General features: G+C 67.1%; 56 protein-coding genes (1 of these 56 cut by a window edge). 26 read left to right on the top strand and 30 right to left on the bottom strand.

Annotated elements, in window-relative coordinates; all coding sequences use genetic code 11:
• Positions 1-1,416 carry the 5' portion of an enoyl-CoA hydratase-related protein gene (locus tag ILP92_RS08795; RefSeq protein ID WP_198916003.1) on the bottom strand. The gene continues 489 nt to the left of window position 1, outside the view, so only the first 1,416 of its 1,905 coding nucleotides appear in the window; the start codon lies at positions 1,414-1,416; its stop codon lies beyond the left edge, outside the window.
• A complete protein-coding gene (locus tag ILP92_RS08790) occupies positions 1,413-2,450 on the bottom strand; it encodes a phosphotransferase (RefSeq protein WP_198916002.1) in 1,038 nt (345 codons plus the stop codon). Before ILP92_RS08790 ends, ILP92_RS08795 begins: the two co-directional genes overlap by 4 nt.
• A gap of 120 nt (positions 2,451-2,570) precedes the next feature.
• Between ILP92_RS08790 and ILP92_RS08785 the strand changes: the two genes are divergently transcribed.
• Both ILP92_RS08785 and ILP92_RS08780 read left to right on the top strand, forming a co-directional pair.
• Positions 2,571-3,800 carry an acyl-CoA dehydrogenase family protein gene (locus ILP92_RS08785; protein WP_198916028.1) on the top strand — a complete coding sequence of 410 codons (1,230 nt, stop codon included), beginning with the start codon at positions 2,571-2,573 and terminating at the stop codon, positions 3,798-3,800.
• Between the two features lie 128 nt (positions 3,801-3,928).
• Entirely contained in the window at positions 3,929-4,372 is a 444-nt protein-coding gene (locus ILP92_RS08780; RefSeq protein ID WP_198916001.1) for a protein tyrosine phosphatase family protein, read from the top strand.
• Between the two features lie 25 nt (positions 4,373-4,397).
• On the opposite strand, the gene ILP92_RS08775 is transcribed toward ILP92_RS08780, so the two are convergent.
• The 5 genes from ILP92_RS08775 to ILP92_RS08755 form a co-directional block, all read right to left on the bottom strand.
• Positions 4,398-5,312, bottom strand: coding sequence for a FliM/FliN family flagellar motor switch protein (locus ILP92_RS08775; RefSeq protein WP_198916000.1), 915 nt, complete (start codon positions 5,310-5,312; stop codon positions 4,398-4,400).
• 72 nt (positions 5,313-5,384) lie between these two features.
• On the bottom strand, positions 5,385-8,069 hold the full coding sequence (locus tag ILP92_RS08770) for a sensor histidine kinase (RefSeq protein WP_198915999.1): 2,685 nt from the start codon (positions 8,067-8,069) through the stop codon (positions 5,385-5,387).
• A 16-nt stretch (positions 8,070-8,085) separates the two neighbouring features.
• Complete coding sequence (locus ILP92_RS08765; protein ID WP_368667859.1) at positions 8,086-8,373, bottom strand: hypothetical protein; 288 nt, start codon at positions 8,371-8,373, stop codon at positions 8,086-8,088.
• Positions 8,366-8,770 carry a response regulator transcription factor gene (locus tag ILP92_RS08760; protein WP_198915998.1) on the bottom strand — a complete coding sequence of 135 codons (405 nt, stop codon included), beginning with the start codon at positions 8,768-8,770 and terminating at the stop codon, positions 8,366-8,368. The genes ILP92_RS08765 and ILP92_RS08760 overlap by 8 nt, the downstream gene beginning before the upstream one ends.
• A gap of 83 nt (positions 8,771-8,853) precedes the next feature.
• Positions 8,854-10,167 (bottom strand): helix-turn-helix transcriptional regulator, encoded by a 1,314-nt coding sequence (locus ILP92_RS08755; protein ID WP_198915997.1) that lies wholly within the window; start codon positions 10,165-10,167, stop codon positions 8,854-8,856.
• Positions 10,168-10,401: 234 nt separating this feature from the next.
• Here ILP92_RS08755 and ILP92_RS08750 point away from each other — a divergent pair, with 234 nt between their 5' ends.
• From ILP92_RS08750 to ILP92_RS08720, 7 genes are all read left to right on the top strand, one after another.
• Positions 10,402-11,784 (top strand): substrate-binding protein, encoded by a 1,383-nt coding sequence (locus ILP92_RS08750; protein WP_198915996.1) that lies wholly within the window; start codon positions 10,402-10,404, stop codon positions 11,782-11,784.
• A gap of 97 nt (positions 11,785-11,881) precedes the next feature.
• Positions 11,882-12,922, top strand: a complete 1,041-nt coding sequence (locus ILP92_RS08745; RefSeq protein ID WP_198915995.1) for a branched-chain amino acid ABC transporter permease — start codon at positions 11,882-11,884, stop codon at positions 12,920-12,922.
• Between the two features lie 78 nt (positions 12,923-13,000).
• Positions 13,001-14,209, top strand: coding sequence for a branched-chain amino acid ABC transporter permease (locus ILP92_RS08740; protein ID WP_198916026.1), 1,209 nt, complete (start codon positions 13,001-13,003; stop codon positions 14,207-14,209).
• A gap of 12 nt (positions 14,210-14,221) precedes the next feature.
• Positions 14,222-14,980, top strand: coding sequence for an ABC transporter ATP-binding protein (locus ILP92_RS08735; protein ID WP_198915994.1), 759 nt, complete (start codon positions 14,222-14,224; stop codon positions 14,978-14,980).
• Positions 14,981-15,079: 99 nt separating this feature from the next.
• The gene (locus ILP92_RS08730) at positions 15,080-15,829 is read left to right on the top strand and encodes an ABC transporter ATP-binding protein (protein WP_198915993.1); all 750 of its coding nucleotides are present in this window, start codon (positions 15,080-15,082) and stop codon (positions 15,827-15,829) included.
• A gap of 93 nt (positions 15,830-15,922) precedes the next feature.
• Entirely contained in the window at positions 15,923-17,878 is a 1,956-nt protein-coding gene (gene acs, locus ILP92_RS08725; protein WP_198915992.1) for an acetate--CoA ligase, read from the top strand.
• 218 nt (positions 17,879-18,096) lie between these two features.
• Positions 18,097-18,441, top strand: coding sequence for a hypothetical protein (locus ILP92_RS08720; protein WP_198915991.1), 345 nt, complete (start codon positions 18,097-18,099; stop codon positions 18,439-18,441).
• A 3-nt stretch (positions 18,442-18,444) separates the two neighbouring features.
• On the opposite strand, the gene ILP92_RS08715 is transcribed toward ILP92_RS08720, so the two are convergent.
• Positions 18,445-19,272, bottom strand: a complete 828-nt coding sequence (locus tag ILP92_RS08715; RefSeq protein ID WP_198915990.1) for an urea carboxylase-associated family protein — start codon at positions 19,270-19,272, stop codon at positions 18,445-18,447.
• A complete protein-coding gene (locus tag ILP92_RS08710) occupies positions 19,253-19,510 on the bottom strand; it encodes a hypothetical protein (RefSeq protein ID WP_198915989.1) in 258 nt (85 codons plus the stop codon). The genes ILP92_RS08715 and ILP92_RS08710 overlap by 20 nt, the downstream gene beginning before the upstream one ends.
• Positions 19,511-19,697: 187 nt before the next feature.
• On the opposite strand from ILP92_RS08710, the gene ILP92_RS08705 reads away from it, so the two are divergent.
• The 4 genes from ILP92_RS08705 (at position 19,698) to aat (ending at position 22,596) form a co-directional block, all read left to right on the top strand.
• A complete protein-coding gene (locus tag ILP92_RS08705) occupies positions 19,698-19,979 on the top strand; it encodes a hypothetical protein (RefSeq protein ID WP_198915988.1) in 282 nt (93 codons plus the stop codon).
• A gap of 120 nt (positions 19,980-20,099) precedes the next feature.
• Positions 20,100-20,594 carry an acetyl-CoA carboxylase biotin carboxyl carrier protein gene (gene accB / locus ILP92_RS08700; RefSeq protein WP_198915987.1) on the top strand — a complete coding sequence of 165 codons (495 nt, stop codon included), beginning with the start codon at positions 20,100-20,102 and terminating at the stop codon, positions 20,592-20,594.
• A gap of 8 nt (positions 20,595-20,602) precedes the next feature.
• On the top strand, positions 20,603-21,949 hold the full coding sequence (gene accC, locus ILP92_RS08695) for an acetyl-CoA carboxylase biotin carboxylase subunit (RefSeq protein WP_198915986.1): 1,347 nt from the start codon (positions 20,603-20,605) through the stop codon (positions 21,947-21,949).
• Complete coding sequence (gene aat / locus ILP92_RS08690) at positions 21,946-22,596, top strand: leucyl/phenylalanyl-tRNA--protein transferase (RefSeq protein ID WP_198916025.1); 651 nt, start codon at positions 21,946-21,948, stop codon at positions 22,594-22,596. The genes accC and aat overlap by 4 nt, the downstream gene beginning before the upstream one ends.
• Here aat and ILP92_RS08685 read toward each other — a convergent pair.
• Genes ILP92_RS08685 through ILP92_RS08675 form a run of 3 tightly spaced genes read right to left on the bottom strand, consistent with a single transcriptional unit; the run spans position 22,563 to position 23,756 of the window.
• Positions 22,563-22,946 (bottom strand): DUF2155 domain-containing protein, encoded by a 384-nt coding sequence (locus ILP92_RS08685; protein ID WP_198915985.1) that lies wholly within the window; start codon positions 22,944-22,946, stop codon positions 22,563-22,565. The two genes, aat and ILP92_RS08685, sit on opposite strands and share 34 nt — an antisense overlap.
• On the bottom strand, positions 22,943-23,326 hold the full coding sequence (locus ILP92_RS08680) for an NADH:ubiquinone oxidoreductase subunit NDUFA12 (protein WP_198915984.1): 384 nt from the start codon (positions 23,324-23,326) through the stop codon (positions 22,943-22,945). The genes ILP92_RS08685 and ILP92_RS08680 overlap by 4 nt, the downstream gene beginning before the upstream one ends.
• A gap of 43 nt (positions 23,327-23,369) precedes the next feature.
• Positions 23,370-23,756: a RidA family protein gene (locus tag ILP92_RS08675; RefSeq protein WP_198915983.1), complete on the bottom strand. Its 387-nt coding sequence runs from the start codon at positions 23,754-23,756 to the stop codon at positions 23,370-23,372.
• Between ILP92_RS08675 and ILP92_RS08670 the strand changes: the two genes are divergently transcribed.
• Positions 23,746-24,177, top strand: a complete 432-nt coding sequence (locus ILP92_RS08670; protein ID WP_198915982.1) for a hypothetical protein — start codon at positions 23,746-23,748, stop codon at positions 24,175-24,177. The two genes, ILP92_RS08675 and ILP92_RS08670, sit on opposite strands and share 11 nt — an antisense overlap.
• Before the next feature lie 79 nt (positions 24,178-24,256).
• On the opposite strand, the gene clpX is transcribed toward ILP92_RS08670, so the two are convergent.
• The 3 genes from clpX to ILP92_RS08655 form a co-directional block, all read right to left on the bottom strand.
• A complete protein-coding gene (gene clpX, locus ILP92_RS08665; RefSeq protein WP_198915981.1) occupies positions 24,257-25,510 on the bottom strand; it encodes an ATP-dependent Clp protease ATP-binding subunit ClpX in 1,254 nt (417 codons plus the stop codon).
• Between the two features lie 165 nt (positions 25,511-25,675).
• On the bottom strand, positions 25,676-26,305 hold the full coding sequence (locus tag ILP92_RS08660; RefSeq protein ID WP_198915980.1) for an ATP-dependent Clp protease proteolytic subunit: 630 nt from the start codon (positions 26,303-26,305) through the stop codon (positions 25,676-25,678).
• Between the two features lie 144 nt (positions 26,306-26,449).
• Entirely contained in the window at positions 26,450-27,571 is a 1,122-nt protein-coding gene (locus tag ILP92_RS08655; protein ID WP_198915979.1) for an iron-containing alcohol dehydrogenase, read from the bottom strand.
• A 139-nt stretch (positions 27,572-27,710) separates the two neighbouring features.
• On the opposite strand from ILP92_RS08655, the gene ILP92_RS08650 reads away from it, so the two are divergent.
• The 4 genes from ILP92_RS08650 (at position 27,711) to ILP92_RS08635 (ending at position 33,354) form a co-directional block, all read left to right on the top strand.
• Complete coding sequence (locus tag ILP92_RS08650; protein WP_198915978.1) at positions 27,711-28,862, top strand: FAD-binding domain-containing protein; 1,152 nt, start codon at positions 27,711-27,713, stop codon at positions 28,860-28,862.
• A gap of 98 nt (positions 28,863-28,960) precedes the next feature.
• Positions 28,961-30,580 carry a glycerol-3-phosphate dehydrogenase gene (gene glpD / locus ILP92_RS08645; RefSeq protein WP_198915977.1) on the top strand — a complete coding sequence of 540 codons (1,620 nt, stop codon included), beginning with the start codon at positions 28,961-28,963 and terminating at the stop codon, positions 30,578-30,580.
• Between the two features lie 89 nt (positions 30,581-30,669).
• Positions 30,670-32,154: a glycerol kinase GlpK gene (gene glpK, locus ILP92_RS08640; RefSeq protein WP_198915976.1), complete on the top strand. Its 1,485-nt coding sequence runs from the start codon at positions 30,670-30,672 to the stop codon at positions 32,152-32,154.
• A gap of 252 nt (positions 32,155-32,406) precedes the next feature.
• The gene (locus ILP92_RS08635) at positions 32,407-33,354 is read left to right on the top strand and encodes a calcium/sodium antiporter (protein WP_198915975.1); all 948 of its coding nucleotides are present in this window, start codon (positions 32,407-32,409) and stop codon (positions 33,352-33,354) included.
• Positions 33,355-33,418: 64 nt separating this feature from the next.
• Here ILP92_RS08635 and ILP92_RS08630 read toward each other — a convergent pair whose 3' ends face one another.
• The 3 genes from ILP92_RS08630 to ILP92_RS08620 form a co-directional block, all read right to left on the bottom strand.
• Positions 33,419-34,864, bottom strand: a complete 1,446-nt coding sequence (locus ILP92_RS08630) for an NAD(P)(+) transhydrogenase (Re/Si-specific) subunit beta (protein ID WP_198916024.1) — start codon at positions 34,862-34,864, stop codon at positions 33,419-33,421.
• A 13-nt stretch (positions 34,865-34,877) separates the two neighbouring features.
• Positions 34,878-36,449 (bottom strand): Re/Si-specific NAD(P)(+) transhydrogenase subunit alpha, encoded by a 1,572-nt coding sequence (locus ILP92_RS08625; RefSeq protein WP_198915974.1) that lies wholly within the window; start codon positions 36,447-36,449, stop codon positions 34,878-34,880.
• A 102-nt stretch (positions 36,450-36,551) separates the two neighbouring features.
• Complete coding sequence (locus ILP92_RS08620) at positions 36,552-37,037, bottom strand: methyltransferase family protein (protein ID WP_235971240.1); 486 nt, start codon at positions 37,035-37,037, stop codon at positions 36,552-36,554.
• 38 nt (positions 37,038-37,075) lie between these two features.
• Here ILP92_RS08620 and ILP92_RS08615 point away from each other — a divergent pair, with 38 nt between their 5' ends.
• Positions 37,076-37,837 carry an SDR family NAD(P)-dependent oxidoreductase gene (locus tag ILP92_RS08615; RefSeq protein WP_198915973.1) on the top strand — a complete coding sequence of 254 codons (762 nt, stop codon included), beginning with the start codon at positions 37,076-37,078 and terminating at the stop codon, positions 37,835-37,837.
• On the opposite strand, the gene ILP92_RS08610 is transcribed toward ILP92_RS08615, so the two are convergent.
• Positions 37,834-38,679: a M23 family metallopeptidase gene (locus ILP92_RS08610; protein WP_198915972.1), complete on the bottom strand. Its 846-nt coding sequence runs from the start codon at positions 38,677-38,679 to the stop codon at positions 37,834-37,836. The two genes, ILP92_RS08615 and ILP92_RS08610, sit on opposite strands and share 4 nt — an antisense overlap.
• A 51-nt stretch (positions 38,680-38,730) precedes the next feature.
• Between ILP92_RS08610 and ILP92_RS08605 the strand changes: the two genes are divergently transcribed.
• Positions 38,731-39,210: a hypothetical protein gene (locus tag ILP92_RS08605; RefSeq protein WP_198915971.1), complete on the top strand. Its 480-nt coding sequence runs from the start codon at positions 38,731-38,733 to the stop codon at positions 39,208-39,210.
• Here ILP92_RS08605 and ILP92_RS08600 read toward each other — a convergent pair.
• The 5 genes from ILP92_RS08600 to ILP92_RS08580 all read right to left on the bottom strand — a co-directional run bounded on the left by ILP92_RS08600 (position 39,190) and on the right by ILP92_RS08580 (position 43,191).
• The gene (locus ILP92_RS08600) at positions 39,190-39,969 is read right to left on the bottom strand and encodes a gamma-glutamyl-gamma-aminobutyrate hydrolase family protein (RefSeq protein WP_198915970.1); all 780 of its coding nucleotides are present in this window, start codon (positions 39,967-39,969) and stop codon (positions 39,190-39,192) included. The genes ILP92_RS08605 and ILP92_RS08600 overlap by 21 nt on opposite strands.
• Positions 39,970-40,163: 194 nt before the next feature.
• Entirely contained in the window at positions 40,164-40,586 is a 423-nt protein-coding gene (locus ILP92_RS08595) for a GlcG/HbpS family heme-binding protein (RefSeq protein ID WP_198915969.1), read from the bottom strand.
• Positions 40,583-42,814: a malate synthase G gene (locus tag ILP92_RS08590; protein WP_198915968.1), complete on the bottom strand. Its 2,232-nt coding sequence runs from the start codon at positions 42,812-42,814 to the stop codon at positions 40,583-40,585. Before ILP92_RS08590 ends, ILP92_RS08595 begins: the two co-directional genes overlap by 4 nt.
• Positions 42,811-42,993, bottom strand: a complete 183-nt coding sequence (locus ILP92_RS08585) for a DUF2256 domain-containing protein (protein WP_198915967.1) — start codon at positions 42,991-42,993, stop codon at positions 42,811-42,813. Before ILP92_RS08585 ends, ILP92_RS08590 begins: the two co-directional genes overlap by 4 nt.
• Positions 42,994-43,191, bottom strand: a complete 198-nt coding sequence (locus ILP92_RS08580) for a hypothetical protein (RefSeq protein WP_198915966.1) — start codon at positions 43,189-43,191, stop codon at positions 42,994-42,996.
• Positions 43,192-43,294: 103 nt separating this feature from the next.
• Between ILP92_RS08580 and pepN the strand changes: the two genes are divergently transcribed.
• The 3 genes from pepN (at position 43,295) to ILP92_RS08565 (ending at position 47,480) form a co-directional block, all read left to right on the top strand.
• A complete protein-coding gene (pepN, locus tag ILP92_RS08575; protein ID WP_198915965.1) occupies positions 43,295-45,847 on the top strand; it encodes an aminopeptidase N in 2,553 nt (850 codons plus the stop codon).
• A 65-nt stretch (positions 45,848-45,912) separates the two neighbouring features.
• A complete protein-coding gene (locus ILP92_RS08570; RefSeq protein ID WP_198915964.1) occupies positions 45,913-46,470 on the top strand; it encodes a type 1 glutamine amidotransferase domain-containing protein in 558 nt (185 codons plus the stop codon).
• A 122-nt stretch (positions 46,471-46,592) separates the two neighbouring features.
• Positions 46,593-47,480, top strand: a complete 888-nt coding sequence (locus tag ILP92_RS08565) for a lysophospholipid acyltransferase family protein (RefSeq protein ID WP_198915963.1) — start codon at positions 46,593-46,595, stop codon at positions 47,478-47,480.
• Between the two features lie 5 nt (positions 47,481-47,485).
• Here the strand turns inward: ILP92_RS08565 and ILP92_RS08560 are convergent, their stop codons facing one another.
• Together ILP92_RS08560 and ILP92_RS08555 are read right to left on the bottom strand one after the other, a co-directional pair.
• On the bottom strand, positions 47,486-48,217 hold the full coding sequence (locus ILP92_RS08560) for a transglycosylase SLT domain-containing protein (protein WP_198915962.1): 732 nt from the start codon (positions 48,215-48,217) through the stop codon (positions 47,486-47,488).
• 46 nt (positions 48,218-48,263) lie between these two features.
• Complete coding sequence (locus ILP92_RS08555) at positions 48,264-48,887, bottom strand: lytic transglycosylase domain-containing protein (protein ID WP_198915961.1); 624 nt, start codon at positions 48,885-48,887, stop codon at positions 48,264-48,266.
• A gap of 168 nt (positions 48,888-49,055) precedes the next feature.
• On the opposite strand from ILP92_RS08555, the gene gatB reads away from it, so the two are divergent.
• The gene (gatB, locus tag ILP92_RS08550; RefSeq protein WP_198915960.1) at positions 49,056-50,573 is read left to right on the top strand and encodes an Asp-tRNA(Asn)/Glu-tRNA(Gln) amidotransferase subunit GatB; all 1,518 of its coding nucleotides are present in this window, start codon (positions 49,056-49,058) and stop codon (positions 50,571-50,573) included.
• Positions 50,574-50,774: 201 nt separating this feature from the next.
• Positions 50,775-51,215 carry a hypothetical protein gene (locus ILP92_RS08545; protein WP_198915959.1) on the top strand — a complete coding sequence of 147 codons (441 nt, stop codon included), beginning with the start codon at positions 50,775-50,777 and terminating at the stop codon, positions 51,213-51,215.
• Here ILP92_RS08545 and ILP92_RS08540 read toward each other — a convergent pair.
• Entirely contained in the window at positions 51,212-51,469 is a 258-nt protein-coding gene (locus ILP92_RS08540) for a BolA family protein (RefSeq protein WP_198915958.1), read from the bottom strand. The genes ILP92_RS08545 and ILP92_RS08540 overlap by 4 nt on opposite strands.
• 73 nt (positions 51,470-51,542) lie before the next feature.
• Here ILP92_RS08540 and ILP92_RS08535 point away from each other — a divergent pair, with 73 nt between their 5' ends.
• Complete coding sequence (locus tag ILP92_RS08535) at positions 51,543-52,181, top strand: DnaJ domain-containing protein (protein ID WP_198915957.1); 639 nt, start codon at positions 51,543-51,545, stop codon at positions 52,179-52,181.
• Between the two features lie 212 nt (positions 52,182-52,393).
• On the opposite strand, the gene msrB is transcribed toward ILP92_RS08535, so the two are convergent.
• From msrB to ILP92_RS08520, 3 genes are all read right to left on the bottom strand, one after another.
• Positions 52,394-52,888 carry a peptide-methionine (R)-S-oxide reductase MsrB gene (msrB, locus tag ILP92_RS08530; protein WP_198915956.1) on the bottom strand — a complete coding sequence of 165 codons (495 nt, stop codon included), beginning with the start codon at positions 52,886-52,888 and terminating at the stop codon, positions 52,394-52,396.
• Positions 52,889-52,971: 83 nt separating this feature from the next.
• Positions 52,972-53,688: an anti-sigma factor gene (locus ILP92_RS08525; RefSeq protein WP_198915955.1), complete on the bottom strand. Its 717-nt coding sequence runs from the start codon at positions 53,686-53,688 to the stop codon at positions 52,972-52,974.
• Positions 53,685-54,200 carry a sigma-70 family RNA polymerase sigma factor gene (locus ILP92_RS08520; RefSeq protein WP_235971277.1) on the bottom strand — a complete coding sequence of 172 codons (516 nt, stop codon included), beginning with the start codon at positions 54,198-54,200 and terminating at the stop codon, positions 53,685-53,687. The genes ILP92_RS08525 and ILP92_RS08520 overlap by 4 nt, the downstream gene beginning before the upstream one ends.
• Positions 54,201-54,226: the final 26 nt, after the last annotated feature.

Raw genomic sequence — 54,226 nt, 5'->3', positions numbered from 1 at the left:
GATGCGGGCCGGATCCGCGCCCTCGACGATCATCGCCTCGGCCGTGGCCAGCGACACCTCGGCCAGCTTCGCCACGACGCGCCCCGCCGAGACGCCCGTCAGGATCGCGCGTCGCCCCAGGGCGCGGGCCAGCGCGACGCCAGCCTCGCGCGCTAGCGGCGTGGTCGCGTCGGTGATGGCGATCTCGGCAAGCCCGTCGGCCCCCGGTGGCAGGTGAAAGCCCAGGGCATCGCCCGACCGGTCCGACGACAGATGCGCGCCCGGATCGGTGTCGCTGCCCCCCAGGGCGATGGGCGTGCCCGGTTCGGTGAACAGCTCGATCGCCTGCGCAAGCTCGGCCCGCAATCCCGGATCGCCCGTCGCGGCTTCGACGACGAAACCGACCTTGCGCAAGGGCTCCATGTCGACCCCGGGCCGGAACAGGTTGAGCATCCCGTCGATCCGCTCGGCGCTGATGCCGCCCGCGGCGGCCAGCGTTTCCACCCGGTCGATCACCGTGCCCGCGGCATGGGCCAGCCCCGCATCGTCGAGCGCCACCAGGTCCACCTCGGCGCCCGCATGCAGGCAGGCTTCGGCCAGCCGACCCGCGATGGTCGTCCCGCCCAGGATCGCCACGCGCGGGGGCAGCGTGGCCGTGACATCGCGCTGGGCATTGGCGGCCTCGTCGCGGGCCAGGCGGCGCAGCGCGCGGCTGGCCGGGCTTGCCTGCGCATCGGCGTCGGCCTGCGCTTCCATCTGCTCGGCGGCGAAGCCGGGCAGGATCAACGCGGCCTCGACGCAATCGACGATGCGCGCGCGGACGTCCAGGATCGACCGCTCGGTCCGCGCCTTGGCGACGGCGGCCAGATACGCCTGCGGATCGGCCAGCCCCATGCGGTCGGGCGCGGATGCGGCGGCCCGCGCCAGGGCCGCTGCCGCGTCTTCCGGGGCGTCGTCGAGCAGGTCGATCAGCCCGTCGGGGGCGGCGTCGGCGGCCAGCGTCGCGCCGCCCAGCAGCATCCGAAGCGCGGCATCGGCCCCCACCAGCACGGGCAAGGTCTGCGAGCCCAGCGCCGAGGGCGGCTGGCCGGTGCGGATCTGCGGCAGCGACACGCGGGCCTGGGGATGGGCGACGCGCATCCGGGCGGCCAGCGCCAGTTCCAGACCGGCGCCCTGTGCCGCGCCGCGGATCGCGGCCACGACGGGCTTTCGCGCCACGCGGATCCGGCGGGCCAAATCGCGCGGAGTGTCGGTCCGCGGCGCGTCGACCGGCAGGCCCAGGCAAAAGGCGCGCGCGCCGCCGATCAGCGTGATCCCCTTGACGGCCGGATCGCCCAGCGCCTGCGCCAGCTCCAGCGACAGCGCGCCCAGGCCCGCCGCGTCCAGCCAGGCGGGCAAGGCGATTTGCGCCACGCCGTCGGTCATCTTCACGCTCATGCTGCCTTGCCTTCCGTCAGATCGCGCGCCATTCGCGCCAGCACCGGCACCGCTTCGCCGTATTGCCGCGCCTTTTCCGGGTTCGAGGCGTTGCCGGCCTGCGCGCGGGCAAAGACCCCCTGCAAGATCGATGCGAGCCGGAAGAACGAGAACACCAGGTAGAACGGCCAGTTGTCGATGTCCCCGATGCCGCGCCGCTCGCAATACCGCGCCACGTAGTCGCGCTCGGACGGCAGGCCCAGGTCGGCCCGATCGAGCCCGCCCAGCCCGCGCATCCCGCCGTCATGGGGCAGCCGCCACTGCATGCACTGATAGGCCAGGTCGGCCAGGGGATGGCCCAGCGTCGAAAGTTCCCAATCCAGAAGCCCAATGACCTCAGGGGCTTGCGGCGCGAAGATCATGTTATCGAGCCGGTAATCCCCGTGCACCAGCGCCACCGCGCCGTCATCGGCGGGCATGTGGTCGGGCAGCCAGTCCATCAGCCGCGCCATATCGTCCGACGGCGCGTCGACGCTGGCGCGGTACTGGCGCGACCAGCGATCGGTCTGGCGGGCGAAGTAATTGCCGGGTTTGCCGAAATCGCCCAGGCCCGCCGCGTCGACATCGACCATGTGCAGATGGGCGAGCGTCGCGTTCATGGCGTCGTAGATGGCGGCGCGGGTCTGCGGGGTTTCGTCGGGCAGCGCGGGGTCCCAGAAGATGCGGCCCTGGAGATGCTCCATGACGAAGAAGGCGCGCCCGATGGGCGAGGTCTCGTCGTCGGCCAGCGCGAACATGCGCGGCACGGGCACATGGGTGTCGGCCAACGCGGCCATGACGCGGTATTCGCGATCGACCTGGTGGGCGGATTTCAGCAGCTCGCCGGGGGGTTTCGCCCGCAGCACGAAATTCCCGCTGGCCGCGATGATCCGGTAGGTCGGGTTGGACTGCCCGCCGCTGAACTTCTCGACGCGCTCGAGGCTGCGAAAGCCGTCGACATGCGCCGTCAGCCAGTCGCCCAGCGCGTCCTGGGATATGCCAAGTCCTTCAATCATGGCCGCACCTTACCCCCAAGCATCGGTGGCGCAACGGCTTTGGGCGGCGTTGATTGACTTTCGCGCGCGGGCGCGACCATCCTCGCACACAAAAACCGGGGGACAGGCGACATGGCGGCGATGGATCTGGGCGTGACCGAGCGGTTGGCGCCCCTGCTCGAACAGGTGCGCGACATGGTCCGATCCGAGATCGCGCCGCTTGATTCCGAATACCTGGCCGAGGTCGCGGTGGGCGACCGCTGGCAGTTCACGCCGCGCCAGACGGAGATCCTGGAAGGCCTGAAGGGGCGCGCGCAAGAGCGGGGACTGTGGAATTTCTGGCTGACCGACAGCGACAAGGGGCGCGGCCTGACAACGGTCGAATACGCGTATCTGGCCGAGGAGATGGGCCGCTCGCACCTGGCGGCCGAGGTGTTCAATTGCAGCGCGCCCGATACCGGCAACATGGAAGTGTTCGAGCGCTACGGCACCGAGGACATGAAGGACCGGTGGCTGAAGCCGCTTCTGGCGGGCCGGATCCGGTCGGCTTACCTGATGACCGAGCCGGACGTGGCGTCGTCGGACGCGACCAATATCGCGATGTCCTGCGTCCGCGATGGCGACGCGTATGTGCTGAACGGCGAAAAGTGGTGGGCGACCGGCTCGGGCGACCCGCGCTGTGCCGTCTATATCGTCATGGTGAAGACCGGCGATGACGATGCCCCAAAGCACCAGCGCCATTCGATGATCGTCGTGCCCGCCGATGCGGCCGGGATCGAAAAGCTTCGGCCGATGACGGTCTACGGCCACGACGATGCGCCGCACGGGCACTATCACATCCGCTTCACGGACGTGCGCGTGCCCGCCGATCACCTGCTTCTGGGCGAAGGGCGCGGCTTCGAGATCGCGCAAGGCAGGCTGGGACCGGGGCGCATCCACCATTGCATGCGGGCGCTGGGCCAGGCGGAATACGCGCTGGAGCTGCTCGTCGACCGCGCCCAGGCGCGCGAGGCCTTTGGCAAGCCGCTGGCGCAGCTGGGCGATATGCATGACCAGATCGCCAATTCCCGGATGGAGATCGAGCAGGCCCGGCTTTTGTGCCTCAAGGCCGCGTGGATGATGGACCAGGGCGATCCGCGCGCGGCGGCGCCCTGGATCAGCCAGGTGAAGGTGGTGGCGCCGCTGGTCGCACTCGAGGTGACGGATCGCGCGGTGCAGGTCCATGGGGCTGCGGGCATCAGCCAGGACACGCCGCTGGCGCGTCAATGGACGCATCTGCGCACGTTGCGGCTGGCCGACGGCCCGGACGCGGTGCACCGGCGGCAGGTCGCGCGCGCCGAGTTGAAGAAGCGGGGCCGCAACGACACGTGACGCTGCGACGCGCGCGTGGAGGCCGCGGATTTCTGCGCGCCGCCTTCGCAGAAGCCCTGCCACCCAGCTTTCCCTTCCGCGCGGCTTCGGTATGGTGACGCCGAGCCCAACAGCCTGAAAGACCCGCCATGAATATCCGTCAGATCACCCCGTCTTACGCGGTCTCGCCGCAGATCGACGTCTCGGACGTGCCCGGGATCGCCGCATCAGGCTTCTCGGCGATCATCTGCAACCGGCCCGATGACGAGGTCGCGCCAGACCAGGCCAGCGCCGCGATCCGTGCCGCGGCCGAGGCGGCGGGACTGGCGTTCCACGACAACCCCGTCAGCAATGGCGGCCTGGGCGCACCGCAGATCGCGGCGCAAGCGCAGGTCCTGGCCGAGGCCGACGGTCCCGTTCTGGCCTATTGCCGGTCGGGCACGCGGTCGTGCTTTGTCTGGGCCTTCGGCGCCGCCGAGACGACCGAGGTGCAGAAGATCGTCGAAGCCGCCGCCCGCGCGGGCTACGATCTGTCCCCCGTCGCGGGTCAGCTGGCAGCCATCGGACAGGCCCATCGCGACGGGCCCGCCTGAGCACCCACCCCGCGCGATCCGGCGATCATTCGGCGGCGCTGTCGCTTCCCATCCCGGCCCGGGACAGGCGCGCCGCGCTGAAGGTTTCGGGCGTCACGCCGATCCTGACCGCCTTGCGTCCGCCGCTCTGGCCGAGACGGCCGACGCAAAGCGGTTGGCCCCCGGTCGAGACGATCTTGACGTCGTTGATCGCATGGCGCCCCAGGGGCAGCGTGTCGCCGGGCTTCAGGTTCTGCAGCGCCCGCACCGAAAGACTGAGCCGGGTCAGTTCGGCCGTCAGCGGCACCTGCGCGCCCAGCACGCGTGATTCGATCCGGGCGTTCCAGTCCTGCGGCCCTGCCTCGTCGGTCGGCGCGACGGGGGCGCGCGGCAACACCAAGGTCAGCTTGCCGCTGCGCGGCCCGCCCGGACCCGCTTCGAGCGCGATGGTGAAAAGGTCGTGGGTCTCATCCTCGAGCGACAGGGCGATTTCGCGCGTGTTCTCGATCCGGGTGGCGAAGCGATAGCCCGAGGCCAGCGTGGCCACGCCCATTTCGGCCACCAGCGCCTGCTGAGTGGCGAGGACGCGGTCCAGGGGATCGGCCAAGATAGCGGCGTCGGTGGCGGTCACCACGCGGTCCGACAGGGGGCGCTTCTGCACGCGGCCAAGCGTCAGCATCTCGAGCATCGCGCCCAGAAGGTCGCGCGACACCACGATCAGGCCATAGCCCAGCGGTCCGTCGAGAAGGGCCACCAGCGCGCCGTCTTCCACCAGATCGCCCGCGGCATCGGGAAGGATGGTGTCGCACGTCACCTCGCCGATCACGGCTTCCAGCCCGATGGCGCGCATCAGGCCGTGCTGGACCGCCCGTCGCCACACCCGTTCCGGTGTCAGCGGCGGCGGCACATCACTGGGCCGCTTCGTCCCGATCTTGCGTCGCAAGGGGGAAAGGTCGGACATGGGCAACGCCATCCTGGCTGCGAATCTGGTGCCAACCTGACGCAAGAGCCTTACCAAAGCCTGAAGGTCCGGCTATTCGGCTGCCGCCTTGCCGGAACTGGCGCCAAGGCGGGTCGGCACGTGGACGCGGAAAGCCGCCCCCGACTGGCCGGGCAGATACGCGATATCTCCGCCGAGCCGCGCCATGATCTCGCGGCAGATGGCCAGTCCCAGGCCTGCGCCCCCGGCCGCGTCGGTGTCACCGGCGCGCGCGAATTTCTCGAAGATCATGTCCTGCTGGGCGCGCGGCACCCCCGATCCGTTATCGCTGAAATCCACGTCCCAGCCCTGCCCCGAGGGCCGCACGCGGATCGTCAGGACCGGGCGGTCGGCATCGCAATACTTCACCGCGTTGCCGATCAGGTTGATGAAGACCTGGCTCAGGCGATCGGGGTCGGTTTCGATCCGGACCCGCTCGCGCGCGCGGTCGCGGCGGATCTCGAGCCGCGTGAGCTCGCCCGCCGACGCCACCGCGCGGTCGATCACGTCGCCAAGCGTCACGGCATCAAGCCTGAGCGACACCTGCCCCGCCTCGAGCACACCGAGGTCCAGCAAATCATCCAGCAGCCGGGTCAGGCGCCGCGCCTCGTCGTGAATCACGCCCGAGAACCGCGCGCGCTGGTCGGGGGCCATGTCCGCGCCGTCGCGCAGGATCTCGGAAAACGCGCGGATCGAGGTCATGGGCGTGCGCAGCTCGTGGCTGATCTGGCTGAGAAACGCGTCCTTCTGGATCGACAGGCGCGTCAGCTTGTCGTTGGCGTCGCGCAACTGGCGCGCGGTGCGGGTCAGCTCGTCGGATTGCGCTTCGAGCCGGGCGGAATATTCCATGATCTGCGCCGTCTCGTCGGCCACCCGCATCAGCTGCTCGACCGACAGGATCGCGCCGCCGGTGATTTGGCCGACCATGGCGTGGGCGGTGGCCGCGCCGACCGAGCCCGCAAGCTGGCGTTCGAGCATCTCGACGAAATCGGGCGTGACGTCGGGCAGGTATCCCAGCTTGCCCTGCGCGGAGGCCGCGGACTGGAACAGGCGCTGCGCCTCGCGCGCGCCAAGGATGCGTTGCGCCATCAGCAGCAGATCCTCGGCCTCGACCGGGGCCGAGGACGCGCCGCGCGGACCGGCGGCGTGACGAAAGACGTTGACCATTGCCGCGCCCTGCACCCGCTCGAGCGGGCTGGCGCGGCTTAAGAGCGAGCCCGCCAGGAACGCCGCGGTGTTGAAGGCCATGGACCAGACCAGCGTGTGCAGCAGCGGGTCGATCCCGTCGATCCCGAACAGCGCCTGCGGGCGCAGCCAGCCGACACCGAAGGGGCCATCGGCCATGATCTGCGCGCCCAGCACCGTGCCATCGCCGACGCTGGGCAGGAACAGGGTCCAGGCCCAGATCGCGAAGCCCAAGGTCAGCCCCGCGCCCGCGCCCACGCGCGTGGCACCCCGCCAGAAGATCCCGCCCAGAAGCGCAGGGACCACCTGGGCGATGCCGCAAAAGCTGATCAGGCCGATCGAGGCCAGGAACGCGCCGCCGCCGGAGGTGCGGAAATAGACGTAGCCCAGCGCCAGCAGACCGACGATGGCCGCGCGCCGCGCCCCGATGATCAGGTGGCGCACGTCGCCCGACATGGTGGCGCCCTGCCCGCGCCCCAGGCTCAGCCACAGCGGCACGACGATGTGGTTCGAGATCATCGTGGCCAGCGCGATCGCCGCGACGATCACCATCGAGGTGGCCGACGAAAAGCCACCCAGGAAGGCCAACATCGCCAGCTCGTCCTGGCCGCGCGAGAGCGGCACGGTGAGGACGAACAGGTCGGGGTTCGAGCCTGCGGGCAAGTAAGTGAGCCCGGCGACCGCGATGGGCACGACGAACAGGCTCATGGCGAAAAGGTACAGCGGGAAGGCCCAGGACGCGGTGGCCAGGTGCCGCTCGTCCGAATTCTCGACCACCAGCACCTGGAACATGCGCGGCAGGCACAGGAAGGCGGCAGCCGACAGGAAGGTGACGCCAAGCCAGCGCGCGGGCTGCATCTGCCAGTCGGCGATGGGGGACGCTTCGATCATCGCGTAGGTGGCCGCTGGCCCCCCCGCCACGCCCCAGACCACGAAGGCGCCCACGGCCAGAAGCGCCACCAGCTTGACCAAGGCCTCGAGCGCGATGGCGGTGACGATGCCGCTGTGGCGCTCGTTCACGTCCAGGTTGCGGGTGCCGAAGACGATGGTGAAGACCGCCAGCCCGATCGCCGACAGCAGCGCGATGTCGTTCACGTCCTCGGGACCGCGCCCCGAGAATGCGGCGAAGCTCAGCGTGATGGATTGCAGCTGAAGCGCGATGTAGGGCGTGATCCCCACGACCGCCAGAAGCGTGACCAGACCGCCCAGGAAGGGCGATTTGCCGTAGCGCGACGAGATCAGGTCGGCGATCGACGTGATCCGCTGGGCGCGTCCGATCCGCACCAGCTTGCGCAGCAGAACCCACCAGCCGACCAGCACCAGCGTGGGCCCGGAATAGATCGCGACAAATTCCAGCCCGTTGCGCGCCGCCGATCCGACGGCGCCGTAGAAGGTCCAGGCGGTGCAGTAGATCGACAGCGACAGGGTGTAGATCACCGGGCCGCGCAGCCACCCGGCCCGGCCCCGCATGGCGCGGCGCTCGGCCCAGAAGGCCACGGCGAAAAGCAGCGCCACGTAGGCGAGCGATCCCAGGATGAGCATGTTGAACGTCATGGGCGCGCCACGGCGATCACGGCGACGGACCGGGGCCGCGTGGCCCCCGCTCGGCCCGCGACAGCGCGTAGGCCAGCGCGCGGGCCGCGACGATCAGCAACGCCCAGACGGCGAAGATGTAAAGCCCGCTGCGCGCCGACGACGCGGGCGGCCCGGACGCCGCCCAAAGCACGGGCAGCGCGAACAGCACCACGCCCAGCAGCGGCAGGATCCGCGCGGCATCGTGGACGCGGCGGCGGCGGTCGTCGGCGCGCGACAGCTCTTCGGGGTCCGGGACGGGCGGCGGGGGCGGTCGCTCAGTCACCGGTCTGCAGGCCCGCCGCCATGTCGCGGACCGCGTTCAGCAGGTCTGCGTTGGCGAAGGGTTTCACCATGAAGCGCGTGGCCCCCAGGCTGAGCGCCGCCTCGCGGTCCTTCTGCTGGCCGCGCGCCGTCAGCACCATCACCGGCAGCGCCCGCGTGGCGTCGTCGGCGCGCAGATCGGCCAGGATGTCGTAGCCCGAGCGGTCGGGCAGCATCACGTCCAGGATCACCAGGTCCGGCGCCTTGGCGCGGACGGCATCCACCGCGTCCGAACCCTGCGAATGGGTCGCCACGTGCCACCCGTCGCGCGACAGGATGAAGCGGACCGCTTCAATGATATTGGGCTCGTCCTCGATCAGCAGAACGCGCTTGCCGTTGGTCAACGGCTCTCCTCCCATACGGTCGGCCCGGCGGGCGGTCCGACGTCTCCCATTCCGACTATGGCGGGGCGGTCGGCGCCTGTCAAAAGCGCGCGCCCGGCTCAGAGCGGCGCGTCGGGCAGGATCGACGGCTCGGTGCGCGCGGGACAGGACGTGCGGGCGCAGATCCGGCAGGTCTGGCCCACCGGCAGCGCCGGGGCGGCGGCGTCGGCGGAACTGCCGTGGGGCACCAGCAGCATGGTGGCGGTGACGATGCCGGGGGCGTTCGGGCCGCCGGGAAAGCGCGTCTCGGATACCGCGAAGGCGCGCACGGGCCGCGCGGCATCGGCCTGCTGCAGGCGCCGCATGAGCGGACGGCGCGACCAGAGCGCTTCGTAAAGCGGCCAGAGCGCGCAGCCCGACCCGAACCGCGGCAGACCGAAGCCGCGCAGCCCGCGGCGCAGGGTCAGCGCGCCCGCACCATCGCAGCGCACCAGTCCGATCTCGGCCCCCGCGACGTCGGCGGGCGCCGCGGCAAGGCGGCGCATGACGGGCGCGGGCTCGACCCCCATCGCCGCGGCCAGCGCGAAGGGATCGGCGCCGTGGCGCGCGACTTGCCGGGCCAGCGCATCCAGCGGCAGGCTGCGGGCATCGGCGGCGTATTGCTGCAGGTGGGCCGTCAGCAGCGTGCGGCCCGGACCGCTGGGCAGATCCGCGGCCAACCCGATCACGGTGTCGTCGCTGGCCGCGGCGTTCTCGAGCTCGGCCACGTGGAAGGCGCGGGCCTGCAGCCACGCCTCCATCTCGTCGAGCGGCGTGGTCGCGCCCCGGTCGGCATCGGCGCCCGCTTCGAGCTGGCGGGCCAGCGCGCGGGCGCTGTCGGCCAGGCGGCGGCTATCTTCGAACAGGTTGCGGTGGAAGCGCGCCTGCCACTCGGCGCCCAGCGCGGGATCTTCCACCAGGATGGCCGAGGTCGAGCGGATCGCGGTGACCGCCGACAGCACGTCGTGCACGGACGCCGACAGCAACGGGTCGTGGCTGAGCCGCTCGCCCAGGCTGGCCACCGCGCGTTCGAGCGTGGCGATCCGGTCGGCCTGGCGCTGGATCAGCGCCGACCAGCCAGGGAACCCGGCCCCGAGTGCTTCGATCCGGTCCAGTTCGGGCGCGGGACCGCTTCCGGTCCCGGACGCAGCGGCGGCGCGGCGCAGGGTTTCGATCTGCGCCGCCTCGGCCCCTTGCGACAGGACCGCCGGGTCGCTGTCCAGGGCGCGGGCCAGTTCGCCCAGCAGCTTGCCACCGATGGGACGGCGGCCATGCTCGATCAGGTTGAGATAGGACGGCGATATTCCCGCGTCGCGGGCCAGACCGGCCTGGGCCAGCCCCTTTTGCAGTCGCAGCGCGCGGATACGCGCCCCTTCGCCACCGATACCGCGCATGCTTGGAAAACCTCGGATTCTCAATGTCTTTCTGCGATCGCGCGTAAAGAAATTTACATTTTCCGCGCTTGCATTGTGTAAATATTTACAAATTAATTTCGCAAACTCAATGCTTTATTGCGGTTTTTTCAGGGCAAGCTACGATCGGCTCCAGCCCTGTAAAGGGTGCAGATTCGATACGGGCCCTGCCCCGGCGCGACATCTGATCAGAAGAAAATTCTTGGGAGGAAAGACATGACGTCATCCAAATTCACCCGCCGCGGTCTGCTGAAGACCGGTGCGGCCAGCGGTATCGCGCTGGCTACGCCGACGATCTTCACCGGCGCCGCCTGGGCCGCCGCGCATACCGGCTTCACCAACGCGCCCCAGGGCGACACGGTCACGCTGGGCTTCAACGTGCCCCAGTCGGGCCCCTATGCCGACGAAGGCGCCGACGAGCTGCGCGCCTACGAGCTGGCCGTCGAGCACCTGAACGGTGAAGGCGACGGCGGCATGCTGAACACCTTCTCGTCCAAGACTCTGGACGGCACCGGCATCAACGGCAAGCGCGTCGAATACGTCACCGGCGACACCCAGACCAAATCGGACGCCGCGCGCGCCTCGGCCCGCTCGATGATCGAAAAGGACGGCGCCATCATGATCACCGGCGGCTCGTCCTCGGGCGTGGCCGTGGCCGTGCAGGCGCTCTGCCAGGAGGCGGGCGTGATCTTCATGGCCGGCCTGACGCATTCGAACGACACGACCGGCGTCGATCGCAAGGCCAACGGCTTCCGCCACTTCTTCAACAGCTACATGTCGGGTGCCGCGCTCGCACCGATCCTGATCGACCAGTACGGTGCCGACCGCAAGGCGTACCACCTGACGGCCGACTACAACTGGGGCTACACGACCGAAGAGGCGATGCGCCAGTCGACCGAGGCCATGGGCTGGGAAACCGTGAACTCGGTCAAGACGCCGCTGACGCAGACCGACTTCTCGTCGTACATCGCGCCGGTCCTGAACTCGGGCGCCGACGTGCTGGTGCTGAACCATTACGGCGGCAACATGGTCAACTCGCTGACCAACGCCGTGCAGTTCGGCCTGCGGGAAGCCGAAGCCAACGGCAAGCAGTTCGAAATCGTCGTGCCGCTTTACTCCGAGCTGATGGCGCAGGGTGCGGGCGAGAACATCGCCGGGATCCTTGGCTCGCAGAACTGGGACTGGAAGCTCGAGAACCAGCTGGGCGAGCGCTATGTCGGCACCAACGCCTTCGTCGAGAGCTTCGGCAACAAATACGGCCGTCCGCCCAGCCAGGCGGCGCATACCTGCTACGTGCAGACGCTGCTTTACGCGGATGCCGTGAACCGCGCCGGGTCGTTCAACCCCTGCGCCGTGGTCGAGGCTTTGGAAGGCTTCGAGTTCGACGGCATGGGCAACGGACCCACGCTCTATCGCGCGGCCGATCACCAGTGCTTCAAGGACGTCATCGTCGTGCGCGGCAAGGAGAACCCGGAAAACGAGTTCGACCTGGTGGAAATCGTCGAAGCTACGCCGGTCGACCAGGTGACCTATGAGCCCAACCACCCGCAGTTCGGTGGCGACGCCGCGTCGCTGGGCGATTGCAACCCGGGCGCGTAAGCCAGACCTGATCCCGGAGCGGGCAATCCTTGCCCGCTCCTTCCCATTGCCTGCCTGTCGGCCGGGCAGCGGTCCATCCTAACCTGCGGTGAGATCCATGGACGCCTTCATTCTTCAAATCCTGAACGGCCTCGACAAGGGCAGCGCCTATGCGCTGATCGCGCTGGGCCTGACGCTGATCTTCGGCACACTGGGTGTCGTCAACTTCGCCCATGGCGCCCTGTTCATGATCGGTGCCTTCTGTGCCGTGACGTTGCAGAAGATCCTGACGCTGGGCTTCGTGCCCGCCGACAGCGCAAGCGCGGCCACGGTCGGCGGCTTCTCGTTCGGCAGTGCCAAGGAAACCACCTACGTCGAATACTGGTTCGGCGAAGCCGTTGGCAGTGCCATCGTCGACTGGTCCGTGCCGCTGGCCATCCTGTTCGCGATCCCGGTGATGATGCTGATCGGCATCATCATGGAGCGCGGCCTGATCAAGCATTTCTACAAGCGCCCCCACGCGGACCAGATCCTGGTCACGTTCGGCCTGGCCATCGTGCTGCAGGAAGTGGTGAAGTATTTCTTCGGCGCCAACCCGATCCCCACCCCGGCCCCCGAGGCCTTCACCGGATCGCTCGATTTCGGCGTCCTCATGGGCTTCGATCCCTACACCATCGTCTATCCCTATTGGCGCCTGGTCTATTTCGTGTTCGCCATGGGCATCATCGCGGCCGTCTTCGGCTTCCTGCAATTCACGACCTTCGGGATGGTGGTGCGCGCCGGAATGGCCGACCGCGAAACCGTGGGCCTGCTGGGCATCGACATCGACAAGCGCTTCACCATCATGTTCGCGATCGCCGCCTGCGTCGCGGGACTGGCGGGCGTGATGTACGCGCCGATCAACTCGCCCAACTACCACATGGGCATGGACTTCCTGGTCCTCAGCTTCGTCGTGGTCGTGGTGGGGGGCATGGGATCGCTGCCGGGCGCCGTGCTGGCGGGCTTCCTGCTGGGCATCCTGGAAAGCTTCGCCTCGATGGCCGAGGTCATCGACGTCATTCCCGGCATCAACCAGATCATCATCTATCTTGTCGCCATCGTGATCCTTCTGACCCGCCCGCGCGGTCTGATGGGACGCAAAGGCGTGATGGAGGACTAGACCATGACCGACCAGACAACCGACACCACCGCGCGCCCCTACAAGACCGCAGACAGTGCGAAAAAGACCCGGTCGCGGATGCTGGGGCTGACCAGCCGCGACCTGCTGCTGTTCGTGATCGTCGCCGCGCTGACCATGCTGGCGCCCTTCATCCTGAACCCGTTTCCCACCAATAGCGGGCTGGCCCAGTTCAACGGCGGCTACCCGGACCTGATGCAGCGCTTCGTCATCTTCGGGATCTTCGCCATCGGCTTCAACATCCTGTTCGGCCTGACCGGGTACCTGTCCTTCGGGCACGCCGCCTTCCTGGGCGTGGGTTCCTACGCCGCGATCTGGATGATGAAGCTGCTGACCCTGAACGTGATCCCCGCGATCATCATGGGCGTCGTCTTCGCGGGCCTCTTCGCGCTGGTGGTGGGCTTCGTGTCGCTGCGCCGCTCGGGCATTTACTTCTCGATCCTGACGCTGGCCTTCGCGCAGATGAGCTACGCGCTGGCCTATTCGGTCCTGACGCCGATCACCGGCGGCGAGACCGGGCTGCAGCTGAAATCGACAGACACGCCGCTTCTGTCGAACCTGAGCGCCACCGAGATCGGGCGCGCCAACCTGTTCGGCATCGACATGCGCGCCAGCTACGAGATGTCGGTGGGCAACTGGCTGTTCACCTTCAACGCGGGCTACTACATCGCCGCCGCCTTCATGCTACTCAGCTTCTACATCGCGATCCGGCTGTTCCGCTCGCCCTTCGGGATGATGCTTAGGGCCGTGAAGTCGAACCAGCAGCGGATGAACTATACCGGGCTGAATTCGCGCCCCTACACGCTGGCCGCCTTCGTGATTTCGGGCATGTATGCGGGTCTGGCCGGTGGCCTGATGGTCGCCATGGACACCCAGGTGGGCCCCGAGCGGATGTTCTGGACCGCGAGCGGCGAAGTGGTGCTCATGACCATCCTGGGCGGTGCGGGCACGCTGATCGGGCCGGTCCTCGGTGCGGGCATGATCAAGTACATGGAAAACATCGTGTCCAAGATCAACGACAGCATCCTGCACCAGTGGTTCGCCTTCATGCCCGACGGGATCGAGGACGCGCTGGTCTTTGTCATTCATCCCTTCATCGGCAAGGGCTGGCACCTGACGCTGGGCCTTCTGTTCATGCTGGTCGTGATCTTCCTGCCCGGCGGGCTGGTCGAGGGCGGACAACGCATCGCCGCGGTGTTCCGGCGCAAGGAAACCAAGGCGACCAGTGTCGAGAGCGACGCGGCCAAGCAACAGCAACACCCCGAGTGAGGAGCCGATCTCATGGGAATTCTTGAAGTCAAGAACGTGGGCAAGCGCTTCGGCGGTCTGCAGGCGTTGGGCGACGTGAACCTGAGCGTGCAGGAAAACACCTGCCACGCGATCATCGGGCCGAACGGCGCGGGCAAGTCGACGCTTCTGAACTGCCTGATTGGCAAGCTGATCCCGGACACGGGCTCGGTTATGTTCGACGGCAACTCGGTGCTGGGCCGCAAGCCGCACGAGATCAACCAGATGGGCATCAGCCGGGTGTTCCAGACGCCCGAGATCTTCGGCGACCTGACGGTGTTCGAGAACGTGATGATCCCGTGCTTCGCCAAACGCGACGGGTCGTTCCGGATGCATGCCTACGAATCCAGCGATTCCGAGCATGACATCATCGCCCAGGCCGAGGCGATGCTGGACGAGGTCAACATGCTCGACAAGCGCGACGTGGTTGCGTCGTCGCTGTCGCGGGGCGACAAGCGGCGGCTGGAAATGGCCATGTGCCTGAGCCAGAAGCCCAAGCTGCTGCTGCTCGACGAGCCCACGGCCGGCATGGCGCGGGCCGATACCAACAACACGATCGAGCTTCTGAAGACGATCAAGGCCAAGGGCGACATCACCATGTGCATCATCGAGCACGACATGCACGTGGTCTTCAGCCTAGCCGACAAGATCACCGTGCTGGCGCAGGGGACGCCCCTGGTCGAGGACGTGCCCGAGAACATCAAGGGCCATCCAAAGGTGCGCGAGGCCTATCTGGGCGAAGCCGAGGTCTGACGCGACGGGCGGGCGCGATTTCCGAACGGAAATCGTCCCGTTTTTCTGAAGAAAAACGATACGGATTTCTCGAGAAATCCGGCGACAGGAGAAGAGACGATGAACGCGCCCTTCAACAAGAACGCCAACAACGCCGCGACCGCGCCCGCCTTCCTGAGCGTGTCCAACATCGAAGGCTATTACGGCGAAAGCTACATCGTCCAGGATGTCAGCTTCAACGTCCACGAGGGCGAGATCCTTGCCCTTCTGGGGCGAAACGGGGCCGGCAAGACATCGACCCTGCGCACCATCGCGCGGCTCGACAACCCGGCGCTGAAGAAGGGCGAGATCTGGCTCGACCACCAGCCGCTGCACAATATGCGCGCCCACGAGGCCGCGGCGGCGGGCATCCAGCTGGTCCCCGAAGACCGCCGCATCATCCCCGGCCTCACGGTCGAGGAAAACCTGCAACTCGCCCAGATCGCGCCGCCCATCGGCTGGGGGATCGAGCGGGTCTACGAGCTCTTTCCCCGGCTCGAGGAACGCCGCCGCCAGGAAGGCATTACCCTGTCGGGCGGCGAGCAGCAGATGTTGGCCATCGCCCGCGCGCTCTGCCGCGACATCAAGGTGCTGCTGCTGGACGAGCCCTACGAGGGTCTCGCCCCCGTGATCGTCCAGGAAATCGCCAAGACGCTGAACATCATCCGCGATCAGGGCATCACCACCATCCTGGTCGAGCAGAACGCGGTCGCCGCGCTGAAGCTCGCGGACCGCGCGGTGATCCTGGATACAGGCTCGGTCGTCTTCGACGGCTCGGCCCAGGAAGTGCTCGACGACGAGAAGCTGCGCGCCGAATACCTGGCGATCTAGGCGCGCGTCCGGACGCGGTTGCCCCCTTTTGCGGCCTAGACGGGCCCTTTCTGCACACTAATTGTTCAACAATCAGACAATTGGAGGATCAGTATGCCCGAGACCGACGTCAAGAAGCACGAGCCCAGCCCCGATTTCGTGAAGCACGCCCATGTGGACGCCGCGAAATACGAGGAGATGTACAAGGCGTCGATCGAGGATCCCGACGGGTTCTGGGGCGAGCACGGCAAGCGCATCGACTGGATCAAGCCCTACACCAAGGTGAAGAACACCGACTTCACCTATGGCCAGGTCGACATCAAGTGGTTCGAGGACGGCACGCTGAACGTCGCCGCCAACTGCATCGACCGCCACCTGAAGGACCGCGGCGACCAGACTGCGATCATCTGGGTGCCCGACGAGGACGACGGCAGCGACCAGCATATCAGCTACAACCAGCTGTCGAGCCACGTGAACAAGTTCGCCAACGTCCTGAAGGGCATGGGCGTGGGCCGCGGTGACCGCGTGGTGATCTACCTGCCGATGATCCCACAGGCGGCCTATGCGATGCTCGCCTGCGCGCGGATCGGTGCCATCCATTCGGTCGTGTTCGCGGGCTTCTCGCCCGACGCGCTGGCCAGCCGGGTGAACGGCTCGGAAGCGAAGGTGGTCATCACCGCCGATGGCGGGCCGCGCGGCGGCAAGGTCACGTCGCTGAAGGACAACGCCGACAAGGCGTTCGAGAAGATCGAGCACGACGCCAAGCTGCTGGTCGTCAAGCGCGCCGGCAACGACATCTCGTGGACCGACGGGCGCGACCACTGGCTGCACGAGCTGGAAGACGGCGTGAGCGACGATTGCCCGCCCGAGGAAATGGGCGCCGAGGATCCGCTGTTCATCCTTTATACCAGCGGCTCGACCGGCCAGCCGAAGGGTGTCGTGCACACCCAGGGCGGTTACCTGGTCTATACCTCGATGACCCACGAATACACGTTCGACTACCACGACGGCGACGTCTACTGGTGCACCGCGGATGTGGGCTGGGTCACCGGCCACAGCTATATCGTCTACGGCCCGCTGGCTAATGGCGCCACCACAGTGATGTTCGAAGGCGTGCCCACCTATCCGGATGCGGGACGTTTCTGGAAGATCTGCCAGGATCACAAGGTCGCCCAGTTCTACACCGCGCCCACCGCCATCCGCGCGCTGATGGGCAAGGGCAACGGCCCCGTCGAGAAATACGACCTGTCGTCGCTGAAGGTGCTGGGCACGGTGGGCGAGCCCATCAACCCCGAGGCCTGGAACTGGTACGACCAGGTCGTGGGCAAGGGCCGCTGTCCCATCGTCGACACCTGGTGGCAGACCGAAACCGGCGGCCACATGCTGACCCCCCTGCCCGGTGCCACGGCCACCAAGCCCGGCTCGGCCACGCAGCCCTTCTTCGGCGTGCAGCCGGTCGTGCTGGACGCGGAATCGGGCAGCGTTCTGGAAGGCCCCGGTGTCGAAGGCGTCCTGGCCATCGCCGACAGCTGGCCGTCGCAGATGCGCACCGTCTATGGCGACCATGAGCGCTTCATGAACACCTATTTCCAGCAGTACAAAGGCTATTACTTCACCGAAGACGGCTGCATGCGGGACGAGGACGGCTATTACTGGATCACCGGCCGGGTCGACGACGTGCTGAACGTGTCGGGCCACCGCATGGGCACCGCCGAGATCGAAAGCGCGCTGGTCTCGCACCCGGCCGTCAACGAAGCGGCCGTGGTCGGCGTCCCCCACGAGGTGAAGGGCCAAGCGATCTATTGCTACGTGTCGCTGATGGATGGCCATGAGCCGTCGGAGGAGCTGAAGAAAGAGCTTCAGACCCATGTGCGCACGGAAATCGGCCCCATCGCCAAGCCCGATTTCATCCAGTGGGCGCCGGGGCTGCCGAAGACCCGGTCCGGCAAGATCATGCGCCGCATCCTGCGCAAGGTCGCCGCGAACGAGCACGAACAGCTGGGCGACACGTCCACCCTGGCCGAGCCCGAAGTGGTCGACGATCTGATCGCGAACCGGCTGAACAAGTAGCCGACGCCAGACGGTCAGAGATAAGGCAGATCGGGGGCCCGGCGGTTGCGCCGGGCCCTTTCGCGTTTCGGGGGCCAGCCGGCTTGCGATCTTGTGGAACACGGGCAACGGCCCGCGCCAGTCGGCCCCCTAGACCCGGGTGACGAACCGGGTGGCGAGACTATCTGGGACAGTTTCAGGAAGATCATCGAGGATGATCCTGGCCGCAGGAGGAACGCGTGGCGCGCAAGGACTATCCCGAGACCCCCGACGGGCGCTATTTCGTGTCGAAGGGCAGACTTTGGCGCAAGACCGACCCGCGCTTGGAGGACAGCGAACGCCGCGCGGCGGTCAAGGCGCTGATGCAGGCGCGCCGCGATGTGGGCCTGGCCGAGACCGAAGCGGCGACCCGCGACGCGCGGGACCGGGTCGATGCCGCCAAGCACCGCCTGGGCGAACGCGGCCCGGTCTGGTGGGACGACGACGCCCCCGACGAGACGCGCAAGGCGCCGTGGAATTCCAGCTACGCCGATTGGTGGGACGGGCTCGACGCCGACGCGAAGGCCCGCGGCAACCCCGGCTAACGCTCAGCGCCCATGGCTGCGGTCATAGCCGTTCGGGCGCGGCGCCTCGTGCGTCACCGGATCGCGCGGCGCGAACACCTCCATCCTGAGCGGATGGCATATGGCGGCATCCGACGAATGCTCGGACCCGCAATCGCCGCCCGGACAGGCGCTCAGAACGGCCAGCAGGTCGATCTCGGCCAGCAGGTCCAGGTGATCTCCGGCCCGCGCGGGCGTGGACTTCATGAAATACTGCCCCGTGGCGCGGTCGAAGCCGGTGCACATGAACACGTTCAGCACGTCGTGGACATGGCGCTCGGCTTGGCGCAGGTCCAGCCCGGCATGATCGGCCAGCGCGCGCGTCAGGTTGGAATGGCAGCACTGGTGGTAGGTCTGGCCACTCAGCAGATGCGCGGTGTAGGGGTCGCAGCGGGTGCCGATCACGTCATGGACGCGCCCGCCGAACGCGTCCACGCCGTACCAGTGTAGGCTGTCGGCAACGATGGTGGCCATGGGCCGCAGGTAGGGAAAGCCCGACCAGAGCCGATCGCCGACCCCCACGTGGCTGCCGTGCAGCGCGCGGGTCTTGCCGCTATAGAACCGCTCGTCCAGGTTGTCGGCTGCGAACAGGTTCAGATCGCCCACTTGCGGGCCATCGGGGCACAGGATGCGCAGGACATGGCCCGCCGAGACGGTGATGCTGCGCGCGTCCCGCGGCGGCACCTGGACCTGGGTGTGGGGCGCGTCGGCAAGCGGCACCGCGCCCCTGGCGGGCGGTAAGCTGTCGGCGGGATAGCAGATGACGGGCTTCACGGCCCGGCGGGCATCCGCGTCAGGCGGCGGCGTCGCCATCACAGACCTGCTGGCCCGCGGCGTTCAGAAGCGGCGGTCCGCTGGGCGTTTCCGTGGCTTCAAGCGCGATCCCGTAGCAGCCGTTCTCGTCCTTGATCAGGAAGCCCGGATCAATGCCGCGCGGCAGGGCCGCCAAGGCTGCGGGCGACACGTTGCGCACCGTTCCTGGCGCGTCGTCGCTCAGGCTGCACGTGGCGGGCGCGGCGGTCACCAGCGCGATCATCAGAAGCGTCTTCACCCGTGCATCCCCCGGAATTGTGGTTTTCGAACCCGCGCGACGCTATCAGAGCCGCCTTGGCAGTCAAGCGGACCTCTTCGCTCAAATGCCGCCGAAATTCCAGTGTGTCATTAAGGTTCTGTTACGATTCGGGGCGCAAATTGGACGGATGCAAATCGTGTCAGGAAAAAGGAACCGAGGTGCCCCCATGATCGATGCTTTGAGCTTCCCGAAGGAGATCGCCACCCTGCGGATGAGCCCGGCGGGCCATGCCGCCGCCCTTGCCAGGCGCAACGATGCGGTGATTTCCAGCGTGAAACAGGATCCCGACGGTCCGTCCGGTCCGCGACCCACCTTCGCGATGACGACGCTGGAGCAATTGCAGGCCAGGCAGCGCGTGGTCGGGCCGCAGGAAAGCCAGGCCGCCGACGGCGCGCAGACATACCCCGCGACGCAAGTGCTGCGCGGCACCATGAACCGGGTGCTCTGAGCCGGAAACCACAGCGCCGGTCCGATTCGGCCAAGTCGCTTTCCACCTGTTGCCGCCTAGCTTATAGAGCAAGGACAACAGTTTCCCGCGAAAGGGAACGGCAGATGGGAATCCGATGGCATGACCGAAACCCCGCACAAATCCGACGTGACCTTCATCAAGGCACTGGCCGAGCTTCTGCGTGAGAACGATCTGACCGAGTTGCGCGTGAAGCGCGAATACGGCGAGGATGACAGCCTGGATGTGCGTGTCAGCCGTGGCCAGTTTGTCGCCCCCGCCCCGGCTTATGCCCCCGCACCGCAGGCGCAAGCCGCGCCCGCCGCACCCCCGGCGGCGCAGGACGAAGGCGCGCCCGCCGAAAGGTCCGATCCCGCCTCCCAGCCCGGTGCCGTGACGTCCCCCATGGTCGGAACCGTCTACATGGCGCCCGAGCCGGGCGCGCCGGACTTCGTGTCTGTGGGCGACAAGGTGAAGGAAGGCCAGACGCTTCTGATCGTCGAGGCCATGAAGACGATGAACCAGATCCCCGCGCCGCGCGCGGGCACGGTCAAGCGGATCCTGGTCGAGGACGGCGCGCCCGTGGAATTCGGCGCGCCCCTCATGGTCATCGAATAGGGGCGATCATGTTCGACAAGATCCTGATCGCCAATCGCGGCGAAATCGCCCTTCGCGTGATCCGCGCCGCGCGCGAGATGGGCATCGGCACCGTCGCCGTCCATTCGACCGCCGACGCCGACGCGATGCATGTCAGAATGGCCGACGAATCCGTCTGTATCGGCCCCCCCGCCGCGGGCAAAAGTTATCTCAGCTTTCCCAACATCATCTCGGCCTGCGAGGTGACCGGCGCACAGGCGATCCACCCGGGCTATGGTTTTCTGTCCGAAAACGCCAATTTCGTGCAGATCGTCGAGGATCACGAGATCACCTTCATCGGCCCCTCGGCCGAACATATCCGCATGATGGGCGACAAGATCACCGCCAAGGAGACGATGAAGAAGCTGGGCGTGCCCTGCGTCCCCGGATCCGAGGGCGGCGTGCCCGATCTCGAGACCGCGCGCGCGCTGGCGGGCGACATGGGTTTTCCGGTCATCATCAAGGCCACGGCCGGGGGTGGCGGACGCGGCATGAAACTTGCCCGGACCGCGGACGACCTGGAAAGCGCGTGGCAGACCGCGCGCTCGGAAGCCAAGGCGGCCTTCGGCAACGACGAGGTCTACATCGAGAAATACCTGGGCACCCCGCGCCATATCGAGATCCAGGTCTTCGGCGACGGCAAGGGCCGCGCGGTGCACCTGGGCGAGCGGGACTGCTCGCTGCAGCGCCGCCACCAGAAGGTGCTGGAAGAAGCCCCCGGGCCCTCCATCAGCGCCGAACAGCGCGCCGAGATCGGCAAGACCTGCGCCGATGCGGTGGCCGAGATGAAGTATTCCGGCGCCGGAACGATCGAATTCCTGTACGAGAACGGCGAATTCTTCTTCATCGAGATGAACACCCGCCTGCAGGTCGAACATCCCGTCACCGAAGCCATCTTCGGCATCGACCTGGTGCGCGAGCAGATCCGCGTGGCGGCGGGCCTGCCGATGGAGTTCGATCAGGACACGCTTGCGCTGAACGGCCACGCGATCGAGGTGCGTCTGAACGCGGAAAAGCTGCCCAAATTCAACCCGTCGCCCGGCAGGATCTCGCAATACCATGCGCCCGGCGGTCTGGGCGTGCGCATGGATAGCGCCCTTTACGACGGCTACACGATCCCGCCCTACTACGATTCGCTGATCGGCAAACTGATCGTGCACGGCCGCGACCGCCCCGAAGCGCTCGCGCGGCTCGAGCGCGCGCTGGGCGAATTGATCATCGACGGCGTCGACACCACGGTGCCGCTGTTCCACGCGCTGCTGCAGGAGCCCGCGATCCAGAGTGGCGATTACACGATCCACTGGCTGGAACATTGGCTGGAAACGAACCTCCAATAGGGGGCGCCAGCCCGCGCATCACGCCCGAGCTACTGGTGCAGGCATACGCGCAAGGCGTCTTTCCCATGGCCGAAGGACGCGGGGCGGACGATATCTTCTGGGTCGATCCGCGCCAGCGCGGGGTGCTGCCGCTGGACGCCTTTCGGATCTCGCGATCGCTGCGCCGCCGGATCCGGGCGCAGCCTTTCACCGTCAGCTTCGACCGCGATTTCGCGGGCGTCGTCGCGGGCTGCGCGGACCGGGACGAAACCTGGATCAACGACACGATCGCCGGTCTCTATCGCGACCTGCACGCCGCGGGCGTGGCCCATTCGATCGAGGTCTGGGACGGCGACATCCTGGCGGGCGGCGTTTACGGCGTGGTCCTTGGCGCGGCCTTCTTCGGGGAATCCATGTTCTCACGCCGCCGCGATGCGTCGAAGATCGCGCTGGCCTACCTGGTCGACCGGCTGCGCCAGGACGGATTTCAACTGTTCGACACCCAGTTCCTGACGAACCACCTGGCAACGCTGGGGGCCGTCGAGATCCCGCGCGCCACCTACCGGGCGCGCCTGGCCGAGGCGCTGGTGCAGCGGGCGCGCTTCACCCCGCAGGCGCCGGTGCCCACGCCCGATCAGCTATTGCAGCGCATGACCCAGACGTCGTAGCGGCGGTGTTCCAGCGCGCTCAGGGCGGGCGACGCCGCGATCATCCAGCCGGTGAAGGCCGGTTGCTCGACGCCCGCTTCCCGGATCACGAGATAGGCGAACGCGTTGCCCGACGGGTTGTTCTGCGGATAGCGGCATTCGCCCAGCGTGACCTGCAGGTTTCCCAGGGCCTGCGTTTCGCCCTGGCGCAGCTCCATGTCGCGCACATCGCCCGTGGTCCGGTCGAGCCCGCGCAGAACGACGCCGCCCGCGCGGTCGGTCGGCACCTGCGTGACCGAGGTATCGCGGAACTGCGCCTGCGCGATGCCCGGGGCCAGCGCCAACAAAAGGGCGGCCAGCGGGCGGATCATTCGGGGCTCCACGCCTCGTAATCGGCGCGGGGCTTGGGCTCTTCGCGCCGGATCGAGCCCGCGGGCGCATAGGCGGCGGGCGTGCCGGTCAGGTTGGGCAGATGCGGCTTTTCCCACGCCTTTTTCGGCAAGGGCCGCTCGGTCGGCGGCTCGTCCCAGGTGTGGTGCAGCCAGCCGTGCCATTCGGGGCTGACGCGGCTGCCTTCGACCAGGCCGTTATACATGACCCAGCGACGGCTGCCGTCGGCGGTCTGGTAGAACACGTTGCCCTGATCGTCTTCGCCGACGCGCGTACCTTTGCGCCAAGACCAGAGCCGCGTGTTCAAAGTGCCCCCGTTCCACCAGGTCACGGCGCTCAGGATCTTGCTCAGAATGCTCATGGTCGGGCTCCGGTAGGGGGTGCCTGACATATGGCGCAAAGGGTCATGGGCGTCCAGTGGGCAAGCGCGCCGTCACCTCGATCTCGATCCGCATCTCAGGCGCTTGCAGCCCGGCCGAGATCATCGTGGCCGCGGGCGGCGCGTCGCCAAAGGCCGCGCGCGTCAGGGGCCAGCAGGCGGGCCAATCGGCCGGATCGGGCAGAATGTAGCGCACGCGCACCACGTCGTGCAGCCCGGCCCCGACCCGCGCCAGCGCGCCTTCGATGGTCGCAAGCGCGTTGCGGCACTGATCCTCGATGCCGGGCGGCATCCGCATCGTGGCGTAGTCATAGCCGGTGGTGCCCGACACGAAGACCCATCCGTCGCAGACCACGGCACGGGCGTAGCCGATCTGTGCTTCGAAAGGTGTGCCCGTTCCGATGCGCTCCATCGTCCTTAACCCTTTCGTCATAATTTCGCCGGAAGCTTTCCCGATCCTTCGGCCGAACGGAAGGGCCAAGAAAGGGAATCTGCCCATGCGCCTCATTAGACTGATGCTGTGCACTTGCGCCCTGGCCCTGGCGATGACGGCGTTCAGCGCTGGCGGCGCGACCGGCGTGTTCGACCTTGCGGACATCAAGTCCTTCGACCGCTCGAAGATCCTGCAGGTGAGCTATGATCCCGAACCGCGCCCGCTGTCGCTGTTGGCGCTGTCGATCGACCTGGTGAAGCAAATCGCCGAGCGCCAGCGGGCCGAGCGGATCTTGGTGACCGGGCCGCTTGCGACGATCCGCGGCACCGAAAGCGACCGGAAGCGCGCCGACACCCTCCAGAGGATCGACGCGATGCCCGGAGATGGGGAAACCCGCTGAAAAGTTTGGAATACCTGCGCTGACGGTCGAACGCCGCGGACAAAGCCGCGGCGTCAAGGATGCACAGCAGGCCGCGTCGTCAGGCCGACGCGGTTTCCTTCCCTTCCGAGTGGATCATCAGCGGCGACGCGTCCGAATTGACGGCCTCTTCGTTCACCACGACCTCTTCCACGCTTTCCTGCCCGGGTAGGTCGAACATGGTGTCCAGCAAGATGTCTTCCATGATCGAGCGCAGGCCGCGCGCGCCGGTCTTGCGTTCGATCGCGCGCTTGGCGATGGCCGTCAGCGCATCCTCGGTGAAGCTGAGCTGCGTGTCCTCCAGCTCGAACAGGCGCTGATACTGCTTGACCAGGGCGTTCTTCGGCTTGGTCAGGATCGTGACCAGCGCGTCCTCGTCCAGATCCTCCAGCGTGGCGATCACGGGCAGACGGCCGACAAATTCGGGGATCAGGCCGAATTTCAGCAGATCCTCGGGCTCGAGCTCGCCGAACATTTCGCCCACGCCGCGGGATTCGGCATCCTTCACGTCGGCGCCGAAGCCGATGGCACTGCCTTTGCCGCGGGCCGAGATGATCTTTTCAAGCCCCGCGAAGGCACCGCCGCAGATGAACAGGATGTTGGTCGTGTCCACCTGCAGGAATTCCTGCTGCGGATGCTTGCGACCGCCCTGGGGCGGAACGCTAGCCACCGTGCCTTCCATGATCTTCAGAAGCGCCTGCTGCACGCCCTCGCCCGACACGTCGCGGGTGATCGACGGGTTGTCGGACTTCCGGGTGATCTTGTCGACCTCGTCGATATAGACGATGCCGCGCTGGGCGCGCTCGACGTTGTACTCGGACGCCTGGAGCAGCTTGAGGATGATGTTCTCCACATCCTCGCCCACATAGCCCGCTTCGGTCAGGGTCGTGGCGTCGGCCATGGTGAAGGGCACGTCCAAGATGCGCGCCAGCGTCTGCGCCAGAAGCGTCTTGCCGCAGCCGGTGGGGCCGATCAGCAGGATGTTGGATTTCGCCAGCTCGATATCGGATTTGCCCGCGTGGTTCAGGCGCTTGTAGTGATTGTGCACGGCCACCGACAGCACGCGCTTGGCGTGCATCTGGCCGATCACGTAATCGTCCAGCACGTCGCAGATTTCCTTGGGCGTGGGCACACCGTCCGACGATTTCAGACCCGCCGACTTGGTCTCTTCGCGGATGATGTCCATGCAAAGCTCGACGCATTCATCGCAGATGAACACCGTGGGCCCCGCAATGAGCTTGCGCACCTCGTGCTGGGATTTACCGCAGAAACTGCAGTAAAGCGTGTTCTTGCTTTCGCCTGAATTCGTCGCCATCGTCGGTTCCTCCGGGTCCGGAAGACCCGTTACTGGTGTCGGCGGATCCGCGTTTTCGCGTGGTCCGCGCCTCGTACTACCCTCTGCCCCAAGCCTAAGGCACCGGGTTTTGACCCGCAATCGCAAAAACCCCGGCGCGCGGGAAGCACCGGGGCCGGGCCGCGATCAGGACGACGGATCTTCATCCTTGGGGCGGTTTTCGACGATCTCGTCGATCAGGCCCCAGTCCTTGGCGTCTTCGGCCGACATGAAGTTGTCCCGCTCCAGCGCATCGACGACCTTCTTCAGCGGCTGGCCGGTATGCTTGACGTAGATCTGGTTCAGCCGGTCCTTCAGCTTCTGCGTCTCCTGCGCGTGAATCATGATGTCCGTGGCCTGGCCCTGGTAGCCGCCCGACGGCTGGTGGACCATCACCCGGCTGTTGGGCAGCGAGAAGCGCATCCCGGACTCGCCCGCGGTCAGCAGGAGCGATCCCATGGACGCGGCCTGGCCTACCACCAGCGTACTGACCGGCGGCTTGATGTATTGCATGGTGTCGTAGATCGACAGACCGCTGGTGACGACGCCACCGGGGCTGTTGATATACATCGAGATTTCCTTTTTCGGGTTCTCGGCTTCCAGGTGCAGCAGCTGTGCCACGATCAGCGACGACATGCCGTCATGGACCGGGCCGGACAGGAAGATGATGCGCTCTTTCAGCAGGCGCGAGAAGATGTCGTAGGCCCGCTCGCCCCGGCTGGTCTGTTCGACCACCATGGGGACCAGGTTCATGTAATGCTCATAGGGGTCGTGCATAAAAACTGCCTCGGGATGCTTATGGTTGGGAGTACGCCGTTCTGGTTGACTGAGTCTTAGTATCGCGTCCCAGCCGCCGCAAGGGCACGAGGTTTTTACCGCGGGGCCGCGCACCGGCCTGCGGATCGCGGCGCTGCCGCGGCGTCAGGCGGCCGCCCGCAAGACCTCGACCAGCGTCGCGCGGTCCAGCGCCACGGGATTGCCCTTCATCGACGACGATTCCGCCGCCGCCTGCGCCACCGAGTCGAATTGCCCGGCGTCCAGTCCCATGTCGCCAAGCGTCGGCAATCCTTGCGCGCGGGACCAGTCGGCCAGGTCCTGGCCGTCCAGCGCGGTGTCGATCCAGCCCTGCACCTCGGCCATGCGAGCGGCCATGTCCCCGTCCAGCCGGGCGGAATTGGCGCGCAGGATATGGGGCAGCAGCGCGCCGCAGACGGCACCGTGGGGCGCGGGGCTGACACCGCCGATGGGCCCGGCAAGGCCGTGGACCGCACCCAGACCAGCATTGGCCAGCGCGAGGCCCCCCGAAAGGCTGACATAGGCCAGCGCATCGCGGGCGTCGGGGTTCTCACCCTCCATCAGCCGGACCAGGGCTTGAAGTCCCATGGGAATCGCCGCGCGGCACAGCGCGTCGGTCAGCGGGTTGGCCTTGGTGCTGAGATAGGGCTCGATGACCTGCGTCACCGCGTCCAGCCCGCTGGCCAGGGTCACGGATTTCGGGCAGCCATCCGTCAGGGCCGGATCGACGATCGCCATGTCGGCAAGCATCCGGTCGTCGCGCAGGCTGACCTTGCGCCCGGCATCGGGCACACCGATCACCGCGTTTTTCGTGACCTCGGCCCCGGTGCCTGCCGTCGTCGGCAGCGCGACGAAGGGCAGCGGCGCCGCTTCAAGCGGCAGGCCCTTGCCCACGACTTCAAGGTGATCCATCAGGTCGCGCGTCGCCGGGACCAGCGCGGCGATGGCCTTGCCCGCGTCGATGACCGCGCCGCCGCCAAGGCTGACCACCACCTGCGCACCCGCAGAGCGCGCGGCCTCGACGCCCGCCTGCACCATGGCTACGTCCGGCTCGCCTGAGACCGAAAAACGCGCCACCGTGCAGCCCCTGGCGTCAAGCGCGTCGGCCAGCCAGTCGGACCGCGCGGGCGTGCCGCCGCCCACCAGCAGGACCCGTTTGCCCAGCGTCGCGATGGACGCCGCACTGTCGCGGGCGATGCCGCGACCGAACTGGATCTGGGATGCCGTGCGGAATGTGAAAATGTTCATGGGATCTCCGGCCTGTTTTGCGCTGGGGCCATCACATAGCGCGCCGCCCGGCCGCTTCATCCGTCGCGGGAGACCCACGTCACGAAGCCCAAGCCAGACCGCCTCGCCCGACGCGACCTTCGGGCTAGCTTGCCCCCCCATGACCCAGGACTTCATCCCCACCCGCGCCGCCGGGCTCGAGCGGCTGCACGCCTTCCTGCCCGATGCCGGTGCATCCTATGCCCAGCGCCGCAATTTCGACCGTCCCGACGGCGTGTCGCAACTGTCGCCCTGGCTGCGCCACCGTCTGGTGTCCGAGCCCGAGGTCCTGCGCGCGGTGCTGGACGTGCACGGGTCCGACTCGGCCGAAAAGTTCATCCAGGAAGTCGTGTGGCGCAGCTATTTCAAGGGGTGGCTCGAACTGCGCCCGGAGATCTGGGACGATTACCGGACCGGGGTCGACGCCGCCCGCAACAGGCTGGCCACCGAAAGCGGCCTGCGCAAGGGGTGGGAGCAGGCCTGCGCGGGTGCGACCGGTATCGATTGTTTCGACCATTGGGCGGGGCAGCTGACCGACACCGGCTGGCTGCACAACCACGCACGCATGTGGTTCGCGTCGATCTGGATCTTCACCCTGCGCCTGCCGTGGCAGCTTGGGGCGGATTTCTTCCTGCGCCAGTTGCTCGACGGCGATCCGGCCTCCAACACGTGCTCGTGGCGCTGGGTGGCGGGGCTGCACACGCGCGGAAAGCACTACGTGGCGCGCGCCGACAACATCAGGCGCTTCTCGGGCGGGCAATTCGACCCCAAGGGCGAGCTGAACGAAGATCCCGCCCCGCTGGACGGTCCTCCCTTGCCCGAGCCGCGCGACCTGCCCCCGCCGCAGAAGGTCGATCCCGATCTGCGCAGCGGTCTGCTGCTGACCGAGGAAGACCTGACGCCGGACCTTCCGGACATGGCCTTCGCGGCCAGCGCGACGCTCAGCGGCGCGGCGGGACGCTCGCCCCTGAAGGTCGCGCCGCACGTGCTGGACTTCACCGATCGGGCGCTGGCCGACACCGAAACACGGCTGGACCTGGACGCCGAGCGGCTGGACGACGCCGAATCCCTGACCCGCTGGGCGCAACGCCACGAGCTACAGCAGATCGTCGTCCCCTACGTGCCCACCGGCCCCGCGCGGGATCTGCTGCGGGCCACCGATCTGCCGATCCGGTTCGTGCACCACGCCTACAACCAGGCCGCCTGGCCCCACGCGACGGCGGGGTTCTTCAAGCTGAAGAAGCGCATTCCCGACCTGCTGGACCTGGTCTGAGCGCGGCGCGCGCGGCAAATCCACACTCTCCCCCTGCATCTTGCGGCCAATCGGTCTATTGTCTGTCAGAACGCAGTCATCAGACAGGGGGACCGACCATGGCCGAGACCCAAGAGACCAAGATCCACGACCTGTTCGTCATCGGCGGCGGCATCAACGGCACCGGCATCGCCCGCGACGCCCAGGGCCGCGGCCTGAGCGTCGCACTGGCCGAGATGGGCGACCTGGCGGGCGCCACGTCGTCGAAATCCACCAAGCTCTTCCACGGCGGCCTGCGCTACCTGGAATTCTTCGAGGTGGGACTGGTGAAAAAGGCGCTGGTCGAGCGTGAAACGCTGCTGGAAGCCATGCCCCATATCAGCTGGCCCATGCGCTTCGTGCTGCCCTATTCGCCCGACATGCGGTTCGAGGGCGACACGCCCACCTCGAAGCTGCTGAACACGGTGATGCCCTGGATGAAGGGCCGCCGCCCCGCCTGGCTGATCCGGCTGGGATTGTTCATGTACGACAACCTGGGCGGGCGCAAATACCTGCCGGGCACCAAGACGCTGGACCTGACAACCGCGCCCGAGGGCAAGCCGATCAGCGACCGATTCAAGAAGGCCTATGAGTACAGCGATTGCTGGGTCGAGGATTCGCGCCTGGTCACGCTCAACGCCCGCGACGCCGAAGAACGCGGCGCGCGCATCATGACCCGCACCAAGGTCCTGTCGGCCGAGCGGCGCGACGGGCTGTGGGAGATCACGCTGGAAGACATCGAGACCGGCGCGCAGGAAACGGTCCGCGCCCGCGGTTTGGTGAATGCGGGCGGGCCATGGGTCGAAAACGTGGTGAAGAACACGGTGCGCATGAACTCGTCCGAAGGGGTCCGGCTGGTGCGCGGGTCGCATATCGTCACCAGGAAGCTCTACGATCACGGCAAGTGCTATTTCTTCCAGGGCGAAGACGGGCGCATCATCTTCGCCATCCCCTACGAGACGGATTTCACCCTGATCGGCACCACCGACAAGGACCACGGCCACGATCCCAGCGTGAAGCCCGAATGCACCCCCGAAGAGGCGCAGTACCTGTGCGACTTCGCGTCGAACTACTTCGAGAAGCCGGTGACCCGCGACGACATCGTCTGGACCTATTCCGGCGTGCGCCCACTCTACGATGACGGGGCCAAGTCGGCCACGGCAGCCACCCGCGACTACGTTCTGTCGCTGGACGCGGGCCCCGCCACCGATGGCGGTCGCGGTTCCGAGCCGCCGCTTCTGAACGTCTTCGGCGGCAAGATCACGACCTATCGCAAGCTGGCCGAACAGGCGATTGCGAAGCTCAAGCCCTTCTACGCCAACCTGCCCGGCGACTGGACCGCGGGCATCCCCCTGCCCGGCGGCGATTTTCCGGTGGACGGCGTGGCCAAGCTGACCGCAGATCTGAAAAAGGCCTATCCCTTCCTGGGCGACTACCACGCCGCGCGCCTGATCCGCGCCTACGGGACCGAGGCCAAGCTGGTCTGCGGCGATGCCACGTCGATGGACGGCCTGGGCCGCGCGTTCGGCGGCACCCTGACGGAAGCCGAAGTGCGCTGGCTCATGGAGCACGAATACGCCCGCACCGCCGAAGACGTGGTCTGGCGCCGCACCAAGCTGGGCCTGCGGATGAGCGACGACGAGATCGCCGCGCTGGACGACTGGATGCGCGACGCGCGGGCGGGCCGGCAGGCCGCCTGATCCGCCGGGCGGCCCCGTCCCCCGCGCGGGGCTTGCCCCCGCGGACGCCCCGCGCCACGTTGTCCCACGACACCAGACACGAGGATCCCATGACCCACATCCTGGCCATCGACCAAGGCACCACTTCGACCCGCGCGATCCTGTTCGACGCCGACATGCAGGTGACCGCCACCGCGCAGGAGGAATTCGAGCAACATTTCCCCGCCAGCGGTTGGGTCGAACACGACGCCTCGGATCTGTGGACCACCACGGCCGCCACCTGCCGCGGCGTGATCGAAAAGGCCGGGATCGGGGCCGACGCCATCGACGCCATCGGCATCACCAACCAGCGCGAAACCGTCGTGGTCTGGGAAAAGGACACCGGGCGCGCCATCCACAAGGCCATCGTCTGGCAGGACCGCCGCACCTCCGAGATCTGCCAGCAGCTGAAATCGGACGGCCACGAAAGCATGGTGACCGCCAAGACGGGCCTGCTGCTCGACCCCTATTTCTCGGGCACCAAGCTGAAATGGATCCTCGACAACGTGGACGGTGCGCGCGACCGGGCCCGCAACGGCGAGCTTCTGTTCGGCACCGTCGACACCTTCCTGATCTGGAAGCTAACCGGCGGCGCGTCCCACGTCACCGACGCCACCAATGCCTGCCGCACCCTGCTTTACGACATCCACAAGGGGCGCTGGTCCACCACCATCGCCGAGCTTCTGGACATTCCACTGGAAATGCTGCCCGAAGTGCGCGACTGCGCGTCGGATTTCGGCATGACCCGGCCCGACCTTTTCGGGCGGGAGATCCCCATCCTGGGCGTGGCGGGCGATCAGCAGGCCGCCGCCATCGGCCAGGCGTGCTTCCGGCCCGGAATGCTGAAATCCACCTACGGCACCGGCTGTTTCGCTTTGCTCAACACTGGCGACACGGCGGTAGCGTCGGAAAACCGGCTGCTGACGACGATCGCCTACCAGTTCGACGGCACGCCCACCTATTGCCTGGAAGGCTCGATCTTCATCGCGGGCGCCGTGGTCCAATGGCTGCGCGACGGGCTGAAGATCATCCGCGAAGCGAAAGAAACGCAGCCGCTGGCCGAGAAAGCCGACGAAAACCAGGACGTGGTGCTGGTCCCCGCCTTCACCGGCCTCGGCGCGCCTTATTGGAACGCCGATTGCCGCGGCGCGATCTTCGGGCTCACGCGCAATTCCGGCCCCGCGGAATTCGCCAAGGCGGCGCTGGAATCGGTGGGCTACCAGACCCGTGACCTGCTGGAAGCGATGCAGGCCGACTGGTCCGAAGGCGAGGCGCAGACCCTGCGCGTGGACGGCGGCATGAGTGCGTCGGACTGGGCCATGCAGTTCCTCAGCGACATCATCGGCGCCAAGGTGGACCGGCCGAAGGTGCTGGAAACCACGGCTCTGGGGGTCGCCTGGCTGGCCGGATCGCGCGCGGGGCTCTACCCCGACATGGACGGCTTCGCCGACAGGTGGCGCATCGACAAGACCTTCCATCCCGACATGGACGACCGCACCCGCGCGTCGAAATACGATCGCTGGCAGCGCGCCGTGCAGGCGACCATGGGGGTCTGAGCGGAGGCGCCACCGGCGCGCGGCCTCGCGGCTTCATCTTTCCCGAAACACCTCGGGGTCCGGGGCAGCGCCCCGGCGCCCTCCCCCCCTCGCACCCGCGCCGATATCTTTCGCCGGCCCCCTTGTGCCAGCCCTCGGCGCACCCGATGTAGGCGATCAGTCACGGGCCCCGGGCCCCTCTGGCGGGTGGCCGGTCACCCGTGATGTCGGGGCCGCCTTCACCATGCGACCGGCGTTTCGGATGGCTTCATCATGACATTTCTTGCACTGGGCATCGGCCTGGTTTTCCTGGTCGCGGGCGGCGAGCTGCTGGTGCGCGGCGCCGTGGCACTGGCGGCCCGCTTCGGCGTCTCGCCCTTGCTGATCGGCCTGACCGTCGTGGGTTTCGGCACCTCGACGCCCGAGCTCGTCACGTCGATCCAGGCCGCGTTGGCGGGCTCGCCGGGCATCGCCGTCGGCAACGTGGTCGGCTCGAACATCGCCAATATCCTGCTGATCCTCGGCGTGTCTGCCGTGCTTCTTCCCGTCATCGTGTCGCCCGCCGCCTTCCGGCGCGACGGGCTGGCGCTGATCGCCGCGACCATCGCCGTCGTGATCCTGAGCCAGCTGGGCACGCTGTCACGCCCCGTCGGGCTGGCGCTGATCGGCGGGCTGATCGCCTATATCACGCTGGCCTATCTGGGCGAGCGGACCCGGACCGAAACAGCCGCCCCCCTGCCCAACATGGGCGACGAGCCCGCCCAGCCGGGCGTCCTGCTGTCGATCGTGCTGGCCGTGGGTGGCATCGCGCTGACCGTCTGGGGGGCGTCGCTCCTGGTGGGCGCGGCCGTGGCGCTGGCCGAACGCTGGGGCGTGTCGGACGCGATCATCGGGCTGACCATCGTCGCCGTGGGCACGTCGTTGCCCGAGCTGGTGACGTCGATCATGGCCGCGTTGCGCCGCCAGGGCGACCTGGCCTTCGGCAACGTGGTCGGATCGAACATCTACAACCTGCTCGGCATCCTGGGCACGACGGCGCTGGTCAAGCCCATCGCCATGCCCGACAGCATCGCCGCCTTCGATGTCTGGGTGATGCTGGCCGTGACCGTGGCGCTGGGCTGGGTCGCCGTGACGGGCTGGAAGATCACCCGCGGCGAAGGCGCGCTGCTGCTGGCGGGCTACGCAGGCTACCTGGCATTCCTGGTGCAGGGCGCGGTCTGACCCGCAAGGAAAACGGCACCGCGAGTCGCCCCCGCGGTGCCGGTTGTCGGTCGTGTCGCCGGTCTCAGAGCTTCTTGAGAAGCTCGTTCACCGATTCCTTCGCGTCGCCATAGAACATCCGCGTGTTCTCCTTGTAGAAGAGCGGGTTCTCGATGCCCGAATAGCCGGTGCCCGAGCCGCGCTTCGACACGAAGACCTGGTTGGCCTCCCACACGTGCAGCACCGGCATCCCCGCGATGGGCGAGCCCGGATCGTCATTGGCCGCCGGGTTCACGATGTCGTTCGAGCCGATGACGATGACCACGTCGGTATCCTTGAAGTCGTCGTTGATCTCGTCCATCTCGAGCACGATATCGTAGGGCACCTTGGCCTCGGCCAGCAGCACGTTCATGTGGCCGGGCAGACGGCCCGCGACCGGGTGGATGGCAAAGCGCACCTTCTTTCCGGCGTCGCGCAGCTTCTTGGTCAGCTCGCTGACCGCCTGCTGCGCTTGCGCGACCGCCATGCCGTAGCCCGGCACGATGATGACGCTGTCGGCATCCTGCAGCGCATCGGCCACGCCGTCGGCGTCGATGGCGACCATTTCACCGTCGATGTCCTGGCTGCCGCCGCTGCTTTCGCCGCCCCAGCCGCCCAGGATCACGCTGACGAAGGACCGGTTCATGCCCTTGCACATGATGTAGGACAGGATCGCACCGGATGAGCCCACCAGCGCGCCGGTCACGATCAACAGATCGTTTTCCAGCGTGAAGCCGATCGCCGCCGCGGCCCAGCCCGAGTAGCTGTTCAGCATCGACACCACCACCGGCATGTCGGCGCCGCCGATGCCCATGATCAGGTGATAGCCGATGAAGCCCGCGATGATCGCGACCAGCACGGGCGCCCAGATGCCCGCCCCGTTGTAGTAGAGGATCCCGAGGATCAGGCAGGCGATGACCGATCCCAGGTTCAGCATGTGCCCGCCGGGCAGCTGGCTGGACTTGCCGTCCACCTTGCCCGCCAGCTTGCCGAAGGCGATGATCGAGCCGGTGAAGGTCACGGCACCGATGAAGATGCCCAGGAAGACCTCGACCTTCAGGATCGCGATCTCGACCGTGTCCTTGTTCCACAGCTTTTCACCGAAGCCGGTGAGGCCCGCGTCCTCGAGGCTCATGCCGCTGTCGCGCATGGCACTGACGGCGCCCAGCATGATGTCGGCGTTGAGCCCGATGAACACGGCCGCGAGGCCCACGAACGAATGCAGCGCCGCCACCAGCTGCGGCATCTCGGTCATCTGCACCTTGCCCGCGATGAACCAGCCCGCGAAGCCGCCCGCGGCGACCGCCACCAAGATGATGAGCAGGTTCTGCACGCCCGGCCCGAACACGGTCGCGAACACGGCCAGCGCCATGCCGACGATGCCGTACCAGATGGCGCGCTTGGCGCTTTCCTCGTCCTTCAGACCGCCCAGGGCCAGAATGAACAGGATGGTGGCGACGATATAGGCCGCCGATTGGATACCCAGTCCGATCATGATGGTCCCCTTACGATTTGACGAACATCGACAGCATCCGGCGCGTCACCAAAAAGCCCCCGACGATGTTGATGGATGCGATGAGCACCGACACGAAGCTCAGGATCACGACGATCCAGTTGCCCGACCCGATCTGCAGAAGCGCGCCCAGGATGACGATGCCAGAGACGGCGTTGGTCACGGCCATGAGCGGCGTGTGAAGGCTGTGCGCCACGCCCCAGATCACCTGGAAGCCCACGAAACAGGCCAGCGCGAAGACGATGAAGTGGCTCATGAAGCTCTCGGGCGCCACGGCGCCGACCAGCAGCAGCAGGACGCCGCCCGCGGCCAGCATGCCCACCTGTTGCTGGGTCTGCTTCTTGAACGCCTCGGCCTCTTCGGCGGCCTTTTCCTCGGCCGTCTTCTTCTTCGGCTTCTCGGATTTCTGCTCTTTCTTGGGGGACGGGCTTTCGCGCTTGGGCGGTGGCCACGTCACCTCGCCACCATGGGCGATGGTGCTGTCGCGGATCACCTGGTCTTCCATGTTATGCACGATCTGGCCGTCCTTTTCGGGCGTCAGATCGGCCATCATGTGCCGCACGTTGGTGGAATAGAGCGTCGAGGACTGCTTGGCCATCCGGCTGGGGAAATCGGTATAGCCGATGATGGTGACGTTGTTGTCGGTGACGATCTTCTCGTCCTTGACGGTCATCTTGCAGTTGCCGCCCTTCTCGGCGGCCAGGTCCACGATCACCGAGCCGGGCTTCATGGCCTTGACCATGTCCTCGGTCCAGAGCTCGGGCGCTTCGCGGTTGGGGATCAGCGCCGTTGTGATGACGATGTCCATGTCCGGCGCCATTTCGCGGAACTTGGCCAGCTGCGCCTCGCGGAACTCGGGGCTGGAGGGCTTGGCATACCCACCCTCGCCCGCGCCGTCATCCTCGCCCTCGAAGTCGAGATAGACGAACTCGGCGCCCATGGACTCGACCTGCTCGGCCACTTCGGGGCGCACGTCGAAGGCGTAGGTGATGGCGCCCAGCGACGTGGCGGCACCGATGGCGGCCAGGCCCGCGACGCCCGCGCCCACCACCAGGATCTTGGCCGGCGGCACCTTGCCCGCGGCGGTCACCTGGCCGGTCATGAAGCTGCCGAAGTTGTTGGCCGCCTCGATCACGGCGCGGTAGCCCGCGATATTGGCCATGGACGACAGCGCGTCCATCTTCTGCGCGCGGCTGATGCGCGGCACCATGTCCATGGCGATGACCGATGCGCCCTTGTCGGCGGCGCGCTTCATCAGGTCCTCGTTTTCGGCCGGATAGAAGAACGAGATCAGCGTCTGGCCTTCGCGCAGCATGTCCACTTCTTCTTCGGAGGGCGGTCGCACCTTGGCGATCACGTCGGCCTGGTCGAAGACCGCCTGCTTGCTGTCCAGAACCTCGACGCCTGCGTCGCGGTAAAGGTCATCGGCGAAGTCCGCCTTGGCGCCCGCCCCTGCCTGGATCACGCATTCATGGCCCAGCTTTTGCAGTTGCGCCGCCGAGGCGGGCGTCATCGCGACGCGCGCCTCGCTGTCCTGGTGTTCGCCGATTACGCCGAATTTCATCTCCGCCCTCTCCTTGTGCGCCTTGCTGTCCCGTCAACGAAGCTGACTAGCCTGCGCAATAATATTTCGCAAGCAGCCCACCGCGCGAAACCTTTTCAACCCTTACAACCACCGCCTGACCCGCCTGGCCCAGCTTTCATAGGCCGGTCCAAACGCGCGTGTCAGGCGTTTCTCTTCGGGGATGATAAAGCGTCGCGTCAGGATGACCAGCAGAAGCGGCAGAAGGAGCAGTCCCAGAACCGCCCCGCTCCAGGCGACGGCACCGGCCAGGATCATCATGTCGCCCAGATAGATCGGGTTGCGCGAGAACAGGAACGGCCCGCCCGTCACCAGCGCCGACGGCATCCGGTGCGGGATCGGCGTCGTGCGCGCGCGCACCATCCAGACCACCGACCAGAGCATGAGCGCCAGTCCCAGCACGATCAGGCACACCCCAAGCGCATCCCAGACCCGGCCTTCGATTTGCGGCCCGCCCTCGCCCAGCACCCACAGCGCCAGCAGATGCGCGGCCAGCCAGTTCGGCGGAATGTCGATCCAGCGCATCGGTGTCTTGCCTTCCATGCGATCTGCTCTCACCTTCGGGGTCATGTCGCGGCCACCCTAGCCGCCTTCAGTCGGAGTGCACCATGCCGGATCTCAGCGGACAGCACGCCATCGTCACGGGCGGTGGCAGCGGTATCGGTCTGGCCATCGCGCAAGCCCTCGCGGGTGCGGGCGCGGAAGTGACGATCACCGGTAGGCGGAAACAGGCGCTTCAGGACGCCGCGGACGCGACGCCCGGCCTGCACCCGCTGGTCATGGACGTGACCGACGAGGCAGCCGTCGTGGACGGCTTCGCCCAGGCGGTTGCGGCGCGCGGGCCGATCGCGATCTGCGTGGCGAACGCGGGCATCGCCGAGGGGCGCAGCCTGCACAAGATGGACCTGGCCTTCTGGCGCAAGATCCTGGCCACCAATCTGGACGGCGTGTTCCTGACCCTGCGCGAAGCGTTGAAGACCATGCGCGACGTGCCCGCGGGCCGGGTCATCGCGATCAGCTCGATCGCGGGCGTGCGCGGCCTGCGCGGGGCCCCTGCCTACTCGGCATCCAAGCACGGCGTCATCGGCCTGATCCGCGGCCTGAGCGAGGATTACATGGGCGGCCACATCACCTTCAACGCGATCTGTCCCGGCTACGTGGACACCGATATCGTCACGCGCAACACCGCCGAGATATCCGAGCGGACGGGGATGGGGGAAGACGAGGCGCGCCAGACGATGATTCGCGCCAATCGGCACAAGCGGCTGATGGAGGTGTCCGAAATCGCCGCCGCCGCGCTGTGGCTCTGCGATTCCGCGTCCAAAAGCGTCAACGGCCAGTGCATCGAGATCAGCGGCGGCCAGACCTAGTTGTTGAGAACCGTGCCACGGCGCGGACAGACGACCGTTTCGTCGCCGATCCGCCAGCGCACCGGCCAGGTTTGGCGCCCCCCCTCGGGCTTGGGCGTGTAAAGCTCGAAATGCAGGTGGGGCTCAGCCGAAAATCCGGTATTGCCCGACAGCGCCAGCACGTCGCCCGCGCGCACATCCTGTCCCGGCACCACCCGCGCGCTGTCGAACGCCAGGTGCGCGTAGGCCGCGACCGAGCCGTCGGCGTGCTGCACCAGCACCTTGTTGTCGTCATTGATGAAGCGCTGCGACGGGCCGCCGCGCTGGCTGTCCCTCTTCGTGAAGATCACGCGCCCCGCCCGTGCGGCATGGACCTGGGTGCCGATGGGCATGGCGAAATCAATGGACTGGCCCAGCTCACCGCGATGGGAAAACCAGCCGTCGCAGCCTTGTAAGACGGGCAGCGCGGCCCCGCGGAAGGGCAGAGCATAGGTCGCGCGCGGATCCGGGCGCGCCCGGAAATCGCCGGGCATCCAGCTATAGTCGTAGGTGAATTCTGATGCTCCGCGCCCGCGCGGCGTCAGGATAAAGAGCTGGCGCGCCTTGCCGGGGGCCAGGACGGCTTGGCCGGTGCCTTCCGCGTCCAGGTTGTCCAGCCGCAAGGCCAGCGAAACGGTGATCGGCGTGTTGCGCGCGGTGTTGCGCGCGGTCAGGATCGTCGTCTCGCCGCGGGTCGCGGTGTCGATACACAGCACCTCGAAACACTGGTTGCGCGTCTGGGCGTCCGCCGACGGCAGGCCAAGCGCCAGCGCGAACGCGGTCAGGCAGAGGAAGCTCAGCGCCTTTATCGGATTTTCCCCCATGCTGTGCTATCTGTCAGCGGTGCCCATTCGGGCCGTGGAGGGCAAGTGCGAATGAAATCCGCGATCGCAATCGTGATGATGAGCGCCGGGGCAGCGCTAGCCCAGGGCGACGACGCCAGCATGCGCGACCTGGCCGCGAAGGCCGGGATCGGCGGCATCGGGCTGTCCGCCTGTTCCGACGTGACCGGGGCCGAGAACGCGCCCCTGCTGGCGCAGGCCGGCGATTGGCTGCTGGGCTACATGGCCGGGCGGATCGACGCGGGCGAAATGCTGGTCGAGGACGAGCCCCTGTCGGCGGCGTCCTCCATCGACATCGTGACGTCCATCGCCACCTTCTGCGCCGAGAACCCCGATGCCACCGTGCTGGCCGCCGCACGCCGCTACGGCGGACGCGTGTTCGGGACGGAGCCGGTGCGCCGCGCCTTCGAGATCGCGCCGTCGGTCGTCAAACGGCCCGAAAGCCGCCCCGAAACGGACGACACCGCGGAAGCGGATGTCGACGAGCAGGCGTCAGGCGATCTGCCGGACTGACTGCGGCGCCTTGCGGGCGGCCCACGCGCGCACCGCATCGCCGAAGGCCGCGAAGAGCGGGCGCGACACGGGATCTTCGGCCGCGCGGTACTCGGGGTGCCACTGCACCGCCAGCGTGAAACCCGGCGCGTCGGCGACGTAAGCCGCCTCGTGGGTGCCGTCGGGCGCGTGGCCGTCGATGACGAAGCGCGCGCCCGGCTGCTTGATGCCCTGCCCGTGCAGCGTGTTGGTCATGACCTCGCGGGCACCCATCAGCCGGTGGAACGGCCCGCCTTCGGTGAAGGTAACGGTATGGCGCAGGGCGAATTTCTCTTCGATGGTGCCGTCGGGGGGCATGCGGTGGTTCATGCGCCCCGGCAATTCGCGGATCTCGGGGTGCAGCGTGCTGCCCATGGCGACCGCGACCTCCTGGAAACCGCGGCAGACGCCCAGGATCGGCTGGCCCGCCGCGACGCAGGCCTGGATCAGCGGCAGCGCGATGCGGTCGCGGTTGCGGTCGAAATCGCCATGGGCGGGGGTCGGCGTCTCGCCGTATTCCTCGGGGTGCACGTTGGGCCTGCCACCGGTGAAGAGGAAGCCGTCGCAGGTGTCCATCAATTCTGCCACGCTGACGATCGCGGGATCGCTGGGGATGATCAGCGGCACGGCGCCCGTGACCTGCGACACGGCTTCGCTGTTCATCCGACCGCCGCCGTGGATTTCGTAGCTGTCGTTGATCAGGTGGTGGTTCCCGATGATGCCGACGATGGGGCGCCTCATGCCAGTCCTCCTTGCCATGGCGGTTGATAACAGAGCGTCCGGGATGCGCCAAGCCGGACCACCGCCCGGCAAGGCACCTGCGCCAGGTTGGTATCTTCGGATGGATGAAGACAAGCGCGCAGGGTTTTGATGGAAAGCAGGTTTTCCGACTCACCTGTCATCGAATACCTCCTTCGCCCGATCCTTCGGCGAGCTTACGCGTCGCCGTTCAACCCCGCCTCGGCCAAGGCCGCCAGGCCCGCCTTCGCATCATTGTCGGACGTGTCGCCGGTCACGCCCAGCGCGCCGATCACCGCACCTGCGTCGTCACGGATCAGGATGCCGCCGGGCACGGGGACCACCGCACCGCCGAAGACGCCGTTGGCGGCGGTCATGAAATAATGCTGCGCCTCGGCCCGGTCCATCTGCTGGCTGCCGGTCATGCCCAGCATCACCGCGCCGTACGCCTTGCCATGGGCGATGGCATAGCGGCCCGGCGATGCGCCATCGGCCCGGTGAAAGGCCAGCGGGTGGCCGCCCGCGTCAAGCACGATGGCCGACAATGGCTTCAGCCCCATCTCGCGCCCCTTGGCCAGCGTTTGCGTCACGGCGATCAGCGCCTGGTCCGAGGTCATCATGCGGTCTGTCCCTTCAACTCCAGGCGCCGGGCGTGCAGCACCGGCTCGGTGTAGCCCGAGGGCTGTTCGCGCCCCTTGAACACCAGATCGCAGGCGGCGTGGAAGGCCACCGTGTCATAGGACGGCGCCATGGGCGTGTAGTTCGGGTCGTCCGCGTTCTGGCGGTCCACGACCTCGGCCATCTTCTTCATCACGTCCATGACGCGATCTTCCGAGACCACGCCGTGATGCAGCCAGTTGGCCAGCGCCTGGCTCGAGATCCGGCAGGTCGCGCGGTCTTCCATCAGGCCCACGTCGTGGATGTCGGGCACTTTCGAGCAGCCCACGCCCTGATCGACCCAGCGCACCACGTAGCCCAGGATGCCTTGGGCGTTGTTCTCGATTTCCGACGTGATGTCGTCCTCGGACCAGTTGGCGTCCGATAGCGGGATCGTTAGCAAATCTTCCAGCGTGCCGCGCGGACCGCCCTGTGCCAGCTCGTCCTGGACCGCGTGCACGTCGACCTGGTGGTAATGCAGCGCGTGCAGCGTCGCGGCGGTAGGCGACGGCACCCACGCGCAGGTGGCGCCCGATTTCGGGTGGCCGATCTTCTGCTCCAGCATGTCGGCCATCAGGTCGGGCATGGCCCACATCCCCTTGCCGATCTGCGCGCGACCCTTCAGCCCGCAGGCGAGGCCAATGTCGACGTTGCGATCCTCGTAGGCCTCGATCCAGGCCGAGTTCTTCATCTCGCCCTTGCGCACCATGGGGCCCGCTTCCATCGACGTGTGGATCTCGTCCCCGGTGCGGTCCAGAAAGCCGGTGTTGATGAAGGCGACGCGCGACTTGGCCGCGCGGATGCATTCGCGCAGATTGGCCGAGGTGCGGCGCTCTTCATCCATGATCCCGAGCTTCACGGTGTTGGCGGGCAGGCCCAGCATCTGCTCGACCCGGGTGAAGATCCGGTCGGCGAAGGCCACTTCGGCGGGGCCGTGCATCTTGGGCTTGACCACATAGACCGAGCCATGGACCGAGTTGCCGCCGTCGCGTTGCAGGTCGTGCATGGCGATCAACGTGGTGCAGACCGCGTCCATCAGCCCTTCGAACACCTCGTTGCCGTCGCGGTCCAGGATCGCGGGGTTGCGCATCAGGTGGCCCACGTTGCGGATCAGCATGAGCGCGCGGCCCTTCAGCGTCAGCGTGCCGCCATCGGGCGCGGTGTAGGTGCGGTCGTCGTTCAGGCGCCGGGTGAAGGTCTTGCCGCCCTTGGTTACGTCCTCGGCCAGGTCGCCCCTCATCAGACCCAGCCAGTTCGCATAGGCCAGCACCTTGTCGGGTGCATCCACCGCGGCGACGCTGTCTTCGCAATCCATGATCGCCGAGATCGCGGATTCAAGCTGGATGTCCGCCACGCCCGCCTGGTCGCTGCCGCCGATCTGGTGGTCGCGGTCGATGACGATCTCGATATGCAAGCCGTTCTTCTTCAGCACGACCGAGCTCGGCGCGTACTGGTCGCCGCGGTAGCCCACGAATTGCGACGGGTCGGCCAGGGGCAGCGTGTGCTCGACCTCGGGCGTGTTGCCCGCGGGGCGGTGATCCTTGTCCTTGCGGGTGGCATCGGCCGCGCGCCAGTCCTGGTCGTTCAGGATGACGCCTTCCAGCCCTTCGCTGGTGATCCGGTAGCCGATCAGCTGGTCGTGGCTGCCGCTGATCAGCGGCGCGGCCTCGTCCAGCACCCGCTTGGACCGGGCAATGACGCGCTTGCCGCGCTCGGGGTCGTATTCCTTGCCCTGCGGCAGGTCGCCCAGCGCGTCGGTGCCGTAGAGCGCGTCGTAAAGCGACCCCCAGCGGGCGTTGGCGGCGTTCAGCGCATAGCGCGCGTTCATGATCGGCACGACCAGTTGCGGTCCGGGCACGTGGGCGATTTCCGGGTCGGTGTTCTCGGTCTCGATGCTGAAATCGGGGCCGTCATCGACCAGGTATCCCATGTCGCGCAACATCGCGTGGTAGCCGTCGCGATCGGTGATCTTGCCGGGGTTGTCGCGGTGCCAGGCATCGAGCTGCGCCTGCATCGTCGCGCGGGTCTCGAGAAGCTCGGCGTTCTTCGGTCCAAGCTCGTGCACGAGATCCGAAAACCCCTGCCAGAAGGCATCGGTGTCGACGCCGGTCCCCGGCAGCGCCCGGCTTTCCAGGAATTCGGCTAGCTCGGTGGCGACTTGCAGCTCACAGCGATGGGTGCGGTCGGTCATGGGGCCTCGTTATTTGGTCTTTGGGATGTGGAAGTGCGCCGCGCCAGCGCACGGCACTTGTCGGAACAATACTTTACGCTGTCCCAATCCCGGCGCCACTTCTTTCGCCACACGAAGGGCCGGCCGCAAAAAGAACACTCCTTTTGCGGCAAATCGGCCTTCGCAACACCGCGCGGCACTTACTGGGCGGTGGTGGTGGCGGCAGCGCCTTCTTCGTCGATGGGTGTGTCGTTGGCCGGCTCGTTGCCGTTCCAGCTGATCCATACGAGCAGGGCCACCAGAAGCAGGGCAGACCAGACGACGGTCATGGTCATCCCGACCAGGGGCACCTTGTGGCGGTTGCTCTGCTTTTCGACATCGGTGTTCGGAGCAGACATTTCATACCTCGTTTGCAAGCAAGACAGGGCCGCTTGCTGGCGGCCCGATTGACCCATACGTAGTGCGCATGAAGGAAGTCCCAAGGATCGAGAGTTCACAGGTATGAAAGAAGCCGCCCCCCGTGCCGTTCATCTGACAGACTACGCGCCTTTCAGCCATATTGTAGAGCACGTTCACCTGTCCTTCGATCTGCGACGATCGGCCACCCGGGTCACGGCGCGGATCGGGATGCGGCCGAACCCCGATGCCACCCGCGGCCCGCTGCGGCTGGATGGCGAGGGGCTGACCCTGCTCTGGGCCAGGATCGACGGGGCCGAGGTGGCGCCCCGGCTTGACGCCACCGGGCTGACCGTGGACGCGCCCGATGCGCCCTTCGTGTGGGAATGCGCGGTCGAGATCGACCCGTCGTCCAACACCGCGCTCGAAGGGCTCTACATCTCGAACGGCATGTTCTGCACCCAGTGCGAGGCCGAGGGCTTTCGCAAGATCACCTATTATCCAGACCGCCCGGACGTGATGGCCCCCTTCACCGTCCGGATCAACTCGGACCTTCCGGTGCTGCTGTCCAACGGCAATCCGGGCGCATCGGGCGACGGTTTCGCCGAATGGGAAGACCCGCATCCCAAGCCCGCCTACCTTTTCGCGCTGGTGGCTGGCGACCTGGTGGCCCATTCCGACCGCTTCACCACCAGCGAGGGGCGCGATGTCGCGCTCAACATCTGGGTGCGCCCGGGCGACGAGGACAAATGCGCCTACGCCATGGATGCGCTGAAGCGGTCGATGGCGTGGGACGAGCGGGTGTATGGCCGCGCCTACGACCTGGACGTCTTCAACGTGGTCGCTGTGGACGACTTCAACATGGGCGCGATGGAGAACAAGGGGCTCAACATCTTCAACGCGCGCTACGTGCTGGCGTCGCCCGAAACGGCGACCGACGACGATTACGCGCGGATCGAATCCATCGTCGCGCACGAATATTTCCACAACTGGACCGGCAACCGCATCACCTGCCGCGACTGGTTCCAGCTGTGCCTGAAGGAAGGGCTGACCGTCTATCGCGACCAGCAATTCTCGGGTGACGAGCGGTCCCACGCGGTGCAGCGCATCGGCGACGTGCAGATGCTGCGCGGCCGCCAGTTCCGCGAGGATGCGGGCCCGCTGGCGCACCCCGTCCGGCCCGCAAGCTATATCGAAATCAACAACTTCTACACCGCCACCGTCTATGAAAAAGGGGCCGAGCTGATCGGGATGCTGCGGCGCCTGGTGGGCGACGACGGCTACGCGAAGGCGCTCGACCTCTATTTCGCACGCCACGACGGGCAGGCCTGCACCATCGAGGACTGGCTGGCGGTGTTCCAGGATGCGACGGGCCGCGATCTGACCCAGTTCAAGCTGTGGTACAGCCAGGCCGGCACGCCGGTCCTGGACGTGGATTGGCGGCTTGAAGACGGCACGCTGACGCTGAAGATCGACGCCGCGATCCCCGAGACGCCCGGTCAGACCGACAAGGCGCTTCCGGTCATCCCGGTGTCGCTCGGCGCCATCGCGCGGGACGGGCGCGAGGTGCTTGCCACGACCGTGATCGAGGTGTCGGAGACGCCGACCCGCGTCAGCTTCGACATCGGCACCGATGACGCGGTGCCGTCGGTCCTGCGCAATTTCTCGGCCCCCGTGACGCTCAATCTGGACCTCGCCAAGGCCGACCGCGCGGTGCTGCTGGCCCATGACACCGACCCGTTCAACAAGTGGGAAGCGGGCCGCATGCTGGCCAAGGCCGCGCTGACGGCGATGGTGACCGACGGCGCGGATTCCGACCCGGACTTCCTGGCCGCGCTGCAGCCCGTGCTGGCCGACGAGACGCTGGACCCCGCGTTCCGGGCGCTGGTGCTCGGCCTGCCCTCCGACGACGACATGGCCGGAACGCTGGCGCTGGCGGGACAGACCCCCGACCCAGACGCCATCGCGGCAGCACGTCGGGACCTGGGCCATGCCATGGCCGTGGATCTGGAAAGCACCCTGACGGCGCTTTACGACGGGATGCAGGTCCATGGCCCCTACGATCCCGCCGCGGCCGATGCCGGGAAGCGGGCCTTGCGCAACGCCGCGCTGGCCTACCTGACCAAGCTGGACGGCGGCGACCGCGCGCGCCGCCAGTTCGACGCCGCCGACAACATGACCGACAGCCTGGGCGCGCTGGTCCCGCTGATCCGCATCGGCGCGGCCGACGACGCCCTGGCGCGGTTCTACCAGAGCTGGAAGGATCACCGCCTGGTGCTGGACAAGTGGTTCTCGCTGCAGATCGCCGCAGCCCCTGGCACCGAAGGCGCGGCCATCGCCGCGCGGCTGGTGGAGCATCCGGATTTCGACTGGAAGAACCCCAACCGCTTCCGCTCGGTCATCGGGGCGCTCGGGATGAACCACGCCAGCTTCCACAAGGCCGATGGCAGCGGCTACGCGCTGGTGGCCGACTGGCTGATCAAGCTCGACCCGGTCAATCCGCAGACCGCGGCGCGGATGACGACATTGTTCGAAACGCGCGCCCGCTACGACGCCGACCGGCAGGGACTGATGCGCGACGCGCTGGACCGGATCAGCGCCGCGCCGGATCTGTCGCGCGACACGGGCGAGATGGTGGGCCGGATGTTGGACGGCTGAGGAACCCTGACCGGGAGATACGGGTTGTCAGGTCAACACTTAGTCACTGACAGATGGAGATTCCCATGCCCACTATCGACGGCGCGAAGATCATCATCCTGGCCTCGGACGGGTTCGAGCAAAGCGAACTGACCGAGCCGAAGAAGCAACTCGAAGCGGCGGGGGCCACGGTCCATGTCGCCACCCCCGACGGCGCGGACATCAAGGGATGGGACGTCACCGACTGGGGCGACACGGTCAAGGCCGACAAGGCGATCGCGGACGTGGATATAGACGACTATCACGCGATGGTCCTGCCCGGCGGCCAGATCAATCCCGACGTGCTGCGCGTGAACGAAGACGCCGTGGGCCGCATCAAGGCCTTCGGCGACAGCGGCAAGCCGCTGGCCGCGATCTGCCACGCGCCCTGGCTGCTGATCGAGGCCGGGCTGGTCGCGGGCAAGCGGCTGACCAGCTACAAATCCATCCGGACCGACCTTGCGAATGCGGGTGCCACCGCGGTGGACGAGCCCGTCGCGCAGGACGCCAACCTGATCACCAGCCGCAATCCCGACGATCTGGACGCATTCTGCCAGGCCATCATCGACGCGGTAAACAGCCGCACACAGGCTTCGGCGGCCTAGATGGGGCGCGCGAAGCGGACGGGCGATGATACGCTCATCCCCCCCTGCCCCGGTGGCGGCGCTTGCCTTCGGGTGTCCGCAACGCCATCTCTGGTGGAACGGGTGAAGCAGCGTGGTCCCTCATGGCCGTGAAAGAGCGCATAGATCAGCAGATCGAAGAGCGGGCCGAATGGCTGGCCCGCGACTCCTTGGCGATCCGCGCGATCCGCCCGATCCTCCACCGCATGCTGAGCTACGATCGCACGGTCGAGCTGGCCCGCGAGATGGAAGATTGGTCGGGCCGCGCGCTGATGGACCGCATGGGCCACATGCTGGCGCGTGACCTGCAGGTGTCCGGCCTGCATCACATTCCGCGCCATGGCCCCGCGCTGATCGTGGCCAACCATCCCACCGGCATCGCCGACGGCATCATGCTGCACCATCTGCTGGCGCCGTTGCGCCCGGATCTGTATTTCTATGCCAATGTCGACATCCTGAAGGTCGTGCCCCAGCTGGAAGGCATGATCGCGCCGGTGGAATGGCGCCATGACAAGCGCAGCCACGGCAAGACCCGCGAAACCATGGCCTTCACCATGCGCGCCATGAAGGAAGGGCGTCTGGGCATCATCTTCCCGTCCGGCCGCCTGGCCAAGCGGCGGGGCCTGCGACTTTACGAGCGGGACTGGATGGCGTCGGCCGCGATGCTGGCGCGCAAGTTCGAAGTGCCGGTGATCCCGATCCATATCGGCGCGCGCAACTCGGCGCTGTTTTACCTCTTCGACCTGCTGCACGAGACGCTGCGCGACATCACCCTGTTCCACGAGATGCTGAACAAGGCCAGCCAGCCCTATCGCATCTCGATCGGGCAACCGATCTCGGGCAAGGCGCTGGATGCCAATTCGGACGAGGCGATCCGCTTTCTGAAGAACGCCACCCTGTCGCTGAGCGGCGACCGGGCGCAGCCGCTGTTCGGCAGCGCGCGCCCGCCCGCGCTGATCTCGGGCTCGCGCGGAAAGGCCGGATCGGCCTGACCGTTCTAGAAGGGACGGGTTTCGGTGAAGCGCCGCAGGGTGGCCAGTTCCGGCCGGGCCTGCGACCGGATCAGCTTGCGCACGGGCCCCATCACCAGCTCTTCGGGCGCGGGGCGCGGCTTCGGCCGCAGCGATGTCTGCATCTGGCAGTATTCCTGACCGCGCAGCCAATTGCGCATGTCCTGCCGCTTGACGGCCGAACGCATCGGTCCCCAATCGGCCGACACACCGCTCCACCGCGGCTCGCGGGCGTGCACGACGCCGTCGCGACCGACCGTTTCCGACATGATGCGGATGGCGCAGCTCAGATTGGCGGGCCCGTTCTTCAGCGCCTCGCCCGTCCCCGCCCTGCAGTCGTAGGCGCGCGCCGTGGCGGGCGCGATCTGCAGAAGGCCGAACCATTTCCCGCCGCCACCGACCGCGCTGGGCTTGTGGGTGCTTTCATACTTGGCGAGGGCCGACAGGAACCCGACCCAGAACGCGCGGCGGTCTTCCAGCGGCGCGTTGCGGTAGCCCGGGCACCAGGCCGCGATGTCCCTCGGGTCCATCTCGACCAGGGGCGCGCCGTGGGATTTCAGGGCCTGCAGCCCCGCGCGGCTCCACCGTTCGGATTCGGCGCGGTGATCCCAGCGGGTCACCGGAATCGGATCAAGCGTCGGGCGGGCCTTCGGTCGGACGTGTTCGGCCCAGGCGGGCAGCGCGACGCAGGCAAGGCAAAGAGCAATGGCACGTATCATACGCGCAAAACTAGGGCCGGGTGCCCGCATCGCAAGCTCGCAAGCTTCAGGTCTTGGGCGTCAGGAAGGCGAAGGGCGAGGTCCGCTCGGGCTCGGCGGGGCGGCTGCAATAGGGCTGCGCGCGGGTCCACGCCGCCATCTCGGCGCGCTTCTGGGCCGAATGGAACGGACCCCAGTCGCGCATCCCGCGGGTGATCGTCCCGCGCTTCGAGACCTGCTTGGCCGCGATGCGCACGGCACAGCGCAGGTTCGCCGCGCCGTTCTTCAGACCTTCGCCCGACGTGGCCTCGCAGCCATAGGCCCTGGCCGTGCGCGGGTCGATCTGCGTCAGCCCGTACCACAGCCCGCCGCCGCCCACCGCACTGGGATTCCAGGTGCTTTCGTGCTTGGCCAGCGCCGACAGCAGCCCGGTCCAGAAAGCCGCGCGGCCTTCTTCGGTCTGGTTGGCGTATTCCGGGCACCATTCCGCGTAGTCGGCGGGCACCATGGCGGGCAGGATCGCGCCGTGCTGTTCGAGCGCGGTCAGGGTGGCCTCGGTCCAGACGTTGGATTCGGGCCGGAAATCCCAGCGGGTCACGGGAAGCTCGTCCGGCACGTCCTCGACTTGCGGTTTCGAGGACACGCAGGCGGGAATCAGAAGCAGCAGGCAAAAGGCGGCACGTTTCAGCATTTTTCACACCGAGTGATTTACGATCGTGTTGCTCTAGCTCGATTCGGCGATATCGCGCGAGTCCGGCGATCCCGACCCGGCGGTATCTCGCCAAGCCGACCCCTTGTTCCCGACCGACCCCCGGCATATCCAGACGCGACGTCCAGCCCTTTTGCAAAGGATCATGCCATGCTCGACCTGACCTACGAGACGCCCAAGCCCAAGGTGATCCAGGGTGCGAAGGACGACTGGGAGCTGGTGATCGGGCTCGAAGTCCACGCCCAGGTGGCGTCGAAAGCCAAGCTCTTTTCCGGGGCGTCGACCCTGTTCGGGGCCGAGCCGAACAGCAACGTGGCCTTCGTGGACGCGGGCATGCCGGGGATGCTGCCGGTCATCAACGAAGGCTGCGTGGCGCTGGCGGTCAAGACCGGGCTGGGATTGAAGGCGCAGATCAACCTGACCAGCGCCTTCGACCGCAAGAACTACTTCTACCCCGACCTGCCGCAGGGCTACCAGATCAGCCAGCTTTACCACCCCATCGTGGGCGAGGGCGAAGTGCTGGTCGACATGGGGCCGGGCGTTGCGCGGCTGGTGCGGATTGAGCGGATCCACTTGGAACAGGACGCGGGCAAGTCGATCCACGACATGGACCCGAACATGAGCTTCGTGGATCTGAACCGCACCGGCGTCGCCCTGATGGAGATCGTCAGCCGCCCCGACATCCGCGGCCCCGAGGAAGCGGCGGCCTACGTCGGCAAGCTGCGCCAGATCCTGCGCTATCTTGGCACCTGCGACGGCAACATGCAGAACGGCAACCTGCGCGCCGACGTGAACGTGTCGGTCTGCCGTCCGGGCGATTACGAACGCTACCAGGAGACGCAGGATTTCAGCCACCTGGGCACCCGCTGCGAGATCAAGAACATGAACTCCATGCGGTTCATCCAGGCCGCCATCGACGTGGAAGCCCGCCGCCAGATCGCCATCATCGAAGACGGCGGCGAAGTGGTGCAGGAAACCCGGCTCTACGATCCCGACAAGGGCGAGACGCGGTCCATGCGGTCGAAGGAAGAAGCGCACGATTACCGCTACTTCCCCTGCCCCGACCTGCTGCCGCTCGAGATCGAGCAGGCCTGGGTCGACGACATCGCCGCGTCGCTGCCCGAACTGCCCGACGAGAAGCGCGCGCGCTTCGTGCTGGAGTACGGCATGACCGAATACGACGCGGGCGTGCTGACGGCGGATGTGGAAGATGCGGCCTTTTTCGAAGCGGTGGCCAAGGACGCGGGCGACGGCAAGATGGCCGCGAACTGGGTCATCAACGAGCTCTTCGGCCGCCTGAAGAAGGACGACCGGGCGATCACCGACAGCCCCGTCGCGCCCGCGCAGTTGGCCGCCATCGTCCGGATGATCAAGGCCGACGAGATCTCGGGCAAGACCGCCAAGGAAGTGTTCGAAATCGTCTATACCGAAGGCGGCGACCCCGAACAGATCGTGGAAGACCGCGGGCTGAAGCAGGTCACCGACACCGGTGCCATCGAAGACGCGGTGGACCGGATCATCGCCGACAATCCCGCGCAGGTCGAAAAGGCCAAGCAGAACCCCAAGCTGGCGGGCTGGTTCGTGGGCCAGGTGATGAAGGCCACGGGCGGCACCGCCAATCCCAAGGTCGTGAACCAGATCGTCGCGCAGAAACTCGCCGGTAGCTGACCCGACCGGCACCGCGATCCCTGATCCCGCAACGCGCGCATGGGTCTCGGGGCGGCGGCACTCCGCCGATCGTCACCGCCGTCGGCGGGCCGCGCCTCGAACGGGCCCGCACGGCGCGCAGGCTGCCGCGGGACGGGTCTGGACAGACCGCTTCGGATCGCTGATAGACGCGGCGTCCGAAGCCCAATCCGGGGGAAGCCCATGTCCTATTACGAATACCGCGTCGTTCCCGCCCCGAAAGAGGCGCCGCGCACCAAGGGCGTGAAAGATACCGCCGCGCGCTTCGCGCTGGGACTGGAAGAGGCGCTGAACGCGGAAGGCCGCGATGCCTGGGAATACCAGCGTTCCGAAACCCTGGTGGTCAGCGCGTCGCAGGGGTTCCTGCGCAAGACGGTGACCGAAACGGTCACGGTGCTGATCTATCGCCGCTGGGTGGACACGGTCGAGGCCGCCCCGGCGCAGGACGGCGCGGCCCAGTGGCAAACGCAGCTGAACGCCCAGCGCGACGCGCCCCAGGCCCATGACGCGCCAATCGCCGCGTCGGACGCCCCCGCGCCCGAGCCGCGCAAGACCGGCAGCCTCAGCGCGAAACGTGCGCCCGACGGCGCGCTGCGCCCCGTGCCCGGCGCGGCCCGGGACTAGCCGTCCACGTCCAGCGCCAGCGCGTGAATGCGCGCCACGAGCTCGGGGCCCAGCGCCGCGTGGATGGCGCGATGGCGCTGAAGGCGGCTCATCTCGCCGAACGCGTCGGCGCGGATCGTCACCGAGAAGTGGCTTTCGCCCCCCGCGGGTGCGCCCGAATGTCCCGCATGCTGGGCACTGTCATCCCGCACGTCCAGCGCACGCGGGTCGAATGCGGCATCCAGCCGCGTACGGATTTCGTCGATCACCGGCATTTCACGCAAATCCCCTCTTCACCTTGGCGATTGTTTCTCTAAACTCTCCCCTCCGCACTGGAAAGGAGCCATCATGCCCAAAAGCGACCCCTTCGGATTCGATATACGCGTGACCTCCGCGAAGAAGAAGAATCCGCGCGGAAAACGCGGGATGTCGGGCGCTTTCGAGACCTCGACGCGGGTGTGCGAACACCCCGGCTGCGAAGAGCACGGCCAGTACCGTGCGCCCCGCTCGCCCGATCACCTGGATGAATACCTGTGGTTCTGCAAGGATCACGTGCGCGAGTACAATCTGAAGTGGAACTTCTTCAACGGCTCCACCGAGGAAGAATTCGACAGTCAGATCGCGAAGGATCGGGTCTGGGGCCGCGAGACGAAGCCGTTCGGCAAGAAGTCGGACGAACAGCGCGCCTGGGCGCGGCTGGGCGTGGACGATCCGCACCAGGTCTTGGGCGACAACGCCACGCGCAATCCGGGCAAGTCCATGACCGGCGGCACCACGCGCCGCCTGCCGCCCACCGAGCGGCGCGCGGTCGAGATCCTCGAAGCCAAGGATCACTGGACCAAGGCCGAGATCCGCAAGGCGTACAAATCGCTGATCAAGGTGCTGCACCCGGACATGAACGGCGGCGACCGGGGCCACGAGGAACAGCTGGGCGAAGTGGTCTGGGCGTGGGACCAGATCAAGGACAGCCGCAATTTCACCAACTGACGGGCGGACCGGCCTGACTGTCTAAAAAAAGGGACGTGAAGGCCGGTGCGCGGCCTTCGCAGTCACGCGCCGCAGACACGCTCGGGGCCCGTTCCCTGCGCGGGACCACGCTTACACGGGTGCGATACAGCCGCCACGGGCGCAAAAGAAACGGGCTGCGCCAAGCACTGGTCGCAGCCCGTCATTTACCGTCTTTTCGTTTCGGTCCGGCCTCAGCCCACGACCGGGTCGCCACCGCCTTCGGGCCGGAAGACCATCGCGATCCCGTTGATGCAATGGCGCTTGCCGGTCGGCGGGGGGCCGTCGTCGAACACGTGTCCCAGGTGGGATCCGCAGCGATCGCAATGGACTTCGGTGCGGGTCCCGAAAATCCCGGGATCAGGCTTCGTGGCCACGGCGTCCGGCAGGGGCTGGTAGAAGGACGGCCAGCCGGTCCCGGACTTGAACTTGGTTTCGGTCACATACAGCGCCTGATCGCAGCCCTTGCAGTAGAACGTGCCCGGCGCGGTGATGTCGTTCAGCGGCGACGTGAACGCACGTTCGGTGCCCTCTTCGCGCATCACGTAATATTCCTTGTCGGTCAGCATCGCCCTCCACTCGGATTCCGAGCGCGTGACCTCGAATGTCTCGGCCGCGGTGGCGAACCTCGACGCCAGGGGCATCAGGGCAAGCGCGGTGCCGCCGATCAGGATTTGTCGTCTATGCATGCGGGGTCCTCCAGACTCTCTGCATTCTACATAATCCCGCGCGCCGATTGCGTCTCCGGGTCTCGCAACACTGTGAAGAACCGTCATATTTCCTGGACTTCGCCCACCGCCAGAACGGTGCCGGTCGGACCGATCTCGTCGGTCGATCCGCCCGGGGGCTCTTCCGAGATCGCGAAGCGGCCCGTCGGGATGCGCTGGCCCCAGAACGGGATCACCGGGATCGACAGGGTGCCGTCTTCGGGCAGGATCCCGACCGAGTGCGGCGGCTGGTCTTCGGTCAGAAGCCACATCTGCAGGTCGCGGCCCGGCGGCGCGCTTCCGGCCACGCGGGTGATCGTCAGTTGCGCCGCATCGGGATCGTAGTGCGCCTCGACCAGCAGGGCCTGGTCGGCTGTGGCGACGTCGGCTGCATAAAGCGGGCCGCTGTCGGGCGGCTGGATCCGGGGCAGCGCGACCATCAGAAGCAGGACGGCCAGCGTCGCGGCGACGCCCCCGCCCAGGAGCGCCTGAAGCCAGCCGGATCGCCGCGCGCGCGGCTTGTCCGTCCCGGCCGCGCGATCTTCTGCGACCAGGCGTTCCACCCGGGCGCGCAGATGGGCGGGCGGGGTGACGGGGTCGATCTCATCGGCCATCAGCCCCAGCCGCTCGGACCAGTCGGCCACGCGGCCGCGCCAGGCGCCGTCGACATCCAGCAGCGCCTCGACGCGCGCGCGCTCCTCGGGGTCGAGCAGGTGCAACACGTACTCGGCGGCCAGCGCGTCGGCATCGGGTGTGCCGGGGGTGATGTCGTGCTTGCTCATCGGCTCATGCACTCTTTCAGTTTCATCAGGCTCCGCCGAAGCCAGGTTCGCATCGTGTTCAGTGGCACATCGAACCGGTCTGCCAGATCCTGGTAGGACTGGCCGTCCAGATATGCCCCGCGCACGGCGTCTGCGCGGTTGTCCTCCAGCTCCCCCAAGCAGGCGGCTATTCGTCGTGCCTCGGACGCGGCGATGGCCGCGCCTTCGGGGGTGGGGCCGGATGCGGGCATCCGCTCGGCGGCTTCCGTATCCTCTGCGGGCGCCTTGCGCGTCCGCACCCGGTCGATCGCCGCATTTCTTGCGACGGTGATCAGCCATGTCATCGGGCTCAGCCCGTTGGCCTTGTAGCGGTCGGCATTGCGCCAGATCTTGATGAACACGTCCTGCAAGACGTCTTCGGCATCCCCGCGATCCTTCAAGACACGCAGGCAGACGCCGAAAAGTTTCGCGCTGGTCGCATCGTAAAGCGACAGGAAGGCCGTGCGGTCCTGGTCGGCCACGGCAAGGATCATGACCTCGACATCTTCGGCGGTTGTAG

It is taken from the genome of Palleronia pontilimi (assembly GCF_016412875.1).
In the GTDB taxonomy this organism is placed as follows: Bacteria; Pseudomonadota; Alphaproteobacteria; order Rhodobacterales; family Rhodobacteraceae; genus Palleronia; species Palleronia pontilimi.
The sequence above is the reverse complement of the archived record's forward strand: the minus strand, read 5'-3'. Positions and strand labels throughout refer to the sequence as shown.

What these genes read in the sequence shown, in the direction of transcription:
- glpK (WP_198915976.1), top strand. Translation starts at nt 30,670, where the DNA reads ATGACCCACATCCTGGCCATCGACCAAGGCACCACTTCGACCCGCGCG.
- ILP92_RS08540 (WP_198915958.1), bottom strand. Translation starts at nt 51,469, where the DNA reads ATGCCGGTGATCGACGAAATCCGTACGCGGCTGGATGCCGCATTCGAC.
- ILP92_RS08755 (WP_198915997.1), bottom strand. Translation starts at nt 10,167, where the DNA reads ATGCGCGGTATCGGTGGCGAAGGGGCGCGTATCCGCGCGCTGCGACTG.
- ILP92_RS08545 (WP_198915959.1), top strand. Translation starts at nt 50,775, where the DNA reads ATGTCCTATTACGAATACCGCGTCGTTCCCGCCCCGAAAGAGGCGCCG.
- ILP92_RS08520 (WP_235971277.1), bottom strand. Translation starts at nt 54,200, where the DNA reads ATGATCCTTGCCGTGGCCGACCAGGACCGCACGGCCTTCCTGTCGCTT.
- ILP92_RS08635 (WP_198915975.1), top strand. Translation starts at nt 32,407, where the DNA reads ATGACATTTCTTGCACTGGGCATCGGCCTGGTTTTCCTGGTCGCGGGC.
- ILP92_RS08770 (WP_198915999.1), bottom strand. Translation starts at nt 8,069, where the DNA reads ATGACGTTCAACATGCTCATCCTGGGATCGCTCGCCTACGTGGCGCTG.
- ILP92_RS08750 (WP_198915996.1), top strand. Translation starts at nt 10,402, where the DNA reads ATGACGTCATCCAAATTCACCCGCCGCGGTCTGCTGAAGACCGGTGCG.
- ILP92_RS08655 (WP_198915979.1), bottom strand. Translation starts at nt 27,571, where the DNA reads ATGAACATTTTCACATTCCGCACGGCATCCCAGATCCAGTTCGGTCGC.
- ILP92_RS08790 (WP_198916002.1), bottom strand. Translation starts at nt 2,450, where the DNA reads ATGATTGAAGGACTTGGCATATCCCAGGACGCGCTGGGCGACTGGCTG.
- ILP92_RS08735 (WP_198915994.1), top strand. Translation starts at nt 14,222, where the DNA reads ATGGGAATTCTTGAAGTCAAGAACGTGGGCAAGCGCTTCGGCGGTCTG.
- ILP92_RS08760 (WP_198915998.1), bottom strand. Translation starts at nt 8,770, where the DNA reads ATGGGAGGAGAGCCGTTGACCAACGGCAAGCGCGTTCTGCTGATCGAG.
- ILP92_RS08745 (WP_198915995.1), top strand. Translation starts at nt 11,882, where the DNA reads ATGGACGCCTTCATTCTTCAAATCCTGAACGGCCTCGACAAGGGCAGC.
- accC (WP_198915986.1), top strand. Translation starts at nt 20,603, where the DNA reads ATGTTCGACAAGATCCTGATCGCCAATCGCGGCGAAATCGCCCTTCGC.
- glpD (WP_198915977.1), top strand. Translation starts at nt 28,961, where the DNA reads ATGGCCGAGACCCAAGAGACCAAGATCCACGACCTGTTCGTCATCGGC.
- ILP92_RS08705 (WP_198915988.1), top strand. Translation starts at nt 19,698, where the DNA reads ATGATCGATGCTTTGAGCTTCCCGAAGGAGATCGCCACCCTGCGGATG.
- ILP92_RS08660 (WP_198915980.1), bottom strand. Translation starts at nt 26,305, where the DNA reads ATGCACGACCCCTATGAGCATTACATGAACCTGGTCCCCATGGTGGTC.
- ILP92_RS08580 (WP_198915966.1), bottom strand. Translation starts at nt 43,191, where the DNA reads ATGTCTGCTCCGAACACCGATGTCGAAAAGCAGAGCAACCGCCACAAG.
- msrB (WP_198915956.1), bottom strand. Translation starts at nt 52,888, where the DNA reads ATGCATAGACGACAAATCCTGATCGGCGGCACCGCGCTTGCCCTGATG.
- ILP92_RS08570 (WP_198915964.1), top strand. Translation starts at nt 45,913, where the DNA reads ATGCCCACTATCGACGGCGCGAAGATCATCATCCTGGCCTCGGACGGG.
- pepN (WP_198915965.1), top strand. Translation starts at nt 43,295, where the DNA reads ATGAAAGAAGCCGCCCCCCGTGCCGTTCATCTGACAGACTACGCGCCT.
- ILP92_RS08615 (WP_198915973.1), top strand. Translation starts at nt 37,076, where the DNA reads ATGCCGGATCTCAGCGGACAGCACGCCATCGTCACGGGCGGTGGCAGC.
- ILP92_RS08715 (WP_198915990.1), bottom strand. Translation starts at nt 19,272, where the DNA reads ATGGCGACGCCGCCGCCTGACGCGGATGCCCGCCGGGCCGTGAAGCCC.
- ILP92_RS08785 (WP_198916028.1), top strand. Translation starts at nt 2,571, where the DNA reads ATGGATCTGGGCGTGACCGAGCGGTTGGCGCCCCTGCTCGAACAGGTG.
- ILP92_RS08775 (WP_198916000.1), bottom strand. Translation starts at nt 5,312, where the DNA reads ATGTCCGACCTTTCCCCCTTGCGACGCAAGATCGGGACGAAGCGGCCC.
- ILP92_RS08780 (WP_198916001.1), top strand. Translation starts at nt 3,929, where the DNA reads ATGAATATCCGTCAGATCACCCCGTCTTACGCGGTCTCGCCGCAGATC.
- ILP92_RS08595 (WP_198915969.1), bottom strand. Translation starts at nt 40,586, where the DNA reads ATGATGACCTCGGACCAGGCGCTGATCGCCGTGACGCAAACGCTGGCC.
- ILP92_RS08670 (WP_198915982.1), top strand. Translation starts at nt 23,746, where the DNA reads ATGCGCTCCATCGTCCTTAACCCTTTCGTCATAATTTCGCCGGAAGCT.
- accB (WP_198915987.1), top strand. Translation starts at nt 20,100, where the DNA reads ATGACCGAAACCCCGCACAAATCCGACGTGACCTTCATCAAGGCACTG.
- ILP92_RS08525 (WP_198915955.1), bottom strand. Translation starts at nt 53,688, where the DNA reads ATGAGCAAGCACGACATCACCCCCGGCACACCCGATGCCGACGCGCTG.
- ILP92_RS08620 (WP_235971240.1), bottom strand. Translation starts at nt 37,037, where the DNA reads ATGACCCCGAAGGTGAGAGCAGATCGCATGGAAGGCAAGACACCGATG.
- ILP92_RS08560 (WP_198915962.1), bottom strand. Translation starts at nt 48,217, where the DNA reads ATGATACGTGCCATTGCTCTTTGCCTTGCCTGCGTCGCGCTGCCCGCC.
- ILP92_RS08625 (WP_198915974.1), bottom strand. Translation starts at nt 36,449, where the DNA reads ATGAAATTCGGCGTAATCGGCGAACACCAGGACAGCGAGGCGCGCGTC.
- acs (WP_198915992.1), top strand. Translation starts at nt 15,923, where the DNA reads ATGCCCGAGACCGACGTCAAGAAGCACGAGCCCAGCCCCGATTTCGTG.
- ILP92_RS08600 (WP_198915970.1), bottom strand. Translation starts at nt 39,969, where the DNA reads ATGAGGCGCCCCATCGTCGGCATCATCGGGAACCACCACCTGATCAAC.
- gatB (WP_198915960.1), top strand. Translation starts at nt 49,056, where the DNA reads ATGCTCGACCTGACCTACGAGACGCCCAAGCCCAAGGTGATCCAGGGT.
- ILP92_RS08675 (WP_198915983.1), bottom strand. Translation starts at nt 23,756, where the DNA reads ATGGAGCGCATCGGAACGGGCACACCTTTCGAAGCACAGATCGGCTAC.
- ILP92_RS08590 (WP_198915968.1), bottom strand. Translation starts at nt 42,814, where the DNA reads ATGACCGACCGCACCCATCGCTGTGAGCTGCAAGTCGCCACCGAGCTA.
- ILP92_RS08740 (WP_198916026.1), top strand. Translation starts at nt 13,001, where the DNA reads ATGCTGGGGCTGACCAGCCGCGACCTGCTGCTGTTCGTGATCGTCGCC.
- ILP92_RS08610 (WP_198915972.1), bottom strand. Translation starts at nt 38,679, where the DNA reads ATGGGGGAAAATCCGATAAAGGCGCTGAGCTTCCTCTGCCTGACCGCG.
- ILP92_RS08555 (WP_198915961.1), bottom strand. Translation starts at nt 48,887, where the DNA reads ATGCTGAAACGTGCCGCCTTTTGCCTGCTGCTTCTGATTCCCGCCTGC.
- ILP92_RS08685 (WP_198915985.1), bottom strand. Translation starts at nt 22,946, where the DNA reads ATGATCCGCCCGCTGGCCGCCCTTTTGTTGGCGCTGGCCCCGGGCATC.
- ILP92_RS08730 (WP_198915993.1), top strand. Translation starts at nt 15,080, where the DNA reads ATGAACGCGCCCTTCAACAAGAACGCCAACAACGCCGCGACCGCGCCC.
- ILP92_RS08535 (WP_198915957.1), top strand. Translation starts at nt 51,543, where the DNA reads ATGCCCAAAAGCGACCCCTTCGGATTCGATATACGCGTGACCTCCGCG.
- clpX (WP_198915981.1), bottom strand. Translation starts at nt 25,510, where the DNA reads ATGGCGACGAATTCAGGCGAAAGCAAGAACACGCTTTACTGCAGTTTC.
- ILP92_RS08650 (WP_198915978.1), top strand. Translation starts at nt 27,711, where the DNA reads ATGACCCAGGACTTCATCCCCACCCGCGCCGCCGGGCTCGAGCGGCTG.
- ILP92_RS08565 (WP_198915963.1), top strand. Translation starts at nt 46,593, where the DNA reads ATGGCCGTGAAAGAGCGCATAGATCAGCAGATCGAAGAGCGGGCCGAA.
- ILP92_RS08605 (WP_198915971.1), top strand. Translation starts at nt 38,731, where the DNA reads ATGAAATCCGCGATCGCAATCGTGATGATGAGCGCCGGGGCAGCGCTA.
- ILP92_RS08680 (WP_198915984.1), bottom strand. Translation starts at nt 23,326, where the DNA reads ATGAGCATTCTGAGCAAGATCCTGAGCGCCGTGACCTGGTGGAACGGG.